Origin of the sequence: Paenarthrobacter sp. 2TAF44, assembly GCF_052114885.1 — a bacterium.
Classification (GTDB): Bacteria; Actinomycetota; Actinomycetes; order Actinomycetales; family Micrococcaceae; genus Arthrobacter.
On sequence record NZ_JBFRFP010000034.1, the window covers coordinates 1 to 44,149 of the forward strand.

Genomic DNA, 44,149 nt, shown 5'->3' on the forward strand with positions numbered 1-44,149 from the left:
ATCACCGCGAACAAGGTCCTGAACAACCTGACCGCCCTCACCTCGGCCAAAACCGACTACCTCAAGGTCACCACCGCGTTCCCCACCACGGCCAACGACACCTTCCAAGGCGCCACCAGCACCATCGCCTTCGCCTTCACCGGCACCCAGCGCACCGAAACCATCAAGTAGCACCAGGCCTTGTAACACGAGGCCTGTAACACCAGAGCAAGCATCACCACCTCAAGCACCACCACAGAGCCCCGCCGGGCCTGGTCGGGCGCCCCCCTGCCCGATCAGGCCCGCCGGCATGCCTGGCTCGTCTGCTGCTCAAATTGTGTTGGATCATTCGAACCTTGATCAGCAGCCAGTCCGCGCCGTACCGGGGCGGGAGTTGTGTGGACTTGTCTGCCAGTCGGGATGATCCAGCAGAATCCTTCACCTCAGGCTCACCCGCTGTTCACGACGCCCCGAAACAGTGGAACCATGACTGATCTCTCGCGCCGCACCCTCGTCAAAACATCTTTAACCGGCTTGGCATTGGCTGGCCTCGCAACCGGTACCGCTGCACCTGCACCCGCCGCCATCCCCCTGGTCCGCAAACGCCTCACACTCCCCACAGGAATCGCCACCGGCGATGTCACCGCGGATTCGGCAGTCCTCTGGTCACGCGCCTCGGGCCCAGGGCGACTCACCGCCCGCCTGCAAGCAGTGGACAGCGCGGGCGAAATCCTGCGGGGACGATATGGATTCAGCCGAACCATCCAGGGACCGCTCGCTACTGAAGCCAGCGACTTCACCGCCAAGATCCACGCCAAAGGACTTCCTGCGGGAACCCGCTTCGCCCTTGAACTTAACTTCGAGGACGAGAACGGACTTGGCGAGGCAGTCACGGGGACGTTCACCACAGCGCCCGGCTCATCGGTAAACAACAGTGCCGGGAACGGCGATCCTGAAGACGAGCGCGAAGGCCGCAAGCCGTCGTCGTCATCGCAGTCCTTCGTGTGGACCGGCGACACCGCCGGGCAGGGCTGGGGCATCAATGAGGAAATCGGCGGCATGCGCGGCTACAAAGCAATGCACGCAACGCGCCCGGACTTCTTCATCCACTCGGGGGACACCATCTACGCCGACGGCCCCATCGCCACCACGGTCACCGAGAAGGACGGTCACGTATGGCGGAATATCGTCACCGAAGAAGTCTCCAAGGTTGCCGAAACCCTTAAGGAATACCGGGGCCGGCACCGTTACAACTCCCTGGATGCCAACATGCGGGCCATGTTCGCCGAGGTCCCCGTGATCGCCCAATGGGATGACCACGAGACACACAACAACTGGTATCCCGGCCAGATCCTGGACGACGCCCGCTACACCGAACGCAACGTCAACGTCCTCGCCGCCCGCGGCCGGCAGGCCTGGCAGGAGAACATGCCGATCTCAGACTCCGCGGCGTTATGGCGCCCGGGAACGTTCGACGCCGGCCAGTACCAACCTGCGCGCATCTACCGGAAGATTTCGCGCGGCCCGCAGCTGGACATCTTCTGCCTGGACATGAGGACCTACAAGTCCCCCAACACCGATGGCAAAGAACCGTACGACACCAACATCCTCGGCCAGGAGCAGGTGGATTGGCTGATCAAGGAAGTACGCCAGTCAAAGGCAACGTGGAAGGTGATCGCAGCTGACCTGCCACTGGGCATCATCGTGCCCGATGGTCCGGTGAACCAAGAGAGCCTCTCCAACCGGGATAACGGTGCTCCGCTGGGACGCGAACTGGAAATCGCCGGCGTGCTGAGCGCTTTCAAGCGGGACGGCGTCAAGAACACTGTGTGGCTGACGGCGGACGTGCACTACTGCGCAGCCCATCACTACTCCCCCGAACGAGCGTCTTTCACCGATTTCGATCCCTTCTGGGAGTTCGTGGCTGGCCCCATCAACGCTGGCTCGTTCGGACCCAACGACATGGATGGAACGTTTGGGCCGGAAGTGGTGTTCGCCAAGGCTGGTCGCTTCCCGGGCGAATCTCCGCGCGATGGCGAGAACCAATATTTCGGGCACGTGGATCTTGCCGCCGACAGCACCTTCACCGTAAGCCTCCGCAACGCCAATGGGGCTGTGCTGTTCTCGAAGACCCTCATCCCTCAGCGCTGACCCATGTGAGTCGCAGCAGAGCGCGTTATGAGCTCTCAAAACGCGCACTGCTGCGACTTAGATGGGGTCTCACAGGACGATAGAGTCTCACGGGACGTCACCTTTGTGTGTTGCCGGTCACTTTAGCACACTTTCGGCGTATGCTCTCCTCAGCGCAAAGGCAAGATGCGTTGTTCGCTTTTGGTGGGGCCACTTTCGAAGGCAGGGGTTCAGTGGCAGGAGTGAAGCACGAGGTTCTTCCGGTGCGCTCGTGGGCGCGCCAGGGCATGCCGCTTTACCTGGTTGCAGTCGGATTGTGCACCGTCCTTTTGGCCGTGGGGTTCGGAAGCGGTATCGGCACACCCACAGCTCAGCTGGCAGGCGACTTTGCGATCCTTATCGCCGCCCTGACTGCGCTGATGACACACACACGCGCGGCTCTACAGGGACACGGCAATACAAAAGCCCGTTGGTTCGTGGTTGCCGGTTTGGCTCTCTGGTCCTGCGGGCAAGCACTCTGGACCTTCAACGGCATAGTGCTGGACCACGCCTACCCCTTCCCCTCGGCCTCGGACATCGGATTCGTCGGCTATGCGCTGCCGGTCGCCGTCGGGCTTGTCCTGCTTTCCAAGGGCGACAGTGTCCGCATGTCGGTTGTGCGCACTGTCCTGGATGTCGGAACGGTGGCCAGCGCGGTTCTCTTCATGGCTTGGGGTGCAGTCCTGGGGCCACTGATTCAGACAGGCAATGAGGACGCCCTGGCTTTCCTCACCACGCTGGCCTACCCTTTCGCGGACGTGGTAATGGTCTCGCTGGTGATCGTGCTGACCATGCGTGCCGCCCGTGGGCGGCGCCTTCCGTGGCTGTGCCTGGGCTTGGGCTTCCTGGTGCTCGCGTTGACTGACCTGACCTACGTCCGGCTTACCGCCGAAGGCGTCACAGGTGTGACCGGATCCCCCTTGGCACTTGGCTGGGTAGCAGCTTTCCTGCTCGTCGGGTTCAGCCCCCTGGCTCCAGAGGCCAGCAGCAGCAAAAAAGACGGACGCACATACGCTGCGGCCTTGGAACTCCTCCCCTATATTCCCGTTTTCTCCGCCGTCCTTTTCAACCGCAGCCGGGCCGTCAACCTGGGAGACCCGATCCTGCTGATCACGGGCATTTTGGTCCTGGTGTTTGTCATCGTGCGGCAGGTACTGATCGTCGTCGAGAATGTGAGCCTTACGCGGGACCTGGAGTCCAAGGTGGCTGCCCGTACAGCCGAGCTTGAGGGCTTGGGAGCGATCGTGAACTCCTCCGGTGACGCCATCATTGGCAAGACGCCTGAGGGCGAGATCCTCAGTTGGAACCCGGGGGCTGAGCGGATTTTCGGCTACACGGCAGAGCAGGCCATAGGCAAGAACAGCGACTTCTTTATCCCCGGGGAATTGCGGGAAGCAGAACACGAGGCCCTGCGGACAACTGCCGAAAGCGGTGCAGTTCAGAACTTTGAGACGCTCCGCAAGCGAGGTGACGGCGCCATCATTCCCGTTTCCGTGACGCTCTCCCCTGTACGCAACGAGTCCGGTATCTGGGGCGTGGCCACTATTTCCCGGGACATCACGGAACGGAAAGCTGCTGAAGCCGAGCTCCTGGCTGCCCGGGAAGCGGCCTTGGAATCGAGCAGGCTCAAGTCCGAGTTCCTGGCCACCATGAGCCACGAGATCAGGACTCCCCTGAACGCCGTGATCGGCCTGACGTCGCTCATGTTGGACACGCGCCTGAACGAGGTCCAACGGCAGTACGCCCAGGGAGTTAAAGGCGCCGGCGAGGTTCTGCTGACGCTGATCAATGACATCCTGGACTTCTCCAAGCTGGAAGCCGGGAAGGTGGATCTGGACATCACGGCCTTCGATCCGCGGGCGTTGGTGGAGGAGGTTGCCGGGCTGGTTGCCGAACAAGCCCAAAGCAAGGATCTTGAGCTGATCTCCTACTGCCACCCCAACGTGCCGGAACGGCTCATGGGCGACTCCGGGCGGATCCGCCAGATCCTGCTGAATCTGTCATCCAACGCAGTCAAGTTCACCCCATCCGGCGAGGTGGAGATCCAGGTCTCCGTGGTCAACCAGGATTCAAACAAAGCCTCCCTGCGGTTTGAAGTCCGCGACACGGGAATCGGCATCAGCGCCGAAGACCACCACCGGTTGTTCGAATCCTTCGCCCAGGCAGATGCCTCCACCACCCGCCGTTACGGCGGCACGGGCCTCGGCTTGGCCATCTCGCGGCGACTGACCGAAGTCATGGGCGGCGAAATCGGACTCGACAGCGAAATGGGAGTAGGCAGCAAATTCTGGTTTGTCCTGGAACTGCCTGTCGGCCCACCCGCCACGGACACCGGGCTCCTGCCCGCCTCGCTCGCGGGCCAAAAGGTCCTGGTGGTGGACGACAACGCCACCAACCGCTTGGTACTGGAGACACAGCTCGCAAGCTGGGGAATGCAGCCGGTGGCAGTCGCAGATGCGCGCACCGCCATGGACGAATACCGGCTGGCTGTTTCCGACCACCACCCTTACGACATCGCCGTCGTGGACATGTGCATGCCCGACGTCGACGGCCTGGAACTGGCCCGCCAAATCAAGGAAGAAAGCAACGGCTCGGGCGGCCCGGGGATCATTCTCCTGACCTCCACCATGCAAGTGGACAAGGCCGATCTCACGTCCGCGGGAATCCGCGAGTACCTCACCAAGCCCGTACGGAGCTCCGAGTTCTACAACCGGCTCCTGCGGCTCCTGGCCACGAAAACAATGGGCAAGCCAGCGCCCCTTGGAACGCAGCCCGAGCTGCCGCCCCGGGACCCGGAACTCCGCCTCGGCAAACTCCTGGTGGCTGAAGACAATGAGGTCAATCAGCTGGTGGCCCGCGGGATGGCGAACAGGCTCGGCTACGAAGTAGACATCGTCGACGACGGCGCGCAAGCCGTTGCTGCGACACTCACCGGAAACTACGCTGCCGTTCTTATGGACTGCCACATGCCGGTGATGGATGGTTTTGAGGCGACAAAGACGATTCGTTCCCGGGATGCCAAAACCGTGAGGATCCCCATCATTGCCATGACGGCCGGGGCCCTGAACGAGGACCGCGAGCGCTGTTTTGCCGCCGGCATGGACGATTACATCAGTAAACCTGTGGATCTGGACAAGCTCCGCGACATCTTGGCCCGGTGGGTGCCGCAGGAACGGTTGGAGCCCCAGCTGCAGGTGGCGGAAGCACCGCCGTCGACCGCTGTTGTTTTGGACGCTTCCGAGTCCGGCCACGCTGCCGAGCCCGACGACGCCGGCAGTACCGTCCTGGACGAGGACAGGCTGCAGATTCTGCGTGAACTTGGGCCGGCGGACGGTATGGGCCTGCTGCCCGAAGCCATCAGGGCCTTCCGCGAGGAAGCCCAGCGTTCCCAGGAGACGCTGCGTTCGGCCTTGGAGAGCGGGCAGGCCAACGCGGTGGAGGCCGCAGCCCACAAACTCGCGGGGGCCGCGGCCAACATCGGCGCTACAGGCGCCGCCACCTTGGCCAAGGACTTGGAACGGCTGGGCCGTGAGGCGGGCCCGGATGTTGCAGCAGATGGAACGCCCGTACTTGATCAACTGAATTCGGAACTCGCACGGGTGGATGGGGCACTCGCGCGCACACTATTGGGAGCCCCATGAAAGTATTAATCGCCGACGACGACCAGATTTCCCGGATGATCACCAAGGCCGCCGTCGAGCAATCCGGTCATGACTGCATCGTGGCAGTGGATGGCGACTCGGCCTGGGATCTTTACCAAGCCCATGCTCCCTCGGCCGTGGTGACGGACCTGATGATGCCGGGCCTGAACGGCTTGGATCTTTGCCGGGCGATCCGCGAGCGCGAGCAGGACACCTACACGTACGTGATCCTGGTGACCTCCCATGGTTCGCGAAAGGACGTCCTCGCGGGCATGGAGGCCGGCGCAGACGATTACGTCACCAAACCGCTGGACCCCTTCAACCTGCACATTCGTCTGCTTGCCGCGCAACGCATCACCTCGCTGCACGCAGACCTCGCAAAGTATCGAACGGCGCTGACAAAACAGGCCCGCACCGACCCCCTGACCAAGCTGAACAACAGGCTCAAGCTGACCGAAGACCTGGGACAACTGCACAGCAGAAGTGACCGCTACTCGCGGGATTATTGTCTGGCGATGGTGGATGTGGACAACTTCAAGAGCTACAACGATATTTACGGCCACCAGGCAGGAGACGCCGCACTGGTGGCCATCGCTTCGACCCTTGCTGGCGAGGTCCGTCAGTCCGACGGCGTGTACAGGTTCGGCGGCGAGGAGTTCCTCCTGGTCCTTCGGGAGCAGACGGCCACTGGCGCCGAAGTGGTCATGGAGCGGATTCGGGCAGCTGTTCATGCGCTTCAGATCGAGCACTCCGGGGACCCCGACGGCATACTCACCATCAGCGCGGGTGTCTCGGCATTCGCTGATGGGCACCGCGCCGGGACGGAGCAGTTGCTGCGCGAAGCGGACCTTGCTCTGTACGCGGCAAAGGCATCCGGCCGGAACCGCGTCACGTTGGCCAGCACGCTTTCGCAGGGCGTGGACTAAGCATCTGGGCGCTCTGAGCGAAATCGCTGGTTCCTTGTCAGAGGCCGTCTATAGAGTTGCCGTATGAGCCACACTTCCTCCGCGCCTGCCGCTGTCCCTGCCTACGGTTCAGCGCCGCAGCCGCCTGTTGCCAAACGTGTCCCCAGCCGCCGCGAACATCACGGCGACGTCTTTGTGGACAACTACGAGTGGCTCCGGGACAAGGAATCTGCCGAGGTAGTGGAGCACCTCAAGGCAGAGAACGCCTATCAGGAGGCTGTCACCGCGCATCAGGCACCGCTCCGGGAAGCAATCTTCCAGGAGATCAAGGGCCGCACCCAGGAAACTGATCTGTCCGTACCCAGCCGCAAGGATGGCTGGTGGTATTACAGCCGTTCAGTGGAGGGCAAGGAATACAGCATCCATTGCCGCGTGGTGGCGCGGAACACTGGTGACCCCGTAACTGACTGGACTCCGCCATCCGTTGAGCCGGGCGTGGAGATCCCGGGCGAGCAGGTGCTTTTGGACGGAAACGTGGAAGCCGAGGGCCAGCCTTTCTTCAGCATCGGTGGCGCTGCCGTGACCATCGACGGCAACCTTTACGCATACGCGGTGGATAACTCCGGCGACGAACGATTCACACTGCGGATCAAGGACCTCCGGACGGGCGAACTCCTGCCGGACGTCATCGAGAACATCTTCTATGGCGTGGCGTTCTCCCCCGACGGCACCCGTATCTTCTACACCGTGGTGGACGATTCCTGGCGTCCCTACCAGGTCAAGTCACACGTCTTGGGCACGCCGGTTGCCGAAGATGAGGTTCTTTACCAGGAGGACGACGCCGCGATGTGGTTGGGCTTCGATCTCGCCTCTGACCGCCGCCACCTTGTGCTGAGCATCGGCTGCTCCGAGTTCAGCGAGACCCGGCTGCTCCGTTTTGATGATTACGACGCCGGGCTCAGCACGGTCATTCCCCGCGAGGAACACATTCTTTATGAGGCCGAGCCCTTCCTCCTGGCTGGCAAGGAGACCCTGCTCCTGACCCACAACAAGGACGCCATCAACTCGATGGTGAGCCTGGTTGACCCGTTCGAGCTCACCAAGCCGCTGGCAGAGCAGCACTGGCGGACAGTCGTCGAGCATTCCGACGACGTCCGCGTCAACGGCGCGGGCGTCACGTCCACGCACCTCGTGCTGTCCATCCGGAAGGACACCATTGAGCGTGTTCAGGTGCTGCCACTCGCAGGCCTGGGCACCCCGGAGCAGGCCGCGCCCGTGGAGCCGGCCTTCGACGAAGAGCTCTATACGGCCGGCGTTTCCAGCTCCGACTACGAGGCCCCCGTGATCCGCATGGGCTACACCTCCTACTTCACACCGTCGCGCGTCTATGACTTCGTTCTGCCCACTCCTGAGCTGTCATCAGGCCAGCTGCTGCTGCGCAAGGAAAGTCCCGTCCTGGGCGGTTACTCCGGCGAGGATTACGTGGCCACCCGTGAGTGGGCAACCGCCGACGACGGCACCCGGATTCCGCTGTCAGTGCTGCGCCACAGTTCGGTACAGCAGGACGGCACGGCGGCTGGCTTGGTGTACGGCTATGGCTCCTATGAGATGAGCATGGACCCGGGCTTCGGCGTTGCCCGTTTGTCACTGTTGGACCGCGGGATCGTCATGGTCATTGCGCACATCCGCGGCGGTGGTGAGCTGGGCCGTCACTGGTACGACGACGGGAAGAAGTTCAGCAAGAAGAACACTTTCACGGACTTCATCGCGGCCACCGACTGGCTGGCTGGCTCCGGCTGGGTGGACCCCTCCCGGATTGCTGCCATGGGTGGTTCCGCCGGCGGCCTGCTCATGGGTGCCATCGCCAACATGGCTCCGGAAAAGTACGCGGCAGTGGTGGCTCAGGTGCCGTTTGTGGATCCATTGACCAGCATCCTGGATCCCGAGCTTCCCTTGTCGGCCTTGGAATGGGAAGAGTGGGGCAACCCCATCACCGATCCCGCGGCCTATGCCTACATGAAGTCCTACACTCCATACGAGAACGTACGGAGCGTGCCCTACCCCAAGATCGCAGCCGTGACTTCCTTCAACGACACCCGGGTTCTGTACGTGGAACCGGCCAAGTGGGTGCAGGCACTGCGTTCGGCAACCACGGGCTCCGAACCGATCGTCATGAAGATCGAGATGGACGGCGGCCACGGCGGAGCGTCCGGTCGGTACGTGCAGTGGCGCGAGAGGGCTTGGGACTACGCGTTTGTTGCCGACTCGCTGGGTGCCACGGAATTGCTTCCAGGAGCGGGGCTCAAGTAGCGGTGGAACGGGAACATGAGGCGCTGCGCTTGGCCGCGGGTCTCGTTGCCGCATCGCTTGCTCCTGGCGCTTTGAGTTTCGCTGAAAGGCTTCTCGTTCCGTTCCCTTGGCTGGGTTTCCTTCCGCATAGCCGCTTCCGGATACACACCCGATGACCAGCTTGACTGGCTGGACGAGACAGAAGCCGTCGACGATCCCCGAGCCAGCGAGTGACGCCGAGGAAGGAAGCAGTCCCTCGCCCACTGCGCCGCTCCGAACAAGAAATCATCTTTGGAACGACAAACGCCCGAAAGGGCTGGATTGACGTTCTCGCTGTGCAACGAAACATCGTCGCACAGGCTTGGGAACGGCTTACTTCCGACCGCGTGAATCGTTTGCTGCTGAGGATGGAGTAGGCGTCGAGGTAGTCACGGGCGTAGCCGCGGGAGTAGACGGCGAGCAGTTTCGATGCGACTGAATCTTTCAGTGACAGCACGGGTCCGACGTCCACGATTGCGGGTTTGTTCTCCCACCAGTCCAAACCGAGATCAATCACGACCGTCGCATCGTCCTTGGCCACCGTCAGGCTGGCGAACTCCTCGTATTGGCGGGTGATCTCCACTGAGTATCCAGCACCGACAAGTGCGTAGGTGATTTTGTCCACGGCGGCCGCGAAGGTCTCGGGAGTATGCCAGCGGTGCTGGGCGAACAGTCAATGTCCTCTGACATTCTGTCGATCACGCCGTGTTCGACAAGTGCCTGTGCACCGGCGAGGATGAACCCGTCCGTGGCAAGAACAGAGAAGGCTATTTCCGTTGCTACGCGTTGAGCGTCGTCCATCCAGGATGTTCCTTGCTTTCGCGGTGTATGGGCAGCTGGGGAAAGGCGTCATTCCATAGCTGCCGGCACCGAGCGGGCAATCGCATGGAAGGCCACAAAGCAACCAGCCTGTCGGGGTTGATGATCCGGGCCATCTCTTCAGCGGATCCTGAGTTCTGCAGTGTCAGCTGGTAGAGCGTCCTGCAGCTGGCGTCATCGCCGACGTCATAGCGACGCTCTGGGCCCCAGTCCAAGTGGATGGGCAGTACCACATCACCGGATGCTGGCCCTTTCAGGTCTTCCAGTGAATCAGGGACGAGGTAGACCAGGGAGTCGGCGATAGTGTGTCTGACCTCCGGTCCATATACGTACTCTCGCAGTCCGGCACGGACACGTTCAGCGACTGTGGTCCCTTCCCGGGCCGCTTTGGCGTGTGCCTGGTTCCATAGCTCGTCCTCAACACGGACCGAACGCCTGGGCGTGCCTGCCGACATTGTTGACCTTCTTCCAAGGGGCTTCCGTCCCATCTTACAAGGTGTCATGACACCTTGTAAGCCCATGAGCCCTCCAACGTTGTGCAGATAGCTGGCATAGTTGGCCGGGCTCAAGTAGCGGTTAGTGCCGGACGAGCATGCTGATCCACATCCCGGCGAGCCAGTCCGAGAACCGTTCGTCGCTCCATCCGCGCTGGCCCACGAACCGGGTCCAGAGTGTGCCGTCCATGGTCGCGAACAGCACGTCGCGACATTCCTCCTCTGTGACGCCAAGCTGCCCGGTGGCGCCGGCGGCCTGTGCGTAACGCGTCGCCACATCCAAACGACGGTCGGCCCATTCGTTGAGCATGGCGACGGCGTCGGGCTCGCTCGCGGCTGCTCCTGTGAGCGCCTCAAGGAGAGGGGCAATCCGCCGATTGCTCGCGCTCACGAATGCGGCGTGGCGTCGGATCCTGGCTGGCAGGTCCGGTTCGGTCAGGATGGCCTGCATTTCGGCCCTGTCATAGAGGGTCACGTCCGCCTCGTCGCCGCGGAAATCGACATACCAAACGTGCCGGAGCAGCGCGGCTTTCGTGCGGAACGTCGCGTAGACAGTTTCGACGGCGACGCCGGCCCGTTCAGCGACCTGCTTGACCGTGGTTTGCCCGTATCCCTGCGAGATAAACAGCTCGTTCGCCGCCGCGATGATGCTTCGCCGTGTTTCCGCAGCCTGCTGTTGGCGGCGGGTGGAATCGTACGACCTCTTGATTTTTGCGCCCATTGGGTACAGTATAACAGTATTCAAAACAGTCTCACTGTAATGGAGTTGGTCATGTCTACTGAGACCGATGCTTTCCTCACTGAAATAGTTCCCCAACAACAGGCCGCGGACAGTGCAATCCACGACGGCGACGCCGGCCCGCGCCTCGCGCTGTGGTCCAAGAAGGACCCGCTGACGCTCTTCGGTGCGAGCCTCAGCGGCAGCGGCCGGGCAGAGCTTGAGCCCATGTTCCACAACGTCGCCTCGTGGTTTTCGCACTCGGATTCGTTCGATCTTGAGATCATCGCGGCCGGAGTAAGCGAGGACCTCGCCTACACGGTCGGCTACGAGCACAGCATCACCACCGTTGAGGGCACTCCCCGGAAATACAGTTTGCGGGTGACCCACGTCTACCGTCGTGAAGACGGCGCCTGGCGGATAGTGCATCGTCACGCGGATTTTCCAACGGCAGAGGCCAGCGTTCCGTTGCCCCTTGGTCGGGCTGATCCAATGACGGGCGAGCGGCCGGTCATGGTTAAGGAGACCGAGGCCTTCCTCGCAGAGATCCTGCCGAAGCAGCGGGACATGACTGTGGCCCTGCACAAGGGCGACGTAACATCCCGCATCGCTTTGTGGTCGCACACTGACCCCACCACCCTGTTCGGTGCGCACATCTCCGGAGTGGGTTGGAACGATCTGGAGCCCAAGTTTCGCCAGGAAGCCCGACGGTTCGAAGGCGCCACCGGGTTCGAGTTCGAGGTTGTCGCGGCCGCTGCCAGCGGAAGCCTCGCATACATCGTTGGGTTGGAGCACAGCCACGCCGTTGTTGATGGGGTCCCGGCCGACTACACGATGCGAACAACGCACGTCTACCGCCGCGAGGACGGCGCCTGGCGGATCGTTCACCGGCACTCGGACCTTATCCCAGTTCAACGGTCCCGGTGACCACAGTGCCACTCCTGGTGTTCACGGGCGCGGAACCTGGTGCTGGCGGCGCGGACCTTAGTCCTGGCTGGCGCTGACCTTAGAGTTAGCGGGCGCGGAGCAAGGCGAAGTATCCCGGAATGAGATCCGGGTCGGACGGGTTGCTCAGCGGCCGGGTCTCGATACTCGTCGCACCCTCCTCCAAAAGGTTCCACTCCGCCGTCGGGAACGCCTTGGCGCGCTGGGCGGCGCCGAAGCGGCCCGGCATCGGCAAGCCCTTGATGGCCCACTCCAACGGGGCAGGAATGGAGTCGCGGGTGGCTCCGAGGTGGCTGACGTAATCCACGGGGGTGCCCGGAAAGTTGGTTTCGGCCAGGAAAACGCTGCCGCGGGTCCCGACGACGGGCAGCAGGTTTGCGGCCAGAGCTGCCCTTCCTTTGGAATCGAGGACGTGCAGTACGCCCCGGATGAACACGTTGGCATCGCCTGCCCAGCCCGCAGCTTCAAGGGCCGTCACGACAGTCCGCGCGGCGTCAGGTGCCGTCATATCGCACACGGCGAATGACGCCGTCGTGACGTCCGCTGACTCTTGCCGGGCGCGATCTACGGCGTTCGCGGAGTAATCGAGCCCTAGCGCGTGCGGGAAATGATCGGCCAGCAGACGGGTGAAGCTGCCGTTGCCACACCCCACGTCCACCACGGGAAGGGACTGATCCATCCGGGCGAATTTGGGCAGGTAACCCTCAAGTTCATGAGAGCTGCCCGAATCCCACAACACATCCCCGGCGGCCCCGGTGGTCCGGACGCTGCCCCAATAGCGATCCCACGCCGTAAGCGGGTCCTTGGGCGCGGCCGAGGAAAGCCTGATCAGGCGGGGAATCAGCAGATATTTCCGGAGCGCGGAGAGCATGCTCCAAATATATGTGGCGCTATTGCTCTTTCAGCCAAAGCAGGGCTTCTGTTTCTGAAGTAAAGAACCTCGTGGGGCATGGGGGTTTCATGATGCCAATGAAGAAGTTGGCGATGACCCGGTCCACGGGGGACGAACCCCAGAGGGCGATACTTGAGGCCTGGCAGGGTTTGGCGAACACTGAACGGGCGCCCCGGGTGACGTCAGCCGTGGTAGCCATATCCACGATCATCGGGTGGCGCGCTTCGCCGCAGATCTCGTTGACCCGATCCATCGCCCTTTGCGCGTCCGCCTCCTGGATCCTGGATCCGCGCGGCCACGTTAGCCGTAGGATTCCTGTGTCTTCGAGTTCCAGCTCGAACGTCACCTCTTGGTGGTCCTGCGGTGTGGCTGGCTGGTTCACAGATCTCCTTGGCATTTCCATACGGACGGCAGGAGGACCAAGCCTCCCCCTGGGCTTTCACCCTCTAGGCTGTCGAATCGGGCGCCGAATGTAAAGGCTATCTTCCCCGACGCAATGCCTTCCCCGGCGACGCAAATGAGCATCAAATGCCCCTGCAGGGCCGAAGCCCGCGGTGGCGCTGATAGTGTGTTGCCAAATCTGGAATTACGGTGGAACGAACGTTGTAACGGAGGGGGCTCAGTGGGTAAGAACGGGGCCGATGTGCAGCACGTTTCCCGCTCCGCCTTCGTGGCGGATTCAGACGCTGATCGTTTGGCCTTAACAAAGGCTGCGCTCAAGGCCGCAGGGTTCGAAGTTTTCGCCGCTGCAGACACCGCTTCCATGGCCGCGCGGCTGGAAGCCGGTATTCCCGCTGTAGTGGTGTTGGAAAACTCCCTGGCACATGGTCTTCGCAGTCCTGGTGTTCCTGTGTTGCTGCTCCTCAACGCCGGTGAATCCGTGGACCTGGAAGAAGCCCAAGCGTGGGGCGTCGTGGACTATGTGATCAACCCGGTGCGTGCCGATGAACTTGTTTACCGCGTTGAAACCTTGATCGGCAGGTCCCGGGAGCGTGCACGGTCCCGGGGAGAGGTAGAAGCCCTCAGGGAGAGCCTCCGGAACGTCTCATCCGCCATCCGGCAAACCAACGATCCCCAACTGATTGCCGACCACGTGGTGAGAGGTTTCGGCGAAGCCCTCGGCATGGACCACGTTTGGTTTGCTACCTTCCGGGACGAACGCGTTCCCTCAATCCGTGCCCAATGGAACCGCCCGGGCACGCCGATGCTTCCCGCCAGGTTGGGCGAGAGCGAGAACCTGATCGTAGAGGCAGCCAACAGGCTATGGGCCGAAGCTGACGTTCTTGCTGTGACCGATCACCGAACGCAACCGGAATCCAGGATTACCCAAGCGCTGAAGGACTGGTCCTGCGAGCTCAACCCGGTCTCGTCAGTTTTGCTGCCTGTCGGCGAAGGTGGTGCGGCCTTAGGCATCATCCTCCTCAGCACGGTGGAGGAACGGCACGATTGGACCCGGCCTGAGATCGCATTGATGCAGCACGTGGCCGGCAATGTGGCGCACGGACTCATTCAGGGCCACCTCATCAGCGCCCAGCAACGGGTACTGCACCAGCTCAGGCAGTTGGACAAGGCCAAAACTGACTTCCTGGCAACCGTCAACCATGAACTCCGGACCCCCCTGACCTCGATCACGGCCTACCTGGACATGATCAGGGATGGTTCGGGCGGCCCGGTTCCTGAGGGCATCAGCAAGATGCTGGACGTGATCGCAAGGAACTCCGACAGGCTCCGCCGGCTCATCGAGGACATGTTGACGGTGTCCATGCAGGACGGAAGCAACCTGGACCTCAAACCTGTGGACATCGCCAAGCTTCTCCAAGTAGTGGTGGCCACGCTGCGGCCTTTGGCCGAGTCACGGCACGTCGCTGTGTCCTTCACTGAGGGAACCGAGGACGTGGAGGTCACCGCCGATGAAGCCAAGCTGGAACAGGTCTTCACCAACATCGTGGCCAATGCCATCAAGTTCACCCCGGCAGGTGGACGGGTGGGCATCACGAGTTCGATGTTCGCATCGGCAGACGGTGGCCGTGCAGCACTGGTCAAAGTGGCGGACACAGGCTTGGGCATCCCCGAACACGATCTTCCCCACATCTTCACGCGGTTCTACCGTGCCTCCAACGCCACGGCAGCTGCTGTTCCCGGAAGCGGTCTGGGGCTGGCGATCGCCCAGGACATCATCAGCCGCCATATGGGACGGATGATCTTCGACTCAAAGCTGGGGTCCGGGACTACGGTGTCCGTTGAATTGCCGGTTGGTGGTCCGTAACGGCGGCTTTGGTGGCCCCCGAAGGGCCCCGTTTAGTGGTCGGTAGCGGCCACTTGACGCCCCCAAATAATCAGTTGACTGCCCCCTCCTTGGCACTTGACGCCCTCATGGCGTCCTGTCCCCGTCCATGACACGCTGGTCAATGGCTGCCCTGAAAGCTGACCCGCAAAGTCACTAATCTGCGACACAATCCGCAACAAAACTGATGCCCCGAGCAAAAGCCCAGGGCATCAGTTTGAGTCATCTGGCCTTGAGAGGCGCTCCCCCAATTTAGTTCGGCCACCAACCTATGGTGGTGGTATTCGTTTTGGTGGTTGTGCTGTTCGGCCACCAGCCGATTGCCGTACTGTTGGTATCCTGCGAAGGCTCGGCGTTAGCCGGAGCAGCCAGCCCCGTTACTGCCAGAACTGCTGCCATGAGCAGTGTTGCCGCAAATTTCTTCATCCGCTGTGCCCTTTCATACTGATGCGAATTACCGGTGTGACTTGAAAAAGGTCACGAGGCAAACTATACGAGCTTTTCTTCGCTATGGACATGGATAATGGGCACATGCAGAGTCCACAATTAACGCCTCATCTTGTAGCCGGACTCAATGCGCGCGCCAAATGGAAAGAACGTCACTTTGACGAGGCCTTTCGGTTAGCCGGTGAAGCTGCACATCTTGCCATTGATGCCGGCGATGAACTGTCTTGGTGGAACATGCGTTACTTGCAGGCGGAATGCCTCCGGGACCAAGGCCGGATCGAGGAATATCTGGCATTGGCACGGGAACTGAATGATCACGAACTCACGGCCTCCTCGCCTGAGCTTGGCGCCAAAGCCGGGACCATGGTTGCCGTTGCCCTCCAGGGTCTGGGGCGTCTGGCCGAGGCCGCCGCCATGGCTGCGGATGCCGCCAAACTGGCTGCCCGGGACGCGGACTTGGTGTATGTGCAGATCCTGGCGCAGCGTGCGCTCATTGCCTCCCTTGCCGAAAGCCGGCTGCTGGACGATGCCTGGCGTGAATGCTTGGAGCTGGAATCCCTGCTTACCGAAGACATCGACGAAGACACAGCGGGCAAGGGCTATTGGGTGATCGGGAACGTTGCCTTCCTGGCAAACCGGGTTGAAGATGGCAGCCGGTACCACGATCTTGCTTCCGAACGGCTGTCCCCATCCAAGGACGTGGACTTGTGGGCACGCTTCAATCGCGCCTCGGCGGAAATGCGGCTTCAGGCCCGGCTGAGTGATGCCGCTACCCTGCGATGCATCGAGAGGGCCGAGCTCGCCACAGACATCGTGGGCGGTTCCGAGCGGGACCATTTGGAAATGTCCCTGGTCCGCGCCCACTGGAACTATCTCAACGGCGATATGCAGGAAGCCCTCACCATCCTTGAGCCCTTGTGTGCCCGGTCTTCCATCCTCGCCACCCAAACCTCTGCAGAGTCGCACTTCCTCTTGGCCAGGACTTTGCTCGCACTGGGCCGGCGGGAAGAAGCCGTCGCGACTTTCAGCGAAACCGCAAACCTTTTCGATCAGGCCGCCCTCCCTGATCGCAGCTCGGCCGTTCGTGCGTACCTCCGGGATATGGTTGATCAGCGAGGCGAACCGCACGGGGAGTGACCATGTCCGAGGAAAACTCGAATGCCGCACCAGATCCACGTCTGGGATTGCTGCTGGACGGCATCGTCAGGCTTGCCGCGGGAGACCTGAACACCAGGATTGAAATCTCCGATGCCCGCGACGAGATCGACGCCGTGATCATGGGCACCAACCTCCTTGCCGAGGACCTCCAGATTATCTATGAAGAGCTGGAGCAGCGCGTGGCAGACCGCACACGGCAGCTGCACGAGGCCCACCGCGAAATGCAGCACATGGCCATGACGGATCCCCTCACAGGCCTTCACAACCGCTCTGCCTTCTCCACCGCGCTCGCGGAATCCCAGGCCAGGGGCCCCAATGGCAATCAACGGCCGGCCATCCTGCTGATGGACATGAACGGCTTCAAGGGCGTCAATGACTCCCTGGGCCACACCATCGGAGACAAAGTGCTGGAAACGGTGGCAGCCCGCATCAGTGCTGCCGTCCGCGAGGAGGACATGGTTGCCCGCATGGGCGGCGACGAATTCGCAATCCTGCTGCAGGAAGTTACCCCGGCGAAGGCGGCGTCCATCGGTAATCGGATCCTGGCTGCATTGGACGGGACCATGGAGATCGACGGCCAACACGTACGGTGCGGCGCCAGCATGGGCCTTCGGATGGCAGATCCCGGCAAGAGTGCCGAGGAACTGATGATGGAAGCGGACATCGCCATGTACGAATCCAAGGCTGATGGTCGCGGCAAATTGAAGGTCTTTGATACCGACATGCTCCTTGCCCGGCAGTTGCGCAACCAACTCGTGGGTGAGCTCAAAGAAGCGATCGCCGGTTCGCAGCTGGTGCTCTACTACCAGCCCATCATTCGCTTGGACACCCGCGGAATTGAAGGCGTCGAGGCCCTGGTCCGTTGGAAACACCCCACCCGCGGCATGATCATGCCGGATGAGTTCATTCCCATTGCCGAGGAAACGGGAATGATCTCCGATCTGGGCGGGTGGGTGCTGCGCACCGCCGTCGAGCAATTGCAGCGATGGCGCAGCGACCCCCTCACGGGGCGCCACGACTTCAACATGCGCATCAACGTGTCCGCCGCTGACCTCCAGCGTTTGGAGTTCGTGGAGGACGTACGCGAAGCCCTGACTTCGGCCGGGCTGGACCCGTCGCTGCTGGTTCTGGAGCTGACCGAAAGCGCCGTCATTCAAGGGAACGACCTTGACCGGTACACGCTGAACAGTCTTCGGCGGCTGGGTGTCGAGATGGAGATCGACGATTTCGGCACCGGATACTCCTCCATCGATTACCTCCGCCGCTTGCCCGTGCACGCCGTCAAGGTGGACAGAACGCTCCTCACGGCCCTCGGCAGCGATCCCGCACAGCCCGCCCTCCTCGCGGCAGTCCTGCAGCTCATACGTGCGTGCGGCCTCGGTGCTGTGTGGGAGGGAATCGAAACAGCGGAGCAGGCAGACTTCCTGCTCAGCATTGGGTGCACCAGCGGGCAGGGCTACTACTTCAGCCGGCCACTGCCGGAGGCACAACTGACCGAACAGCTGAGGCACCACAAGACCTGGCCGATCCAGGATTAAACGCGCGACGGCGGTGGGCTGGCTTTGGCGTGCACCACGAGTTGGCCGGGACGTCAAGATCCCGCTTGGCGCGCCCGCCATTCGGAGTCGAGGATCGCATAAATGTTCTCGGTGGCCCACTGGCCTTTGTAGTGCCAGTTGTCCACCAGGGTAGCCTCCAAGCGCATGCCTAGGCGTTTGCATATACCGGCGGAGCCAGTGTTGAGCGCATCGAGTTTCGCGTCTATGCGGTGGAAGTTCAACTGGCCGAATGCCAATTTCATGACAGCCTCAGCCGCCTCCGTCGCTATTCCCTGGCCCCTGCCCTCGGGGTGGAGGATCCAGCCAAGCTCAGCCTGGCCTGTTCCCTCCAGCCATTTCAGGACGATCTCACCCATAAGTCCCGGACGGTCCTGGCGTTCAATGGCGAGGCAGGCCCAGTCGCCTTCATGCTTGAAGTGTGCATTCGCATAGCGGCCCAGAACCTCCATGGACTGCGTCTTGGTCAGTTCATTGCGGAACAGATATCGGGCGGTCTCCGGCAGCGACTGATAAGCGTGGAACCGGTCCAGGTCCTCGGCCTCGAAACGCCGCAGTATGAGTCGTTCGGTCATGATCGGAAGCTCAATTTCGGGCATGTCTTCGAGGCTACTAGGCGCGTCCAAATCCTCGCCCAAGCTTTGTCCAGTCTTGACAGTTGGCCCGATCTGGGATTACCTAATGAACATTCGGTAAATAAAGCTGGAGGCAATGACGCATGGTTGAAACAACCCTCTCCGGTGCAACGCACCACATCCTGACGAACGACTACGCGTCTGAATGGATGGGCATTGAGGTCCTTAAGATCGACGACGGCCATGCCACCATCCGCATGCACCTCCGCCAGGAAATGCTCAATGGATTCGGAATGGCCCATGGCGGAATGATCTTCGCCTTCGCGGACACCGCCTTCGCACTGGCCTGCAACCCGGCCAACCCCACGCCAAAGCAAGCTGCCAACATCACGGTGGCGTCCGGCGTCGACATCAACTTCATCAAGCCGGCGTTCGAAGGCCAGGTGATTACCGCCGTCGCAAACCGTCGCGCGAGTACCGGCCGCAGCGGCCTCTACGACATCCAGATCTACGCGGCTTCACCAGGCGCCGCGGGCGCCACCCCCGATCCAGATCCCGGAGAACTCATTGCAGAGTTCCGGGGCCGCAGCCGCACCATCTCCAAGAAGTAGGAACTCCAGATGACCCAGAACACCGTCGCCGCGCCCGCGTCGTCCACCTCCGAGGCAACCGCGCCCGTCCTGGACCGCGAAGAAACGATGTCCCGCGACGAGCTTGAAGCACTCCAGCTCAACCGTCTGCAGCACACCGTGGCTTATGCCTACGATCGCGTGCCGCTGTACAAGCGCAAGTTCGATGAAGCAGGCGTGCACCCGACCGACCTCCGCGAGTTGAGCGACCTCGGCAAGTTCCCGTACACCACCAAGGAAGACCTCCGGCTGGAGTATCCGTTTGGCATGTTCGCGGTCCCGCAGCACGAGGTTGCCCGCATCCACGCGAGCTCCGGCACCACCGGCCGCCCCACCGTGGTGGGCTACACCAAGAACGACCTCGCCAACTGGGCAACCCTGGTGGCCCGTTGCCTGCGCGCCTCCGGCGTCCGTCCTGGAATGAAGGTCCACAACGCCTATGGTTATGGTCTCTTTACCGGCGGCCTCGGCGCCCATGCCGGCGCCGAAGCGCTGGGCTGCACGGTCATCCCGATGTCCGGCGGCCAGACCGAACGCCAGATCCAGCTCATCCAGGACTTCAAGCCGGACGCCATCCTGGCCACGCCCACGTACCTGCTGACGATCGCCGACGCCATGGCCCACCAGGGCATCGACCCCACGTCCACCTCGCTGAAGTACGCCGTGCTTGGCGCCGAGCCGTGGACCGAAGAGATGCGCCACGAACTCGAAACCACCATGAACATCAAGGCCTGCGACATCTACGGGCTCTCCGAAGTCATGGGCCCGGGCGTCGCTGGCGAAGCTGTTGAAACGCAAGACGGCTGCCACATCTGGGAAGACCATTTCCGGCCCGAAATCATCGATCCCTTTGATCACTCGACAGTCCTCGGCGACGGTGAACCGGGTGAATTGGTCTTCACGTCGCTGACCAAGGAAGCACTGCCGATCATCCGCTACCGCACCAAGGACCTGACCCGCCTGCTCCCTGGAACCGCTCGCCCGGCACACCGCCGGATGGGCCGCATCACCGGCCGAAGCGACGACATGATCATCCTGCGCGGCGTCAACCTCTTCCCCTCCCAGATCGAGGAAATCGCCCTGCGCATCCCCGAACTCAGCCCGCACTTCCAGCTCGAAATCACCCGCCCCGAGGGCAAGCGCATGGATTCGCTGACCGTGAAAATCGAACGGCGGGAAAACGTCCCCGCAGAGTCAAGCACGACGGCGGCCCGTACTTTGCGCGAGCAGATCAAGATTCACGTGGGGTCTTCTTGCGTAGTTGACGTTGTGGAGCCCGGTTCCCTCGAGCGTTCCAACGGGAAGCTCCGCCGGATCTACGACATGCGGCCGAAGGGCTGACATGCGGCGTCGCTGAACGGCAGCCCGTCTAGAGATCGTGAGAAAATGCCACCATGCCTACTGAGACAACCACCAAGCGCGGACGGCCCGGTTACGACCAGCAGTCGGTGCTCCGCATCGCCGTCGACGTCTTCAACCGCCACGGGTACGATGCTACGTCCATGGGCATCCTGGCCGAGAACCTCGGGATCTCCAAGTCAGCCATCTACCACCACGTGCCGTCCAAGGGCGATCTGCTGAAGCTCGCCCTGGACCACGCCCTCGGCGGCTTGGAGGCCATCCTGGACGAGCCTGCCGCCACCTCCGGGGCGGCAGATGCTCGGCTGGAGTTCGTGCTTCGGCAAACCATTGCGGTGCTGGTGGACAGGCTGCCATTCGTCACATTGCTGTTGCGCCTGCGCGGAAATACCGAGATCGAACGCGACGCGCTGGAACGTCGCCGCGCCTTCGACCACAAGGTTGCCGCGCTCATCGCCGCTGCCCGGCAGGACGGCTCCCTGCGCCAGGACATCGATCCCCGCACGGTCACACGGCTCCTGTTCGGCACCATCAACTCGATCGTGGAGTGGTACAAGCCAGGCGGCTCCCTCTCCCCCGAGAAACTTGCCGACGACGTCATCACCATGGCCTTCGACGGCCTCCACACCGCCGCCTGACCCTCTCTCACTTCCTGACCGGTTTCCCCTGGATGCTCTCTCACATCCGGACCGGTTTCCCCGTTTCCTCTCTCGCCCTTTGTCGCCGGGCCGTGGCGGCGAGGCGGAAAAACACTGCGATTGATTTCGCCGCGACCAGCACAACGGCAGTCGTCACGATCGCGAGCACTCCAATCGTCATAGCCTCCCAGGCAGCCGGTCTGCCCAAGTGCAACCACGTGATGGCAAGTGCGGCAACACTTGCCAAGGGGAACGTGAACGACCAGAAGCCCAGCGAGAACGGCAAGGCCCGATAGCGCCGCAATAGTGTGAGCTGGATCAAAACCATTAACACCGTTATGGCCGTCAACCCCTCGAACATATAGTCTGGTCGACCCCCCGAAATGGCAAGCCACGCGGCCGCCGCAACCGCCGGCGGAGCGATCATGATTGCCAAGGTCGGAGTAAGCGAGTCCGGCATCGTAGGCCGAAGCGCGAGTCGCAGGAAGAAAAACACAGAGATCACGAGCCAGAAGAAGAGGCCGACGGCGAAACTTCCGACGGCGAGCCAGTCAAGTCCCGTCTGTCTTGCGGTGAGCGCACCCACAAAACCTGCCGCGCTGGTGGGGAGGAAGTAGCCGCCATGTACGGATTCAAGTGGCAACTCGCCGCGCATCCAGAAGTTCAAAATCCATGCGGCGAACGCGGCTGCAACGGCAATGGAAACACCGGTCACAATGGTTCCGGCTAAAGGAATGGTGCGGTGCAGCCCCGCCCCAATCAACATGGCTGCAATCGGAAGCAAGGCGGCGAGCGGGCCCTGCGCGAAGTGCTTGAGCTGATCAGAGAGCGACTGTTCCGTGCGCCTCCCGCGATGGACGTGCACCGCGATGGTCCAAAGCCAGGCAATGGCGGCGATCACCCAGAATGCTTGCGCAAGTTCGATCGGGGCTTGGAAGGACGAGGTCGCCGCCGACCAAACCTGTGCGAGGCCAGCCAAACCAAGCGGTATAGCGAGCGTATTCAGGGGGACGCGGGTACGAGGGGAAGGCGCTGAGGCGGTCTTCTCCAAGGGCGGATGTATAGACAATGGGTTCCCGTTTCTAACAACGTAGAGGGTCGGACAAGTGCTCAACAGCGGTTTTTGACCTAGAAGTACAATATCATGGGCGCTACGCTGTTCCCATGGGTAGACCGATGCAATTTGAGGCTGGTGAGGCTGTCAACAGAGCGATGGACTTGTTCTGGCGCCAAGGGTATGCCGGCACAACGCCGCAGGAGTTGGCCACCGAGCTGGGAATCGGCAAGGGCAGCCTGTACAACACGTTTGAGAGCAAACATGCCTTGTTTCTGCGTGCCCTTCGGCGCTACAGCGAGGCCAGAGTCGAGTACCTAACGGGCATGTTTGTAGCTCCCGGACCAATCCGACCGCGTCTCAAACAGGCACTCATGGCACTGGCCGGCGTGGGCGAGCATCAACGCGGTTGTGTCATGGTCAATGCTGCGGCGGAGCTCGGCGCAGCCGACGCCGAGGTGAATCAGATTGCGAACGAGATGTTCTCTCAGATCGAAGCTGTGTTCAGGCAGGCAATCGTGCAAGGACAAGCGTCTGGAGAATTCCGCACCGGTCAGGTCCCCGAAACTGTCGCCAGCCAACTCGTTGCTTCCGTCATCGGGCTAAGCGTCTTGGTCAAAACAGGCGGGCCCGCCGAGAGGTTCAGCAACATTATCGACGGACTCATTGACGGACTGTGACGACTACCGGAAGGTTTCCGACTGGCGTTTGCTATGCCGGATCTGCAAGGGGTTCGATGCCAGCCGCAACAGCGACTTCACGGTAGGCGTCGGCGAGATCAGCAAGGCTCGCGTGCCTGTTCAAGCCACTTGGATTCGGGAGCACCCAAACCGGGGCACCTCCAAGCGAATCGGGCTGTCGTCCCCAGGGCGCCCGCGGCCGGGCGAAAGCAGTCCGGTAGGCGCTGATTCCCAAAACCGCCACCATTGCTGGGGCGATAAGTTCAACTCGCGCAGATAGTGCCTTGGCTCCGGCAAGGAGTTGCTCGGGCGTGAGTTCATCCGCGCGCGCCGAAGCTCCCGCAACTATGGACGTGATTCCAACGCCCCGGTCCAGCAGATGGTTGAGGTCTTCGCGACGGAAACCTGCCGAGGCATCTATCCGGCGATCGACGATGCCGGCACGGAATAGCGCTGGATAGAATCGATTGCTGCCGCCACCGAAATGCGCCTGTACTGCAACAGCACGCAGGCCAGGATTGATGCCGACGAACAGGAGCCTCGTCTGGTCCGAAACCAAATCGGGCAGGGTTCGGCCCCGAAACGCATCAAGCGCAGACCTGCTAAATCCCATCGTTCAACCTTAGGACATGATTCGTAGGATCCTTCCGGAGCCGCCCAGCGTAAAATTTTCAGCGTAGGAGGTGGCCAAATGCATCTAGCCCTTAACACAGCCACAACCGTCCTGCCTGTCGATGACCTGAGCCGCGCACGAGAGTTCTACGCTGAAAAGCTCGGCCTTCCGCATCGCGGCAGGACCTGGGATGGAAATGATCTATTTGGCAACGACGGCGGCCCCATGCTGCAGTTGTTGCCGGTCACGGACGGTAAGCACTCTGGTCATACCGCCCTGAGCTTTGAGGTCGAGAACATCGAGCGAACTGTTGCGGAGATGGAGGCCCAAGGCGTCAAGTTCCAGGACTACGACGAGCCTGATCTCAAGACCGATAACCACATTTGCACCACGGACGCCGAGAAGTGCGCTTGGTTCATGGATACCGAGAACAATGTTCTGTGCATCCACGAGACCCTTGGCCAACAGGCCGAATACCAGCTGTAACCGTCCCCTTAAGGCAAAGCGCGTCCCCCTGGTGGGGACGCGCTTCGTTGTTATGTGAGAGAACAACCGGCCCAGGGCACGATGATGTGAGAGAAGATCCGGTAAAAACGGTCGGGATGTGAGAGAAGGTTACTTCTCCACGAGGGTCAGAACATCGTAGGTGGCTACGATTTCGTCGTTCTGGTTGGTGAGAACCGCGTCCCAGGCAACCTCGCCATATTCGTCAGTCTCACGCGGTGTGATCTTCTTGGCGGTCAACGTGACGCGGATGGAGTCGCCGGCTGCCACGGGCGTGATGAAACGCAGGTTCTCCAAGCCGTAGTTGGCCAGCACAGGACCCGGCGCGGGCTCCACGAATAACCCGGCAGCCCAGCTCAGGAGCAGGTAGCCGTGCGCGACGATGCCCGGGAAGAACGGGTTGGCCTCGGCTGCTTCCTGATTGGTGTGTGCATAGAACGTATCGCCAGTGGAGTTAGCGAAGGCCGTGATGTCCTCGAGGGTCACCTGGCGCAGATCGGAGCGAACGGCGTCGCCGATCCTCAGCGTCGAGAGGTGCTTCCGGAAGGGGTGCTCACCTTCGGTTTCCACGGTGAAATTGCGGTCGGCGCCCGTGTGCCACTGACCGGTAACGGCGGTGAGCATGTTCGGCGAGCCCTGGATGGCGGTGCGCTGCATGTGGTGCAGGACCGAGCGGATACCGCCCAGCTCCTCGCCGCCACCTGCGCGGCCAGGACCACCGTGGACCAGGTGAGGTACGGGTGAGCCGTGTCCGGTGGAGGACCGCGCGTCCTCGCGGTTGAGTATGTGGACGCGGCCGTGATGCGCTGCGATTCCGAGCACCAGCTCCTGCGCCACCGAAGGATCGTTGGTGCACACGGACGCCACCAATGAACCCGAGCCTCGGGCTGCGAGGCGGATGGCATCGGCAAGATCCGAGTATCCGATCACCGAGGAGACGGGGCCGAAAGCTTCAAGGGAGTGGACTTCTTCGGCTTCCGCGTCGGCCCAGTTGAGGAGTACGGGAGACATGAAAGCCCCGTCTTCCACGACACCCACGGTGCCCCCGACCGAGGTGACCGACGGCGAATCGAGGGACCCGTACGCAAGCTCACCACCGGCGTCGAGCATTGACTGGACGGCCGCGCGGACGTCGGCGAGCTGCTCCAGCGAAGCCAGGGCGCCCATGGTGACGCCCTCGGCGCGAGGATCACCAACCACCACACGCTCGTTAATGCGCGCACCAATGGCCGCAGAGACGTCGGAAATCAACTCCTGCGGGACGATCACACGGCGGATGGCGGTGCACTTCTGGCCGGCTTTGACAGTCATTTCGGTGACGACGGCCCGGACAAACGCGTCGAATTCCGGAGTGCCGGGAACAGCGTCCGGTCCAAGGATCGCGGCGTTCAGGGAGTCGGTCTCACAGGTGAAGCGAACGCCACCCTGGACCACGTTGTGGTGGGCCTTCAGCGAATTCGCGGTAGACGCCGAACCCGTGAAGGAGACGAGGTCGCGGAAATCCAGTTCGTCCAGGATGGTCCGGGCGGAGCCGGAAATCAGTTGAAGGGAACCCGCGGGCAGGATGCCGGACTCGACCATCGCCTTGACCGCGGCCGCCGCAACGTAGCCCGTGGGCGTGGCCGGCTTGACGATGGTGGGAACGCCGGCGAGGAATGCGGGCGCGAACTTCTCCAGCATGCCCCAGACCGGGAAATTGAAGGCGTTGATCTGCACCGCAACGCCGGGGATGCGTGTGTAGATGTGCTCACCGGCGAACGAACCATCCTTGGACAGCACCTCCATCGGCCCATCCACCACAACCTGCGAGTTGGGCAGTTCACGGCGACCCTTGGACCCAAACGTGAAAAGAACGCCGATGCCGCCGTCGATGTCGATCATGTTGTCGATCTTGGTGGCGCCGGACTGCGACGAGGACTCGTACAGCTCTTCACGCCGGCCGTTGAGGTACATGGCAAGCTCTTTGAGCTTGAGCGCACGCTGGTGGAAGGTCAGCTTTCCAAGTTCCGTTTGGCCTGTGGTGCGGCCGTAATTTACGACGGCGGCAAAGTCCAGTCCGTCAGTGCTGACGTTGGCCAGGACTTCTCCGGTGCTGGCATCACGGACCGGGACGGTTTTGGCGTCAGGAGCCGGCGTCCACCAGGCATCCTGGACATAGCTGGGGACGGTTGCAACGGCTGTGGTTTCCGGGGCGACTGCGGTAGTGGTCATCGTCGACGGGTCCTTCCAAGGCACGTGAAATCGGCTCGGTCATTGGGTCTGCGGGACCGCAAACATTACTGACCGGCCGTTCGGTAATATATACAGGGTACATGAATGCCCGGAGGAGTGCAGCAGCAATTTCGTCGCTCTCTCACATCCCACCCGATTCCAGCCGATCCTCTCTCACATCCCGCCCGATTCCAGGCATCGTTCTCTCACATCACCGCAGCTTGGCCCGGATCGCCTCCACTTCCTGGCCCGTGACGCCATTCCGCGCCAGGAATGACTCAACGTCCAGCGAACCAAGGAACATTTTCACGCCCGCACGCTTCTGCTCCAACCAGGCCTCGAACTCCTCGTCCGAAAGGTAGGGATCGTGCGCGTGCGGTGCCCCGTGGGTGCGGTGCCGCTCATTGATCCCTCGCGCGGCAAGTTCGTAGCCGCGCAGGATTTCGTCGTCGCCAAGATCGGCCAAGCGTTGCAACATGAGTGCGATCACCCCGCTCCGATCCCGGCCCGCCGAGCAGTGAATCACAACCTTGCCTGGCGAGGCGGCGATGGCCTTGAAGACGGCCGCAATCTTCTCCCCAAATAGCCTCACATAGTCGCCGTACTGCGACGGGTCCTTCAGGTACGGGCCGAAGAGTTCGCCGAAATCGCTATGGTCGGGGTCCTCCGTGGGGCAATGCACGACGTCGATGCTGGCCTTCACGTCGTCCGGCACCTTGGGATCGGTGTCGCGTTGCCGCCGCTCGCCCGAGGCGCGCAAATCGATGATAGTGCGGATGCCGTCGTCGTACATTTGGTGCCAACCGGCTGCGGTTACCCACTCGTGGCGACCCATTCTGTACACGTCCCCCGCGACCCGCCAGGCGTTCACGGCGCCATCCCAGTGGACGCCTAACTGCGGTGCTGTCCCGTCCATAGGAGCCAGCTAAGCACATTCGCCTGCAGTGATGTGAGAGAACATCCGCCCAAAGGCGACAGGAAATGAGAGAAGATCGGCCGAAAGGGCGGTGGATGTGAGAGCGGATCAGAAGGGGGTATTGCGCGGGGCGAGTGACTCATGTCATACTCGTTCTCGATGCGCATCGACGATACGTATCGACGAACACGAAACGCAAACAACAACCACAATCAAACCGTTCAGCAGAGAGCGCGAGGAGGCCAGGACATGCCCACCAGCAAGGACGTTGCCCAGGCCGCCGGCGTTGCACAGAGCACGGTTTCCTATGTTCTTAGTGGCAAGCGACCCATCTCCGAGAAGACGCGGAAAAAGGTGGAGGATGCTATCCAGCAGCTGACCTACCAGCCAAATGCCGGAGCCCGCGCGCTTGCCAGCCGTCGGACCCGCGTGATCGGCCTGGTCATCCCTTTCATCCCCGAGTTGCACATGGCGTCGATCATGGAGTTTGTGTCCGTGATCGCCAACACTGCCCGCCTCTATGACCACGACATCCTGCTGGTCACCGAGGATGAGGGCGCACCGGGGCTGCAGCGTGTGGTGGGCCAGCAGATCTGCGATGGCCTGATCCTGATGCAGGTGGAAGGCGACGACGAACGGCTCCCGGTAGTCCGCAGCCTCCACGTTCCCGTGGTGCTGATCGGCATCCCACATGATCCTTCCGGATTGGTTTGCATTGATGCCGACTTTGAAATGGCCGGCGAACAATGCGTCCAGGATCTTGCGGCAGCAGGGCACGCGGTGATCTCAGTGATCGACTGGCAGCCGGAGGTTGTCGATCGCCACGTGAACTACGTGGAACGCTTCATGTCCGGCACCAACAAGGCCGCGGAGACCCTCGGCGTCAAGGTGCTGCACCTTCCCGGAGGAACTGACCACGAGGTGATCGCGGAATCCGTGGACAAAGCCTTGGCGGAGACCACTGGAATACCTGCGTTTATCGCTCCGGACGGCACCGTTCAGGACGTTCTTCGACGGGTTCTGACCAGCCGTGGCCTGACTCCCGGGAAGGATGTCTCCGTCATCGGCAGCGCCTCCCCCACCCTTGCTGAGCTTCAGCCCATACCGCTTTCCACCATTGACCTCCGCCCGGCCGAAGTATCCCGCCGTGCGGTGAAGATTATTTGCGATCTCCTCGAAGCCGAAAACCAGGGACCAACCGAATCCCTGGAATTGGTACCCACGGTCATTACGCACCGTGCCAGCACGCTCCGTCCACCCCACGGCAGCTAAACCCTCTGCACAGCACCCTGCATCTCATCCGTTTCCAAATTCATCGATACGCATCGTCGATACGTATCGACAACCTCGTCCCCGATAAAAGCCATCCCCAGAAAAAAGGAACAGACAATGAAGTCAGCACAAAGGACAACCCGTCGTCCTCTTGCCCTCGCCGTCGCTGCGTTGGTCGGCCTGCCCCTGGCCCTCTCAGCCTGCGGGACCTCCCCCGCAGCTTCGTCGTCGGAGGCCGTCAAAGAAATCTCCGTGATGGACTACTACAACAACGAGCCGGATAAGTCCTTCATCGGCGACGCCCTGACTAAGTGCGGGACGCAGGCAGGTGTGACCATCAAGCGGGAGACCGTCCCGGGCAAGTCCCTGATCTCCAAGGTGCTCCAGCAGTCCTCCTCCAAAACGCTTCCGGACGTGCTCATGCTGGACAATCCGGACCTGCAGCAGGTTGCCGCCACGGGCGCTTTGGCTCCCTTGTCAGACTTCAAGATCAGCACGGATAACTTCGCAGAGGGTGTCCTGAGCGCAGGCACCTACAAGGACAAGGTCTATGGCCTGGCTCCCACCGTGAACACCATTGCCCTGTTCTACAACAAGGACATCCTGGACAAGGCTGGAGTAACCCCGCCCACCACCTGGGATGAGCTGAAGGCAGCCTCCGCCAAGCTCACCGCCGGCGACCAGTACGGGCTCGCGTTCAACGCCAACCCCACTTATGAAGGCACCTGGCAGTTCCTCCCGGTCATGTGGTCCAACGGCGGTGACGAGAAGAAGATCGACACCAAGGAGACCGAGCAGGCACTCCAGCTCTGGACAGACCTGGTCAAGAGCGGCTCCGTCTCTTCCTCCGCCCTGAACTGGACCCAGGCCGATGTAAAGGACCAGTTCATGGCCGGCAAAGCAGCCATGATGGTCAACGGCCCGTGGCAGATCCCGGCCCTGGATAAGCAGCCCACTCTGCAGTACGGCGTCGTAAAGATCCCCGTCCGTGAAGCCGGCCAGACGTCCGTTGCGCCGCTGGGTGGCGAAGTTTGGACGGTCCCCCAGACCGGCAACAAGGCACGCCAGGCCAAGGCCGCGGAAGTGGTTGCCTGCCTGAACAGTGACGAGAACCAGATGGCGATGGCCAAGGTCCGCAACACGATTCCTTCCAAAACCACGTTGGCGGAGAAGTTCGCCACCGAAAACCCCAAGCTCGCTACGTTCACTGAGCTGATCAAGACTGCCCGCGCCCGCACCGGCGAGCTGGGTGCAGAATGGCCGGCACAGGCAACCAAGATCTACACCGCCATCCAGACAGCCCTGACCGGTAACGCCTCGCCGGCAGATGCCCTCAAGCAAGCGCAAGGCCAGTAAGCAGCCAGCCATGTCATTGACAACAGATTTGTCGCAAACAGCGGCAGGTTCCACCGGAAAGGCCGCGGGAAAGGCCACGCGCAAGCATGGCCGCCCGGCAGGCTCGCCTACAGAAGCGCAGACACCACGACGGCGCACCCGCCAACGCCGCGAGCGCATCTTCCAGTGGCTCTTCTTGGTTCCTGCCGTGGTCTACATGGCACTGTTCTTCGGCTACCCCGTGGTCAAGAACGTCGTCATGAGTTTCCAGGACTACACCACGGCTACGTTCTTCACCGGAGAAGCCCCGTGGGTAGGGCTGGCCAACTACGTAACTGTATTGTCGTCGTCGTTGTTTTCCACCTCACTGCTGAACACCGCGCTGTTCACGGTGGGTTCCATCCTGGGCCAGTTCGTGATCGGGCTGGCGTTGGCGATCTTCTTCCAACGCAAGTTCCCGCTCAACGGAATCCTGCGCTCGCTGCTCCTGCTGCCTTGGCTACTGCCGCTGATTGTCTCGAGTGCCGTGTGGCGTTGGATCCTGGACAAGGACAGCGGAGCTCTCAACCGTTTCCTGGGCGATCTGGGCGTCATCAACACGGGCGTTCCGTGGCTGACCAGTACCTCGTTGGCTTTGATCGCTGTGGTGGGAGTGAACATCTGGATTGGCATCCCGTTCAATCTGACCATCCTCTACGGGGGCCTGCAGGAGATCCCGGACGAGCTTTACGAGGCCGGGTCCCTGGATGGCGCCACAGGTTGGAAGGCGTTCCGGCATATCACCTGGCCAATGCTCCGTCCCGTGGTGAGCGTGGTGCTGGTGCTCGGCGTCGTCTACACGCTGAAGGTGCTGGACATCATCCTGGGCCTGACCAACGGTGGCCCGGCGAACTCGACCCAGACCATCGCTACCCAGTCCTACGACCTCTCCTTCCACGAATTCAAATTCGGCGAAGGCGCGGCCCTGGGCAACGTGCTGGTGATCATTTCCCTGGTGTTCGCGGTCCTGTACCTGCGGGCAAGCCGACGTGCTGTGGATGAGTGAGGAAACCATGACAACCGTACTGAAAGCACCCACACTCCGGCCCAGCAGGGCAAAGGCGCCGGCAGGAAACCGCAAGAACTGGGGCTACACGGCGCTGGCCATCTTCTTCCTGGCCATCATGCTGTTCCCGGTCTACTGGATGATCAACGCCTCCCTGCAGCCCAACGGCACTACCTTGGAAACCTCGTGGCTGCCCTTGAAGCCCGACTTCACCGGCTATGCCACAGCCATCAGTGAGCAAGCCGGGAACCTCGGCACGAGCCTGATCATCTCTCTGGGCAGTGTGGCATTGAGCCTGGCAATCGCTGCCCCGGCGGCCTACGCGCTGGCCTATTTCAAGGTTCGCGGCGCAGGAGTTGTCCTCTTCGCGATCCTCATCAGCCAGATGATCCCGGGCATCGTGGTGGCCAACGCCCTCTACACGGCCTACAACGATCTTGGGCTGCTCAACTCCATTCCAGGCCTGATCCTCGCGGACTCGGCACACGGAATTCCGTTCGCCATCCTCATCATCCGGGCGTTCATGAACGGCATGCCGTCGTCCGTGATCGAGGCAGCGCGGGTGGACGGTGCGGGGCACGTCCGGGCGTTCTGGTCGATCGTGATTCCGCTGAGTCGGAACTCGCTGATCACCGCGGGCCTCTTTACGTTCCTGTTCGCCTGGAGCGACTTCCTGTTCGCCCTGACCCTGACCACCACGGAAGCGGTCCGCCCCGTCACCCTGGGCATCTTCCAGTACATCGGCGCCTACGTGAACGACTGGAGTTCAGTGATGGCGACGGCGGTACTCGCCTCCATCCCGGCCATCGTCTTGTTGGTCGCGGCCCAAAAATACATCGCCGCTGGCACCACCGGCGGCGCGGTCAAGTAGACCCTCACTCATCAGAAGGAAAAATCATGCCTGAAACAAGCAAGCCCATCCGCGTCACCGTTTGGAGCGAAAACCGTCACGAGAAGCGGGACGAACTCGTGGCACGCCTGTACCCGGAAGGAATGCACGGCGCAGTTAAGGCGGGCATCGAGGAGAACCTGGGTTCCGGCGTCGAGGTTCGCACCGCGACCCTGGACGAACCCGAGCATGGCCTCACGGAGGAAGTCCTCGCCAACACGGACGTCCTCACCTGGTGGGGGCACATGTCCCACGCCGACGTTGAGGACGAAATCGTGGAGCGCGTCCACCGCCACGTGCTCGCGGGCATGGGCCTGATTGTGCTGCACTCCGGGCACTGGTCCAAGATCTTCACCAAGCTCATGGGCACTAGCTGCACCCTGCGCTGGCGCTCCGAACACGACCGCGAACTCGTCTGGACAGTGGACCCGACCCACCCCATCGCCAAGGGCGTGCCGCACCCCATCGTGATCCCTGAGCAGGAAATGTACGGCGAATTCTTCGATATCCCCACGCCGGAGGAACTGGTGTTCATCAGCTCGTTCAGCGGAGGCGAAGTGTTCCGTTCGGGCTGCACGTTCCGGCGCGGACACGGCAAGATCTTCTTCTTCAGCCCCGGCGACCAGGACTACCCCGTCTATCAGCACAAAGACATCCGCCGGGTCATCGCCAACGCCGTCGAATGGGCCGTCACTGACCGTCCCGAGCGCGCCGTCCCTGAGCTGCTTCGCTACGAAACCAACGACTTCTTCAACGGCAAGAGCTACCAAGGAGCAAACGCGTGAGCACGCCTTTCGCCATCATCCCCGACGACGGCACTCCCCTTCGCGTCGTAGTGGTCGGCGCCGGGGGCATGGGCCGCGCCTGGCTTCGAACCGTTGAGTCGTCACCGTTGGTGGAACTTGTGGGCATCGTGGATCTGGATCTCGCCACCGCCGCCGAGGCTGCAGCTTCGCTCGGCCGTCCAGACCTTCCGGTGGGTGCCGGCACAGCGGCGCTGGCGTCCGACGTTGGAGCCCAGGCGATCATCAACGTCACCGTTCCTGCCGCGCATCATCCGGTCACTACCGAGGCACTCGCTGCCGGCTTGCCGGTTCTTGGCGAAAAGCCCGTGGCCTCCACAGTGGCGCAAGGGCTTTCCCTGGCAGCCGCGGCTGAGCTTCACGGCCAGCTGTTCATGGTCAGCCAGTCCAGGCGCTACAACCGGCAGCTCTTCGAAGCCAAGCGGCTGTCCGGGTCCCTGGGTGCTGTTGGCATCGTCTCTGCCGAGTTCTTCAAGGCGCCGCACTTTGGCGGATTCCGTGATGCCATGGACCACCCCCTGCTGCTGGACATGGCGATCCATCAATTCGACATGGCCCGGTTCCTGCTCGACGCCGATCCCGTCTCTGTTTTCTGCGAGGAGTACAACCCCTCGTGGAGTTGGTACCGCGGTGATGCCGGGGCCACGGCCGTGTTCGAAATGACCGGCGGCGAGCGCTTCGTGTTCAACGGAAGCTGGTGCAGCCCGGGCCAGGAAACCTCGTGGAACGCCTCGTGGCGGATCAGCGGCGAGCACGGCACGGTCTTGTGGGACGGCGACAATGAGCCTGTTTCCTCTGTTCCTGTTTCCGGCGATGCTGGCAGTTCTGAGGATCCCGGCCAGGAAATCGCTGGTTCCCTGCGCGACTTTGTATCTGCAGTCCGCACGGGAAGCACCCCGATGGGGCAGGTGCACCAAAACATCATGAGCCTGGCCATGGTGGAGGCGGCCATCCTGAGTGCGGCCAACGGCACCCGGGTTTCCGTGGACACGCTGCTTGAGGACTCGTACCAACAGGCACTACTTGCCGAGCGGGACCCGGCCGTGTTGGAAGTTTTGAAGTCCTGGACCTCGGTTCGCAGTGCGCTTGCGGGAGGCAGTGCGCTTACGGGAGGCAGTGCGCTTGCGGGGGAAGGCATTCGGCTGTGACTCGGAAGCTGCGGGTGGGCATGGTGGGCTACTCCTTCATGGGCGCCGTCCACTCGCATGCTTGGCGAACGGCGCCACGCTTCTTCGATCTCCCACTTGCGCCCAAGCTGACGGCGCTGGCTGGCAGAAATGCTGCTGCTGCTCAGGCGGCCGCGGCCAAGCTCGGTTGGGATTCCGTGGAGAGCGATTGGCGTCGCCTGATCGAGCGCGATGACATTGACCTGATCGATATCTGTTCCCCGGGCAACACGCACGCCGAGATTGCGATTGCTGCCCTGGAAGCCGGCAAACACGTGCTGTGCGAGAAACCCTTGACCAATAGTGTGGCTGAGGCTGAGAAGATGACCGCTGTGGCATCCTCGGCCGCCGAGCGGGGCGTGTACTCGATGTGCGGGTTCACGTATCGGCGAACTCCTGCACTGGCCCTTGCTAAGCGGATGGTGGACGAAGGCCGGTTGGGAGATCTCCGGCACGTCAGGGCCCAGTATCTCCAGGATTGGTTGTCGGATGCGGACGCGCCCCTGACGTGGCGCCTGGACAAAGCAAAGTCCGGGTCTGGCTCACTGGGTGATATCGGCGCCCACAGTATCGACGCCGCACAGTGGATCACCGGGTCCAACATCACAGGGGTTTCAGCCCTAATGGAGACGTTCGTGAAGGAGCGGCCAATCGGCGGTGACTTCGTTGGGCTCGGCGGTCACCGTGGCGCAGACGGTCCGCGCGGTCCGGTAACTGTGGACGACGCCGCGATCTTTACGGCCCGTTTCGGCGGAAAGACGCCCGACGGCGGTGACCCAGCCATAGCGGGTGGCGGCACGACCGCCGTCGGGCGTTCCACCTACGGCGGCCCGATCGGAGTGTTCGAGGCGACTCGGTTTGCCCTGGGAAGGAAGAACGCCATGCGGCTGGAACTCAATGGCACGCTCGGCTCGTTGGCTTTCGACTTCGAGGACATGAACTCGCTGTCCTTCTACGATGCCTCCGACGAGGACGCCGGTTTCCGACGGATCATCGTGACGGAACCATCGCACCCTTACGTCGGGAACTGGTGGCCCACCGGACATGGCCTGGGCTACGAGCACGGATTCACGCATCAGGTGGTGGACCTCGTGAACGCCATCGCTGAGGATCGCCAGCCGGAGCCATCCTTCTCTGATGCGTTGCAGGTCCAGAAGGTGTTAGCGGCAGTGGAGGCCAGCGCCGAGGCTGAGAGCCGCTGGCAGAAGGTGTGAGCTTGCGTCCGGCCTGCATGAACGTCGCGAACCCGCTGTTTCGTTGTTGGGCAACAACGAAACAGCGGGTTCGCAACGTCCTAGTGGTCTAACGCTTGGCGAGTTGAGTCAGCTTCACCGAGGAGAGCAAAGCAGACGCATACGCCTGGTGTCCGGCGCTGTTCGGGTGGAAGTTCGCATCCAGGAGTGGCTGGGTGAGATCCAGGACGATCCATGGGTTGGCTGAGTTGACCGCATGCCCAAGGAACCGCTTGGTCATATCGATGAACACCGCGTTGGTCCCGCTCTCTTGCACCGCCTTTGCAATAGTCGCGTTGAGGGCATCAATGGCCATGTTCACCTGGATCTGGTTCGCGACCGGCACCACTGTGACGCCACCAATAACGATGTCGCCTTGGGACGGATCAAACAGGCGCGGATAACCAAGAACAGCGATGACGGCGTCCGGGGCCGCCTGTTGGATGGCCTGGTAAGTGATCTCAAGTCCGGACTCGATCACAGGAAGATTGGCGATGATCCCGGAAACGGTGGCCGCGCATAGCTGGGTATTGGGCGTGGAGCAGTTCTGCAAAGCGAGCAAACTGCCGGCATCCACGGCACCAGCTGTGACGCTGACCAGATCAGCACCAGCCAAGGCCTGCTGCCCAGCGAAGATTTGTTGACCGACAGTCGGCGTCACTCCGTCATAGAAGGGTGGGACGGGGAACAACACGGCTCCATGACACGCCAAGTTGGCCACCAAGGTGACCTTTGGTGAGGCGTCCACCAGGTCAACGTAACCACCGGGGCTTTGCCAGCAAGCCACGGGTGGCCTGCTCAAGCCCCCCGCACCAGTCCCCGCCGTGTATGAATCACCGAGCGCCACATACGTGACAGGTGGCGGCGGTGCGGCGGTGGCCGGACTGGCCGTGAATCCCAGGGTGAGTGCCAGGGCGGCGAGTCCGCCTGCAAAAGCCAAGTGCCGGCGTCGTGCTCGATGAGTTGCCATGATGCTTCCCCTTCATACTGCTCTTTTGGGGCTCCGGTGGTCCGATAAACAGGATCACTTAGCGGCACGCCCACCCGTCGGCCGCGTACGGGGCAATGTGTTGGCCAGATTACGCCCGGCAGGCAGCGCGGTACAGGCCCTGTGGCTACCCTATTTTTCGGCTTCCACGTTCCTGCTCACCTATGCGCCGTACTTGGCCAGCCTGTATTCCAAGCCGTTCCGCACCGCCGGCCATTCGTGTTCCAGTATGGAGAACACCACGGTGTCGCGGAGGGTGCCGTCCTTGCTGCGCGAGTGGTTCCGGAGCACACCGTCCTGCTTGGCGCCGAGTCGGGCGATCGCGTCGCGGGACTGGTGGTTGAGCCAGTGCGTACGGAATTCGACGGCGGGGCAGCCAAGGGTCTCAAAGGCATGCCGAAGGAGCAGCAGCTTGGAGTCGGGGTTGGTGCCCGTGCCTTGGACGGACGCCGCGTTCCAAGTCGAGCCAATCTCAACGCGCGGGGTGGCGGCGTCAATGTTCATGTACGTCGTCATCCCGATGACCTTGCCCGTGCTGTTGAGCCTGGTAGCGAAGGGCACCATGGACCCTTTTGCCTGCAGGTCCAGCCGCCGCTCAATCTCGGCAGCCATACCTTCCGGCGTGGGCACGGAGGTGTACCAGAGCTTCCAGAGTTCACCGTCCTTGGCCGCCTCCACAAGGTCGTCGTGGTGATCTGGCCGCAAGGGTTCAAGGGTCACGAATTTGCCGGTCAGGGTAATGGGTTCAATCGAGGTCACCCGGTTAGCCTAACCCGCCCCGGGCTTCAGTCGTTCCAGTCGAAGAAGCCCTTGCCCGTTTTGCGGCCAAGCTCCCCGCGGGCCACCTTGTCCCTCAGGATCTGCGGCGGAGCGAAGCGGTCACCCAGCGTGGAATGCAAGTACTCGGCGATACCCAGACGAACATCGAGACCGACGATGTCCGTGGTCTTGAGCGGCCCGGTAGGGTGCTTGTACCCGAGGACCATCGCGGCGTCGATATCCTCCGCTGAAGCCACGCCCTCCTCAACCATGCGCATCGCTTCCAAGGCAATAGCGACGCCCAGCCTTGAGGACGCAAAGCCCGGCGCGTCATTAACGACGACGGCCGTCTTGCCGAGTGCCTCCGTCCAGTTCTTCGCCGCTTGGGCGAGTTCGGGCGAGGTCTCCTTGGCCAGCACCACTTCGATGAGGGTGGAGGCGGGCACCGGGTTAAAGAAGTGCAGGCCGATGAAGTTGGCTGGCCTGCGGAGTGCATTCGCCAAGTCCGTCACGGACAACGACGACGTGTTTGAGGCAAGGAACGCATCAGCGGAAAGGTGGTCTTCCACCGCTTTCAAAGCGGTGACCTTGAGATCGTAATCCTCGGGCACAGCTTCTACCACCAGGCCACAGTGGATGAAGGATTCGTAGTCCGTCGACGTGCTGAACCGGGCCATGGCTTCGTCAGGGGTTTCGCTCAGCGTGCCGCGGGCAGCGGACTTGGCAACCGCATCAGCGACCCGGCCCTGCGCTCCGGCGGCTGCCTCGTGATCCCTCTCCACGACGATGACCGTGGCGCCCTTGGTCAGGAACGCGTGCGCGATACCGGCACCCATCCGGCCACCACCAAGAACTCCAACAACGTGGGGAATCGCGGGAACTGCTGTCATTTCTGGATCCTGTCGTCGTTGGCAGTCGTGGATGAGCTGGCGGCCTTCGCCGATTTCTTATCCAGGAAAGCCTGCATCCTGTCGAACTTGGCCTGGGATTCGAAGAGGATCCCTTGGGCAAGGGTATCGATCAGTGGGTGCGCTTCCGCAGGAGCGTGGAACACCGACTTGGTAATGCGGACGGCAAGGGGGTCCTGGCGGCCGATCCTGTCAGCCAGATTGTGCGCGGCCTCCATAAGATCAGGGGCTTCGTGAATCTCGGTGATCAAGCTGATTCGCAGCGCTTCCTCGGCCCGCAACACGGCGCCGGCGAGGAGGATTTCCTTGGCCTTCGGTTCACCCACAAGCTCCTTGAGCCGCCAACTGGCACCCGCTGCAGCAAGGATTCCCAGCCCTGTTTCGGGGTTGCCAATCCGGGCACTCGGGGTCCCGATGCGGAAGTCCGCCGCATAGGCAAGCTCCGCACCGCCACCGAGGCAATAGCCGTCCAAAGCTGCGATGACGGGCATGGGCAGCTTGGCGATGCGCATGAAGATAGTCGAGTTGATCCCCCGCAATGCGTCATCCCGCCGGCGTTCCCGGAGCTGTCCAATGTCCGCACCCGAGGCGAAGACGCCGTCCGTGCCCGCGATGATCAGCACCTTGGGGTTGCGCTCCAGCTCGGCACAAACGAGGTGCAGTTCATCCACCATGGTTTGGTCGATCGCGTTGCGTACTTCGGGACGGTTGAGAAGAACAGTGAGCCTGTCGTCGCGTTCCTCGAGGAGAAGTGTGCTGAAGTCTTCCTGGTTCAGTGCCATTTACACGCCTTCCAGCAGCATTGCCGTGCCCTGGCCCACGCCGATGCACATCGTGGCAAGGCCAAGCTTCGGTCCATTGTTGCTGGCAAGCTCCCGCTCCATGCGGCCCAGAAGGGTAATGGCCAGGCGTGACCCGCTGGAACCCAGCGGGTGCCCCAAACTGATGGCGCCGCCGTCGTTATTGACGATTCCCGGGTCCAGCCCGAGGCGCCGCATGCTGGCAAGGGATTGGGTGGCAAAAGCTTCGTTGAGTTCCACTGCGCCGAGCTGGTCCACGGTAAGGCCAGTGCGGGCAAGGACCTTCTGAGTTGCCGGGACAGGACCGATGCCCATGATTTCCGGCTCACAGCCCGCCGAAGCGCCATCGATGATGCGGGCGCGAGGCGTCAGGCCGAACCTCTTGATGGCTGCCTCGGAAGCGACGATGATCGCAGAGGCGCCGTCATTGAGGCTGGAGGAGTTGCCCGCGGTGACGACGGAGCCACCGGGGACTACGGGCCGAAGCCCAGCCAGGACATCCATGGTGGTGCCTTCGCGGGGACCTTCATCAGTGTCCACCACGGTCTCGGACTTGCGGGTCTTCACGGTGACCGGAACGATCTCGTCCTTAAACCGGCCGCCTGCAATGGCTGCCAACGCGAGCTCGTGCGAGCGGACAGCGAAAGCGTCTGCGTCCTCGCGGGAGATGTTGTCCACACGGCCCACTTCCTCGGCCGTTTCAGGCATGGAGTAGGTCATCTTGCCGTCACGGGAGAGCTCTCCCTTGGTGAAGAGCGGGTTGACGAAGCGCCAGCCGATGGACGTATCGAAGATCTGGCCCGGCTTGGCGAATGCAGTGGTGGGCTTCTCCTGGACCCAGGGTGCCCGGCTCATGGATTCGACGCCACCCGCCACCACGATGTCCGCGGCGCCCGACTTGATCATCTGGCTCGCCATGATGATGGCGCTCAGGCCCGAGGCACAAAGCCTGTTAACCGTGATGCCCGGGATGTGGAGGGGAAGTCCCGCGAGGATGGTCGCCATGCGGGCTACGTTGCGGTTCTCCTCGCCAGCGCCGTTGGCGTTGCCGAGGATTACCTCATCAATGGAGTCAGGATCGACGCCGGCACGCGCCACGGCCTCACGGACCACCAGCGCGGCGAGGTCGTCAGGACGGACGGAGGACAATGCCCCGCCGTAACGACCAACCGGCGTCCGTGCGCCGCCAACAAGAAAAGCCTCGACCATGAGAACATCCTTCGCGAAGTGAAAGGGACCGGTTCGGGAATAATATACCGACCGTTCGTTCTATAAAGATTACACGGCCTGCCGTACGGGTCAACAGATGAAGCCATCTCCCCGCAGCACAGCCAGCGCCTTAGACCACCCGGATGCCCAAATGTCCGGCCAACAGCGGGGCCATGAGACTCAACTGGTAATCGTCAATGACAACCCCGGCGAGCCCGGCCAATCCGTTGATACCTCGGAATTCGGAGCTCCGCAGATCCACGTCCTTGAGTTTGGCACCGGTGACATCCAGGGTTCCAATAGTGCAGTTCTTCAACGACACCCGGGTCCCGGTGCAGCCGCCCAGATCGAGCTCGTTGATGATGCAGTCGGAAATCTGGACATCCATCAACTTGGAACCACGCAGGTTCACGTAGTCCAGCTTGCCGCCGTCGATCCGCACCGAGCGCCACGTGCCCTCGTACAGCTCGGCTGATCCCCACCTCGGATTGCTGATCTCCACGTCCTGCCAGGAAGTCCGGGCCGCAGTGAAGGCTGGCGCATACGGCTCCGCAAGGATGCACTCCCGGAACGTGGCGCCACGCAACTGGGCCTCGTTGAAGGAGACGCCCGTGAACTCACACTCAATGAAGTCAGCACCGCTCAGTTCCTCCCCATCCGCGGACACGCGGGTAAACCTGATGCCGTCATACCGTTCCCCACGCTGGAAGTTCGGGGCGTCGTCGTCGCGCAGTTCATCCAGGCGCACCGGCGAGATCTTGGGGGCTGCCACCTTTGCAGCCGCCATCAGAGGGATTCCGCCTTTGCAGCGATCTCGGCAAGGTCCTTGCTGAGGGCCTTTCGCGTGATGCTCATGCCTATCTTCCCGAACAAGGCCATGGCGAGCTTGCTGAGGAGCGTGGGTTTGAGGACCTCGGCGCCGAATGTCAGCGTAAGGTCAGTTCCGCCGTCGCGCCCTGCCAGGTTGAAGCGGGTGGTGTAGTCGGCGCCGCCCTGAAGTGCTTTGACCGTGGTACTGCGGGGCGGGTCCACCTCGTCCACCCACATCTCCACGGTTTCCAGCCTGCCCATCATGGTCCGTGTTTCCTTCCAGCGGGTCCCTTCCCCATAAGGACCCTCACTGAGCATCTGGATTGCATTGATGCCCGAAAGGGTGCCGGCCGAGCCCGGAATGTCCGAGAAGACCGCCCAAACTTTCTCCGGGCTGGCGTTGATGTGCTGCGTCAGGGTGGTGGTGTGATCCATACATCGAGCCTAGTCCGGGGCACTGACACTCCCAACTGACTGGCATTAGTGGTTGTTATAGAGCCCCATAACAACCACTAATGCCAGTCAGATGCAGGCAGGCTACTAGAGCCTGTGGATAACCACTCACGTCCACCAAGGTTTTGCAAGCATGGGGAAATGCGTATCCCCAAGCAGTTGCCCGGTCGCTTTCAGTCGGCGCCATTCACTTGGCAGGAAGCGCTCGACGCCGGCGTCTCCCGTCAGCGGTGGAGGCACCGCTGGCTTGACTCACCCAGCCGGGGAATCCGCAGCCCCGCCCCCGAACAGCCGATGGAGTTATCCACCACCGCCCGGCCCTACACGGTCATTACGCCGTTTTCCGCAGCCTCCCATGCCACGGCGTTCAGGCTCTGGGCGTTTCCGGGGTTCCTGCCGGGAAGCCACGAATCTGTCATCCACATTTCCCGTCCCGACACCATGGCAATCCCACGAAGGAAAGGAGTGGTGGGACATGTAGGGCAATTCTTCGAGGACGAAATCACCAACCACCAAGGCTTGCTCATCACCAGCAGGGCGCGGACGTGGCTCGATTGCGCCCGGAAGATGAGCATCGACGAGATCACTGTGGTGGCCGATCACCTGCTGCGGTTGCCGAGGCCTGAATTCGAAGGGCGCAGCGATCCTTACTGCACGCGCGAGGATCTGGAAACCATGCTTGACCGTCACAAAGGAACGCCAGGGATCCGGAAGGCTCGCTTGGCACTCGAGCAGGCCCGCATCGGAGCTGATTCCGCGCCCGAAACCCGGCTTCGGCTGGCACTCGAGTGTGCTGGGCTGCCAGAAGCAGAAGTCAACATGCCCACTGAGTTGGGTTCCGGCGTCGTGCGTCAACCGGACCTTTGGTATTCCGAGCAGCGCGTCGCCGTGGAATACGAAGGTGAGGGGCACTCCGATCCCGGCCAAATTGTCAGGGACATTGAGCGGGAAGAGGATTTCAGTCGCGCCGGGTGGATACTGGTCCGAATCTCAAAGCGCCACATGGGAAACGATGCGAGCTCGGCGGTAGCCAAAGTCAGAAACGCGCTCATAAATCGTGGATGGGCACCCAAGTGACTGGCATTAGTGGTTGTTCCACGCCTTCAGAACAACCACTAATGCGAGCTAGTTGGTGAAGAGAGCGTTAGCTGAAGAGTTCGCTCTTCGGCTCGTTGTTCTTGACCTTCTGCCAGCCAAGCCACAGGACCAGGGCGAAGAACGGGATGGTCGCCAGGGTCCAGAGACCCAGGAGGAAGACCTCGCCGGTTGCCTTATCGGTCATGGTGTCGAAGCCGATCAGGACGGTGATGGCCAGCAGCGCAATCAGGCCCAACCAGCTGGTCCACGGCGAACCGGGCATCGGCAGGGTGGAGACGTTGCCACGCTTCTTCCGCAGGGCAATCTGGCTCGCGAAGATGGAACCCCAGGTGAAAATCACGCCGATGGAGGCCGTGTTCAGCGCGAGGTCGAACGCGTGGGAGCCACCCAGCCAGATGTTGAGCAGAATGCCCACCAGATACACTCCGCCGATCGCGAGGATGGCCGCGTACGGCACGTGGCGGGAGGACATTTTGGTGAGCCACTGCGGGGCGTGGCCATTGTTGGCCATGGTCCGGAAGATGCGGCCGATCGAGTACAGGCCCGAGTTGCACGAGGACAGCGCGGCGGTGATGACGATCATGTTCATGACGTCGCCCATCCAGCCGAGGCCCATCTGGCCGAACACTGTAACGAACGGCGAGGTGCCCGCCTTGTACTGGTCCGACGGCAACAGCATCGCGAGGAGCATCACGGAACCGACATAGAAGACGATAATGCGGATGACGACGGCGCGGATCGCCTTGGGAACTTCGCGTTCCGGGTTCTGCATCTCACCAGCGGTAATACCAACGAGCTCGATGGCGTTGTAGGCGAAGATCACGGCGTTGAGGACCAGGATCATGACCAGGCCGCCCTTGGGGAACATGCCGCCGTCTTCGTGGAACAGGTTGCCCACCGAGGCGTGGCCGGTGCCCACCTGGGCGTTGGTGACAACCATGAAGGTGCCAACGGCCAGGAAGATCAGGATGGCGGCGACCTTGAGGCAGGAGGCCCAGAATTCGAACTCGCCGAACGCCTTGACGCTGAACAGGTTCACGGCCACCAGCAGCACCAGCGCTGCAATGGCGGAAAGTTCAACGGGAACGTTGGGGAAGAAGAACTGGAAGTACAGGCCTATCGCGATGAGCTCGGCAATGCCTGTCATGGCCCAGTTGATGAAGTACATCCAGCCTGAAAGGAAGGCGCCCTTCTTGCCGAACATTTCACCGGCGTAGCTCACGAACGAGCCCGACGTCTGGCGGTACATGATGAGTTCACCGAGGGCGCGCATCAGCAGGTAAGCGATGACGCCGGCGATTGCGTAGGAGAAAATCAGGGCCGGGCCGGTGGAGGCCAAGCGGCCACCGGCGCCCATGAACAGGCCGACGCCGATCGCGCCACCCATGGCAATCATGGTGACGTGGCGCCGGCTCAGGGTCTTCTGGTATCCCTCAGCGCTGAGGGTTGAATCGACGGCGGTGGGTGTGGCCGTCGGGTTCTGGAGATCTGTGGGAGTACTTTGCGGCACAGCTGTTCCTTGTGGGTTGGGGTATTGCTGTAGGTGTTTACGCCCATGCCGGAACATGGGCACCTTTGCCACACAAAATTCGAGCTTTCCTCGTTGGAGGTCTCCGAAGTGTGACAAAGAACGCAGAACGCCGAAGGTTCGCGCAACCCGTCTATCTTACGGGATTAACGCGAATGCCCGTGACGCAGGCAACAGCACCCTCCCTGAACAAAGCAACGCGGGGATCCTTCTATGGTTGTCAAGCGTGGCAAGGGCCGGGGTTTGGGGCGTTGAGGGTTCGGTAGATCCGCCGGGCGAGGTAGCGTTTCACGCACCGGCGGATCTCCTTTGTGGTTCGTCCCTCGGCTTGGCGTTTGCG

General features: G+C 62.0%; 39 protein-coding genes and 1 pseudogene. 21 read left to right on the top strand and 19 right to left on the bottom strand.

Going from position 1 to position 44,149, the window contains the following annotated elements:
* Nucleotides 1-465 precede the first annotated feature (465 nt).
* From AB4Z15_RS22665 to AB4Z15_RS22680, 4 genes are all read left to right on the top strand, one after another.
* Entirely contained in the window at nucleotides 466-2,130 is a 1,665-nt protein-coding gene (locus AB4Z15_RS22665; protein ID WP_442019036.1) for an alkaline phosphatase D family protein, read from the top strand.
* 212 nt (nucleotides 2,131-2,342) lie between these two features.
* The gene (locus AB4Z15_RS22670; protein WP_442019037.1) at nucleotides 2,343-5,789 is read left to right on the top strand and encodes a response regulator; all 3,447 of its coding nucleotides are present in this window, start codon (nucleotides 2,343-2,345) and stop codon (nucleotides 5,787-5,789) included.
* A complete protein-coding gene (locus AB4Z15_RS22675; RefSeq protein WP_442019038.1) occupies nucleotides 5,786-6,715 on the top strand; it encodes a GGDEF domain-containing protein in 930 nt (309 codons plus the stop codon). The genes AB4Z15_RS22670 and AB4Z15_RS22675 overlap by 4 nt, the downstream gene beginning before the upstream one ends.
* A 63-nt stretch (nucleotides 6,716-6,778) precedes the next feature.
* Complete coding sequence (locus tag AB4Z15_RS22680; RefSeq protein ID WP_442019039.1) at nucleotides 6,779-9,004, top strand: S9 family peptidase; 2,226 nt, start codon at nucleotides 6,779-6,781, stop codon at nucleotides 9,002-9,004.
* A gap of 797 nt (nucleotides 9,005-9,801) precedes the next feature.
* On the opposite strand, the gene AB4Z15_RS22685 is transcribed toward AB4Z15_RS22680, so the two are convergent.
* Together AB4Z15_RS22685 and AB4Z15_RS22690 are read right to left on the bottom strand one after the other, a co-directional pair.
* Complete coding sequence (locus AB4Z15_RS22685) at nucleotides 9,802-10,296, bottom strand: hypothetical protein (RefSeq protein ID WP_442003535.1); 495 nt, start codon at nucleotides 10,294-10,296, stop codon at nucleotides 9,802-9,804.
* 121 nt (nucleotides 10,297-10,417) lie between these two features.
* Nucleotides 10,418-11,056, bottom strand: coding sequence for a TetR/AcrR family transcriptional regulator (locus AB4Z15_RS22690; protein ID WP_442019040.1), 639 nt, complete (start codon nucleotides 11,054-11,056; stop codon nucleotides 10,418-10,420).
* A gap of 51 nt (nucleotides 11,057-11,107) precedes the next feature.
* Here AB4Z15_RS22690 and AB4Z15_RS22695 point away from each other — a divergent pair, with 51 nt between their 5' ends.
* Nucleotides 11,108-11,980 (top strand): nuclear transport factor 2 family protein, encoded by an 873-nt coding sequence (locus AB4Z15_RS22695; protein WP_442019041.1) that lies wholly within the window; start codon nucleotides 11,108-11,110, stop codon nucleotides 11,978-11,980.
* 85 nt (nucleotides 11,981-12,065) lie between these two features.
* On the opposite strand, the gene AB4Z15_RS22700 is transcribed toward AB4Z15_RS22695, so the two are convergent.
* Nucleotides 12,066-12,869: a class I SAM-dependent methyltransferase gene (locus tag AB4Z15_RS22700; protein WP_442019042.1), complete on the bottom strand. Its 804-nt coding sequence runs from the start codon at nucleotides 12,867-12,869 to the stop codon at nucleotides 12,066-12,068.
* 19 nt (nucleotides 12,870-12,888) lie between these two features.
* Nucleotides 12,889-13,272, bottom strand: a complete 384-nt coding sequence (locus AB4Z15_RS22705; RefSeq protein ID WP_442003531.1) for a DUF7793 family protein — start codon at nucleotides 13,270-13,272, stop codon at nucleotides 12,889-12,891.
* Between the two features lie 240 nt (nucleotides 13,273-13,512).
* Here AB4Z15_RS22705 and AB4Z15_RS22710 point away from each other — a divergent pair, with 240 nt between their 5' ends.
* Nucleotides 13,513-15,156 carry an ATP-binding protein gene (locus tag AB4Z15_RS22710; protein WP_442003530.1) on the top strand — a complete coding sequence of 548 codons (1,644 nt, stop codon included), beginning with the start codon at nucleotides 13,513-13,515 and terminating at the stop codon, nucleotides 15,154-15,156.
* Between the two features lie 270 nt (nucleotides 15,157-15,426).
* On the opposite strand, the gene AB4Z15_RS22715 is transcribed toward AB4Z15_RS22710, so the two are convergent.
* Entirely contained in the window at nucleotides 15,427-15,600 is a 174-nt protein-coding gene (locus AB4Z15_RS22715; protein ID WP_442019043.1) for a hypothetical protein, read from the bottom strand.
* 105 nt (nucleotides 15,601-15,705) lie between these two features.
* On the opposite strand from AB4Z15_RS22715, the gene AB4Z15_RS22720 reads away from it, so the two are divergent.
* Together AB4Z15_RS22720 and AB4Z15_RS22725 are read left to right on the top strand one after the other, a co-directional pair.
* Entirely contained in the window at nucleotides 15,706-16,758 is a 1,053-nt protein-coding gene (locus AB4Z15_RS22720; protein WP_442019044.1) for a hypothetical protein, read from the top strand.
* Nucleotides 16,759-16,760: 2 nt separating this feature from the next.
* Nucleotides 16,761-18,317, top strand: a complete 1,557-nt coding sequence (locus AB4Z15_RS22725) for a putative bifunctional diguanylate cyclase/phosphodiesterase (protein ID WP_442019045.1) — start codon at nucleotides 16,761-16,763, stop codon at nucleotides 18,315-18,317.
* 53 nt (nucleotides 18,318-18,370) lie between these two features.
* Here AB4Z15_RS22725 and AB4Z15_RS22730 read toward each other — a convergent pair whose 3' ends face one another.
* Nucleotides 18,371-18,934 carry a GNAT family N-acetyltransferase gene (locus AB4Z15_RS22730; protein WP_442019046.1) on the bottom strand — a complete coding sequence of 188 codons (564 nt, stop codon included), beginning with the start codon at nucleotides 18,932-18,934 and terminating at the stop codon, nucleotides 18,371-18,373.
* A 119-nt stretch (nucleotides 18,935-19,053) separates the two neighbouring features.
* Between AB4Z15_RS22730 and AB4Z15_RS22735 the strand changes: the two genes are divergently transcribed.
* From AB4Z15_RS22735 to AB4Z15_RS22745, 3 genes are read left to right on the top strand one after another with little or no spacing between them, the layout of a single operon-like run.
* Nucleotides 19,054-19,521 (top strand): hotdog fold thioesterase, encoded by a 468-nt coding sequence (locus AB4Z15_RS22735; protein WP_224088717.1) that lies wholly within the window; start codon nucleotides 19,054-19,056, stop codon nucleotides 19,519-19,521.
* A gap of 9 nt (nucleotides 19,522-19,530) precedes the next feature.
* Nucleotides 19,531-20,880, top strand: a complete 1,350-nt coding sequence (gene paaK, locus AB4Z15_RS22740; RefSeq protein ID WP_442019047.1) for a phenylacetate--CoA ligase PaaK — start codon at nucleotides 19,531-19,533, stop codon at nucleotides 20,878-20,880.
* Between the two features lie 53 nt (nucleotides 20,881-20,933).
* A complete protein-coding gene (locus AB4Z15_RS22745) occupies nucleotides 20,934-21,536 on the top strand; it encodes a TetR/AcrR family transcriptional regulator (RefSeq protein ID WP_442003525.1) in 603 nt (200 codons plus the stop codon).
* A 40-nt stretch (nucleotides 21,537-21,576) separates the two neighbouring features.
* Here AB4Z15_RS22745 and AB4Z15_RS22750 read toward each other — a convergent pair whose 3' ends face one another.
* Nucleotides 21,577-22,650 (bottom strand): transporter, encoded by a 1,074-nt coding sequence (locus tag AB4Z15_RS22750; protein WP_442019048.1) that lies wholly within the window; start codon nucleotides 22,648-22,650, stop codon nucleotides 21,577-21,579.
* A gap of 50 nt (nucleotides 22,651-22,700) precedes the next feature.
* On the opposite strand from AB4Z15_RS22750, the gene AB4Z15_RS22755 reads away from it, so the two are divergent.
* On the top strand, nucleotides 22,701-23,270 hold the full coding sequence (locus AB4Z15_RS22755) for a TetR/AcrR family transcriptional regulator (protein ID WP_442019049.1): 570 nt from the start codon (nucleotides 22,701-22,703) through the stop codon (nucleotides 23,268-23,270).
* A 31-nt stretch (nucleotides 23,271-23,301) separates the two neighbouring features.
* Here the strand turns inward: AB4Z15_RS22755 and AB4Z15_RS22760 are convergent, their stop codons facing one another.
* A complete protein-coding gene (locus AB4Z15_RS22760; protein ID WP_442019050.1) occupies nucleotides 23,302-23,883 on the bottom strand; it encodes a mismatch-specific DNA-glycosylase in 582 nt (193 codons plus the stop codon).
* Between the two features lie 78 nt (nucleotides 23,884-23,961).
* On the opposite strand from AB4Z15_RS22760, the gene AB4Z15_RS22765 reads away from it, so the two are divergent.
* Nucleotides 23,962-24,369 carry a VOC family protein gene (locus AB4Z15_RS22765; RefSeq protein ID WP_442003521.1) on the top strand — a complete coding sequence of 136 codons (408 nt, stop codon included), beginning with the start codon at nucleotides 23,962-23,964 and terminating at the stop codon, nucleotides 24,367-24,369.
* Between the two features lie 129 nt (nucleotides 24,370-24,498).
* Here the strand turns inward: AB4Z15_RS22765 and paaZ are convergent, their stop codons facing one another.
* Both paaZ and AB4Z15_RS22775 read right to left on the bottom strand, forming a co-directional pair.
* Nucleotides 24,499-26,598: a phenylacetic acid degradation bifunctional protein PaaZ gene (paaZ, locus tag AB4Z15_RS22770; protein WP_442019051.1), complete on the bottom strand. Its 2,100-nt coding sequence runs from the start codon at nucleotides 26,596-26,598 to the stop codon at nucleotides 24,499-24,501.
* A 211-nt stretch (nucleotides 26,599-26,809) separates the two neighbouring features.
* Nucleotides 26,810-27,514: a tyrosine-protein phosphatase gene (locus AB4Z15_RS22775; protein ID WP_442019052.1), complete on the bottom strand. Its 705-nt coding sequence runs from the start codon at nucleotides 27,512-27,514 to the stop codon at nucleotides 26,810-26,812.
* 249 nt (nucleotides 27,515-27,763) lie between these two features.
* Between AB4Z15_RS22775 and AB4Z15_RS22780 the strand changes: the two genes are divergently transcribed.
* The 7 genes from AB4Z15_RS22780 to AB4Z15_RS22810 all read left to right on the top strand — a co-directional run bounded on the left by AB4Z15_RS22780 (nucleotide 27,764) and on the right by AB4Z15_RS22810 (nucleotide 35,238).
* A complete protein-coding gene (locus AB4Z15_RS22780) occupies nucleotides 27,764-28,786 on the top strand; it encodes a LacI family DNA-binding transcriptional regulator (protein WP_442019053.1) in 1,023 nt (340 codons plus the stop codon).
* 117 nt (nucleotides 28,787-28,903) lie between these two features.
* Nucleotides 28,904-30,142, top strand: coding sequence for a sugar ABC transporter substrate-binding protein (locus AB4Z15_RS22785; protein WP_442019054.1), 1,239 nt, complete (start codon nucleotides 28,904-28,906; stop codon nucleotides 30,140-30,142).
* A 10-nt stretch (nucleotides 30,143-30,152) separates the two neighbouring features.
* Nucleotides 30,153-31,166 carry a carbohydrate ABC transporter permease gene (locus AB4Z15_RS22790; RefSeq protein WP_442019055.1) on the top strand — a complete coding sequence of 338 codons (1,014 nt, stop codon included), beginning with the start codon at nucleotides 30,153-30,155 and terminating at the stop codon, nucleotides 31,164-31,166.
* Nucleotides 31,167-31,173: 7 nt separating this feature from the next.
* Nucleotides 31,174-32,037, top strand: a complete 864-nt coding sequence (locus AB4Z15_RS22795; protein WP_442003515.1) for a carbohydrate ABC transporter permease — start codon at nucleotides 31,174-31,176, stop codon at nucleotides 32,035-32,037.
* A gap of 26 nt (nucleotides 32,038-32,063) precedes the next feature.
* The gene (locus tag AB4Z15_RS22800; protein WP_442019056.1) at nucleotides 32,064-32,840 is read left to right on the top strand and encodes a ThuA domain-containing protein; all 777 of its coding nucleotides are present in this window, start codon (nucleotides 32,064-32,066) and stop codon (nucleotides 32,838-32,840) included.
* Complete coding sequence (locus AB4Z15_RS22805; RefSeq protein ID WP_442019057.1) at nucleotides 32,837-34,006, top strand: Gfo/Idh/MocA family protein; 1,170 nt, start codon at nucleotides 32,837-32,839, stop codon at nucleotides 34,004-34,006. The genes AB4Z15_RS22800 and AB4Z15_RS22805 overlap by 4 nt, the downstream gene beginning before the upstream one ends.
* A gap of 20 nt (nucleotides 34,007-34,026) precedes the next feature.
* Complete coding sequence (locus AB4Z15_RS22810) at nucleotides 34,027-35,238, top strand: Gfo/Idh/MocA family protein (RefSeq protein ID WP_442019067.1); 1,212 nt, start codon at nucleotides 34,027-34,029, stop codon at nucleotides 35,236-35,238.
* A gap of 88 nt (nucleotides 35,239-35,326) precedes the next feature.
* Here AB4Z15_RS22810 and AB4Z15_RS22815 read toward each other — a convergent pair whose 3' ends face one another.
* From AB4Z15_RS22815 to AB4Z15_RS22845, 7 genes are all read right to left on the bottom strand, one after another.
* Nucleotides 35,327-36,226 (bottom strand): SGNH/GDSL hydrolase family protein, encoded by a 900-nt coding sequence (locus tag AB4Z15_RS22815; RefSeq protein ID WP_442019058.1) that lies wholly within the window; start codon nucleotides 36,224-36,226, stop codon nucleotides 35,327-35,329.
* Nucleotides 36,227-36,406: 180 nt separating this feature from the next.
* Nucleotides 36,407-37,003 (bottom strand): GNAT family N-acetyltransferase, encoded by a 597-nt coding sequence (locus AB4Z15_RS22820; protein WP_442019059.1) that lies wholly within the window; start codon nucleotides 37,001-37,003, stop codon nucleotides 36,407-36,409.
* Nucleotides 37,004-37,029: 26 nt separating this feature from the next.
* Nucleotides 37,030-37,893, bottom strand: coding sequence for a 3-hydroxyacyl-CoA dehydrogenase family protein (locus AB4Z15_RS22825; protein ID WP_442019060.1), 864 nt, complete (start codon nucleotides 37,891-37,893; stop codon nucleotides 37,030-37,032).
* A complete protein-coding gene (locus AB4Z15_RS22830; RefSeq protein ID WP_442019061.1) occupies nucleotides 37,890-38,693 on the bottom strand; it encodes an enoyl-CoA hydratase/isomerase family protein in 804 nt (267 codons plus the stop codon). Before AB4Z15_RS22830 ends, AB4Z15_RS22825 begins: the two co-directional genes overlap by 4 nt.
* Nucleotides 38,694-39,920: a thiolase family protein gene (locus AB4Z15_RS22835; RefSeq protein ID WP_442019062.1), complete on the bottom strand. Its 1,227-nt coding sequence runs from the start codon at nucleotides 39,918-39,920 to the stop codon at nucleotides 38,694-38,696.
* A 130-nt stretch (nucleotides 39,921-40,050) separates the two neighbouring features.
* The gene (locus AB4Z15_RS22840) at nucleotides 40,051-40,707 is read right to left on the bottom strand and encodes a pentapeptide repeat-containing protein (protein ID WP_442019063.1); all 657 of its coding nucleotides are present in this window, start codon (nucleotides 40,705-40,707) and stop codon (nucleotides 40,051-40,053) included.
* Nucleotides 40,707-41,165 carry an SRPBCC family protein gene (locus AB4Z15_RS22845; protein ID WP_442019064.1) on the bottom strand — a complete coding sequence of 153 codons (459 nt, stop codon included), beginning with the start codon at nucleotides 41,163-41,165 and terminating at the stop codon, nucleotides 40,707-40,709. The genes AB4Z15_RS22840 and AB4Z15_RS22845 overlap by 1 nt, the downstream gene beginning before the upstream one ends.
* Nucleotides 41,166-41,324: 159 nt before the next feature.
* Here AB4Z15_RS22845 and AB4Z15_RS22850 point away from each other — a divergent pair, with 159 nt between their 5' ends.
* On the top strand, nucleotides 41,325-42,260 hold the full coding sequence (locus AB4Z15_RS22850) for a hypothetical protein (RefSeq protein ID WP_442019065.1): 936 nt from the start codon (nucleotides 41,325-41,327) through the stop codon (nucleotides 42,258-42,260).
* Nucleotides 42,261-42,327: 67 nt separating this feature from the next.
* On the opposite strand, the gene AB4Z15_RS22855 is transcribed toward AB4Z15_RS22850, so the two are convergent.
* Together AB4Z15_RS22855 and AB4Z15_RS22860 are read right to left on the bottom strand one after the other, a co-directional pair.
* The gene (locus AB4Z15_RS22855; protein WP_442019066.1) at nucleotides 42,328-43,791 is read right to left on the bottom strand and encodes an amino acid permease; all 1,464 of its coding nucleotides are present in this window, start codon (nucleotides 43,789-43,791) and stop codon (nucleotides 42,328-42,330) included.
* A 238-nt stretch (nucleotides 43,792-44,029) separates the two neighbouring features.
* Nucleotides 44,030-44,149, bottom strand: a pseudogene (locus AB4Z15_RS22860) (IS110 family transposase); the annotation flags it as partial.

Excerpts from the sequence above, each read along its gene's own strand:
- AB4Z15_RS22665 (WP_442019036.1), top strand. The coding sequence starts at position 466 with ATGACTGATCTCTCGCGCCGCACCCTCGTCAAAACATCTTTAACCGGC.
- AB4Z15_RS22675 (WP_442019038.1), top strand. The coding sequence starts at position 5,786 with ATGAAAGTATTAATCGCCGACGACGACCAGATTTCCCGGATGATCACC.
- AB4Z15_RS22680 (WP_442019039.1), top strand. The coding sequence starts at position 6,779 with ATGAGCCACACTTCCTCCGCGCCTGCCGCTGTCCCTGCCTACGGTTCA.
- AB4Z15_RS22685 (WP_442003535.1), bottom strand. The coding sequence starts at position 10,296 with ATGTCGGCAGGCACGCCCAGGCGTTCGGTCCGTGTTGAGGACGAGCTA.
- AB4Z15_RS22690 (WP_442019040.1), bottom strand. The coding sequence starts at position 11,056 with ATGGGCGCAAAAATCAAGAGGTCGTACGATTCCACCCGCCGCCAACAG.
- AB4Z15_RS22695 (WP_442019041.1), top strand. The coding sequence starts at position 11,108 with ATGTCTACTGAGACCGATGCTTTCCTCACTGAAATAGTTCCCCAACAA.
- AB4Z15_RS22700 (WP_442019042.1), bottom strand. The coding sequence starts at position 12,869 with ATGCTCTCCGCGCTCCGGAAATATCTGCTGATTCCCCGCCTGATCAGG.
- AB4Z15_RS22715 (WP_442019043.1), bottom strand. The coding sequence starts at position 15,600 with ATGAAGAAATTTGCGGCAACACTGCTCATGGCAGCAGTTCTGGCAGTA.
- AB4Z15_RS22720 (WP_442019044.1), top strand. The coding sequence starts at position 15,706 with ATGCAGAGTCCACAATTAACGCCTCATCTTGTAGCCGGACTCAATGCG.
- AB4Z15_RS22725 (WP_442019045.1), top strand. The coding sequence starts at position 16,761 with ATGTCCGAGGAAAACTCGAATGCCGCACCAGATCCACGTCTGGGATTG.
- AB4Z15_RS22730 (WP_442019046.1), bottom strand. The coding sequence starts at position 18,934 with ATGCCCGAAATTGAGCTTCCGATCATGACCGAACGACTCATACTGCGG.
- AB4Z15_RS22735 (WP_224088717.1), top strand. The coding sequence starts at position 19,054 with ATGGTTGAAACAACCCTCTCCGGTGCAACGCACCACATCCTGACGAAC.
- paaK (WP_442019047.1), top strand. The coding sequence starts at position 19,531 with ATGACCCAGAACACCGTCGCCGCGCCCGCGTCGTCCACCTCCGAGGCA.
- AB4Z15_RS22745 (WP_442003525.1), top strand. The coding sequence starts at position 20,934 with ATGCCTACTGAGACAACCACCAAGCGCGGACGGCCCGGTTACGACCAG.
- AB4Z15_RS22755 (WP_442019049.1), top strand. The coding sequence starts at position 22,701 with ATGGGTAGACCGATGCAATTTGAGGCTGGTGAGGCTGTCAACAGAGCG.
- AB4Z15_RS22760 (WP_442019050.1), bottom strand. The coding sequence starts at position 23,883 with ATGGGATTTAGCAGGTCTGCGCTTGATGCGTTTCGGGGCCGAACCCTG.
- AB4Z15_RS22765 (WP_442003521.1), top strand. The coding sequence starts at position 23,962 with ATGCATCTAGCCCTTAACACAGCCACAACCGTCCTGCCTGTCGATGAC.
- paaZ (WP_442019051.1), bottom strand. The coding sequence starts at position 26,598 with ATGACCACTACCGCAGTCGCCCCGGAAACCACAGCCGTTGCAACCGTC.
- AB4Z15_RS22775 (WP_442019052.1), bottom strand. The coding sequence starts at position 27,514 with ATGGACGGGACAGCACCGCAGTTAGGCGTCCACTGGGATGGCGCCGTG.
- AB4Z15_RS22780 (WP_442019053.1), top strand. The coding sequence starts at position 27,764 with ATGCCCACCAGCAAGGACGTTGCCCAGGCCGCCGGCGTTGCACAGAGC.
- AB4Z15_RS22785 (WP_442019054.1), top strand. The coding sequence starts at position 28,904 with ATGAAGTCAGCACAAAGGACAACCCGTCGTCCTCTTGCCCTCGCCGTC.
- AB4Z15_RS22790 (WP_442019055.1), top strand. The coding sequence starts at position 30,153 with ATGTCATTGACAACAGATTTGTCGCAAACAGCGGCAGGTTCCACCGGA.
- AB4Z15_RS22795 (WP_442003515.1), top strand. The coding sequence starts at position 31,174 with ATGACAACCGTACTGAAAGCACCCACACTCCGGCCCAGCAGGGCAAAG.
- AB4Z15_RS22800 (WP_442019056.1), top strand. The coding sequence starts at position 32,064 with ATGCCTGAAACAAGCAAGCCCATCCGCGTCACCGTTTGGAGCGAAAAC.
- AB4Z15_RS22810 (WP_442019067.1), top strand. The coding sequence starts at position 34,027 with ATGGTGGGCTACTCCTTCATGGGCGCCGTCCACTCGCATGCTTGGCGA.
- AB4Z15_RS22815 (WP_442019058.1), bottom strand. The coding sequence starts at position 36,226 with ATGGCAACTCATCGAGCACGACGCCGGCACTTGGCTTTTGCAGGCGGA.
- AB4Z15_RS22825 (WP_442019060.1), bottom strand. The coding sequence starts at position 37,893 with ATGACAGCAGTTCCCGCGATTCCCCACGTTGTTGGAGTTCTTGGTGGT.
- AB4Z15_RS22830 (WP_442019061.1), bottom strand. The coding sequence starts at position 38,693 with ATGGCACTGAACCAGGAAGACTTCAGCACACTTCTCCTCGAGGAACGC.
- AB4Z15_RS22835 (WP_442019062.1), bottom strand. The coding sequence starts at position 39,920 with ATGGTCGAGGCTTTTCTTGTTGGCGGCGCACGGACGCCGGTTGGTCGT.
- AB4Z15_RS22840 (WP_442019063.1), bottom strand. The coding sequence starts at position 40,707 with ATGGCGGCTGCAAAGGTGGCAGCCCCCAAGATCTCGCCGGTGCGCCTG.
- AB4Z15_RS22845 (WP_442019064.1), bottom strand. The coding sequence starts at position 41,165 with ATGGATCACACCACCACCCTGACGCAGCACATCAACGCCAGCCCGGAG.
- AB4Z15_RS22850 (WP_442019065.1), top strand. The coding sequence starts at position 41,325 with ATGCGTATCCCCAAGCAGTTGCCCGGTCGCTTTCAGTCGGCGCCATTC.